Source organism: Helicobacter cappadocius, from assembly GCF_030688855.1.
Classification (GTDB): domain Bacteria; phylum Campylobacterota; class Campylobacteria; order Campylobacterales; family Helicobacteraceae; genus Helicobacter_J; species Helicobacter_J cappadocius.
In genome coordinates, this window is record NZ_JAUYZK010000001.1 from 173,015 (window position 1) to 230,685 (window position 57,671).

Here is a 57,671-nt window from a genome sequence, read left to right on the forward strand (position 1 = left end):
CAAATCCAGTCCCTGCTTGAATAACCCATAGACTCGTATCACTATGCTTCATCAGATGTTTATGAGTTCTCAAAATCATAAATTGTCTATAGTTGATAGGAAACTTTCTCATCGCTAAAAATGCATGAACAACTAAAACAATAATAATAAAAACAGCGACTCCGCTTACAATAGCTGGATTTCCTGCTTTGGAAATAAAGCTTCCCTCAAAAAATTTAGCGACTTTATACATCGCCTCATCGCTAATAAGGATGCTTGATACCAAAAACATATGCCCTATCATAAATAATGCCAAAAATAATCCAGTCGCACTCTGCCAAAAATCAAGTCTAGCTGGGGTCTTACTTTTTTTGCGTTCAGTAGTGATACCCAAATAACCCTCAATGATTTTATCTTGTTGCATCTATCTCTCCTTTTTGTTGTGTGAATTAAATCTTCAAATAAATAATCCTTATTTGATTAGATTTATCGGTTTGAATTGCTTAACATCCATCCACTACGCTCTATTTCTATCTATAACAAAATCTAAGATTTTTTAGCATAACAGAGGGAATATTTTGCAAGAGTTCTAAAAGCAATGACGCTATGATTATTGTTTTTGAGATTGATTTTGATGACAAATGCTTCCTTATTGTTAATATCAGCAAGAGAACTCGCCACATCTGTCAGATGACCACTTTGAGTCTTTATAGATGAAATATTCACTCGCATTCAATCTCCTAAACTCTAATTGCGTTAGATATAATTATAAGACAATTTTTGTTAAAAAATGTCTTAAAATTTTAAACCTATTAAGAAATACTCATTCTTACAAAAAGGATGATACTTTTTGTAAGAATTTTTGTACCTGATTTGGAAAAATCAAACTCTAAAGAAAATTTCAAAAACTTTCAGATTTTCAAACCAAAATAATTTCACTCAAATAAGATTTTCTGATTTGAGTTCAAAAACTCAAATATTCTAAAAATACTTGCTAAAATATCAAACATTCCAAAAATACTAAGAGGCATTATGACAAAAATTGTTGCAGCAAATTTCAAAACCAATCATACAAAAAAAACTACAAAAAGCTATCTAGAGTCTCTTGAAAAGAAACTTTTAGCATCTGATAAAATCTATATTTTTCCAACTCCCATAGCATTGTGTGAAAATAATTTTAAACATCTAAAAGTGGGGACTCAAAACGCCTATCCTATTTTAAATGGTGCCTTCACAGGTGAAGTAGGCCTAGAATCCCTCAAAGAACTAGATATTAAAACAATCCTTATTGGTCATAGCGAAAGAAGAAACATTTTAGGAGAATCTCAAAAATTCTGTGCTGAAAAGTTTGATTTCTTTGCCAAAGAAGATTTTGAAATCATTTATTGCGTCGGCGAAGACATATCCATTAGGGAAAAAGGGGTTGAAAATGTCAAAAAATTCATCAAAACCCAATTTGAAAATATTCCTGTCCAATATCCAAAACTCATTATCGCCTATGAGCCTATTTGGGCTATCGGAAGTGGAATGAGTGCATCAGCTGAACAGATACAACAAACGCACAGTTTTATAAAAGAAATCTCTCCTGCTCCAGTTTTATATGGTGGGAGTGTGAATATAAAAAATATCGCTGAAATTTTAAATATACAAGAAGTTGATGGGGTTCTTGTTGGGAGTGCCTCACTTAATATCGATAGTTTCTATAAAATAATCCAAGAAGCTAGAAATAAATAAAGGAGAAGAAATGAAGCTTAGTAAAATGTTAGAATCCATAGGAATAGACACTTCCCTCAATAAGGATTTTGAAGTAAAAGCACTTGCGCCTTTAGAGAGTGCATTAGAAAATGAAGTGAGCTATATTGATCAAAACAAATATCTATCAAGCCTAAAAGAATCCAAAGCTGGAGCAGTCCTTATAAAAGAAAAAGATGTTACCCATGTCCCCTCTCATATGCAATCAATCGTTGTCCCAAATCCACATCTAGCTTTTGCCAAACTTTCTGCTTTTTTTGCTAAAGATGAGTTTGCTTACCCAACAGCAGAAAAAAATCAAATACAAATCGGTGAAAATACGACAATAATGCCAAATGTATTTTTAGGCAATAATGTAAAAATAGGTAAAAATTGCACCCTGATGCCTGGAGTAGTTATCAGCGATAATGTAAATATCGGAGATGGGTGCAAAATATTTCCTAATGTCGTTATATACAGAGATACACACATTGGTAGTAATGTTTTTATACATGCAGGGACAATTATCGGCAGTGATGGATTTGGATATGCACATAATGAAAAAGGTGAGCATGTAAAAATCCAGCACAACGGCAAGGTCGTCATTGAAAATGATGTTGAAATAGGGGCCAATAACACTATTGATCGAGCGGTATTTGGAGAAACACGTATCAAAAAAGGTTCAAAAATTGACAATCTTGTTCAGATTGGTCATAATTGCACTATTGGCGAACACACCTTGCTTGTCTCACAAGTTGGACTTGCAGGATCTACCAGCACAGGAAGAAATGTAGTTATGGGTGGTCAAGCAGGAACAGGGGGACATATTCATATTGGAGATTTTACCCAAATAGCAGGGAGGGGCGCTGTAGGAAAAAATCTTCCACCAAACACAAAATGGGGCGGTCATCCACTTATGGAATTAGATGAATGGATGAAATTTTTCGTAACATTACGTAGAATGGTCAAAAAGAAAAGCGAGTAATCAATCCAAATATTTTTTCGCTTTTTGATAATAAACAACCCTTCCAATCATATTCTTATCAAAAAGCACACTATTGGGTATTAAATCAGCGTGTCCCACATACATTCGACCATTATCTTTTAAGACTTTATAAAACCTTTCTATTGTTTTAAGGCGATAGGCTTCGTCAAAATAGATCATCATATTGCGTGAAAAAATAATGTCAAACTCTCCTAAATTTAAAAAATCTTCATCAAAAATATTGACCAGTTTATATTCACATTTTGGCAATAATCTTTTTTTGATTTTAAAATCCTTCCCCAAAGGATCAAAAAAACTATTTCTTAATTCATTACTTAAACGATGCAAAGATCTAGCAGAATAAATACCCTCCTCGCCCTGTTTAATAGCATCAGAATTGATATCAATCCCACATATGGACACTCTATCTATATTGATCCCTGCTTGAGAAATAAGCATTCCTATTGAATAAACTTCATCTCCACTAGAGCATGGGGCTGAAAGAATTCTAATATTCCCTTGTAGAGATTTGGCAAAATCAACAGCTATCTCTAGTTGTAATAACTCTCTATAAAAGTAGGTCTCATTCACTGTAACCAGATTAAGTGCTTCTTGTCTAAAAAGCGAATCTCCCAAAATTTTGTTACTCAAATCCCTAAAGGTCGCAATACTGTGAGCTTGTGCAAAATAACTTAACCTATGCTTGATAACATCTTGCTTTGGAGTGAGATCTACTCCAGATATCTTTTTGATAGTTTGAATAAACTCCACCAAACCATCATCATCACTAGGAAGAGGAACAAGTTTTGGTTTTTCTTCAACAATAGGTTCTTTTTCTTTTTTTCTAAAAAACATATAAGAAACTCTCCAACTTTATTCTGATGTCATCTAAATGCATCACATTCACATCAGGATTTATCTCTTTTGCTTTTTTTGGCATTCCATAAACAATCGCACTCTCTTCACTCTCTGCAATACAAGTAGCACCAGCACGATAAAGATCAAAAAGTCCTTTTGCTCCATCATCTCCAATACCCGTGAGAAGAATTGCCAACACATCAATGAAACCACAAATATTCACAGCTGATTGAAACAAAACATTGATATTGGGATTATAAATGCTTTCTACATCTTTGGGAATAAGGCTAAGAGGTGTATCTTCAGAAAGAACCGATGTTTTACTGCATACAAAAACCTTAGGGGAAAGGAGTTCTTTTTTTGAGACTTCTATAGCCTGCATATTCATTTCACGTCCAAATTGCGAAACAAAATAAGGGACAAAAACGCTGTTCATATGCTGTGCAATAACGATAGGGGTATTAGAATTATTGATGCCTTTTAAGAGCCTATTAAGATGACCGGGGCCACCTGTGGATGCCCCGATAAGCACGAGTTTTGATTTTTTCAAGTTTTAAACTCGGCGAGTTTGTTATTCAAGATTTCTGTCATTTTATTAAGGTGTTCAGCCACACTAGCAATCTCCTCTACACTTCTTGCATTTTCAGTAGAAATATCGTTGATTCCTGAAACGCCTTGTATGATTCCTTCGATACTTTTTCCGGTCTCAATATAATTATCTACAGTTTTATCAGCAGTGGTGATAGCATCATTCATAATCTTGTTCATACTTGTTATTTTATCTTGAACTTCGCTAGAAATATGTGTCAATTCCTCAATTTTTTGAGAATTTTTGTTCATTTGCTCACTTGCATCTGAAATTTCTTGGACTATTACAGAAATTGTAGAATTAATTTCAGTGAGACTTTTTTGCGTTCTCTCTGCTAGATTTCTAACTTCATCAGCAACCACTGCAAAACCTCTGCCGTGTTCTCCTGCTCTAGCAGCCTCAATAGCCGCATTAAGTGCAAGAAGATTTGTTTGATCGGCAATTTCATCAATGATATAGAGGATTGATTTTACATCATCAGCATTTTTGCTTAACTGCTCGATTTTTACAGCAAGTTCAGCTTCTGTTTTTGCAGATATGACAATCTGATTAGAGAGATTTCCAATAGCTTCATTGGCAGTATGCACATATTCCCTAGCTTCTTGAAGATCTTTTTTACTGCCTTGTGCTACATCAATAGATGTGTGCATTTCTTTTTTGATCTCTTTGCTTTTGGTCGTTACATCAGAAACAATATTTGTAGATTCTTCTACACGATTCCCTGTTTGCAATGATGTAGAGCTAAGCTCATGAGCGATAGAAGAGTTCTCTGTAGATAGTTGTTTTGCCTCCACAATAAGAATTCTAACTTTTTCTATAAAATTATTGATAGCTTCACTTGCTTGTGCGACCTCATCTTTGCCTCTGATTTCGAGCTTTCTAGTAAGATCCCCATCTCCACTAGATAAATTTCTAGCACGGTGAATCAAGGTTTTCAAAGGAGTTATGATGGTTTGACGCACATAAAAGAAAGAAGCTGTGGCAATCAAAATAACTACTACCAATCCAATAATCACAAACTTAATAAGACCATCTTCTATGGAACTAGAAACCTCGTTTTTGATTTTTTGATTTGCTTTTAAAATATCTCCAATATATGCAGTTACTATTACAATATAACCAGCATCTCTATCGACTTGCGCATAAGCAATCTTATCTTCTGGTACGCCACCTTCTGTTTTGGGCATTTTATACTGTACATAGCCTCCACCTCTTTTAGAAACCTCAATGAAATTCTTGATATAAGGAACGCCATCAGCAGAAACTACCCTGATTCCATTTTTTCCTTCATTTTGAGGATTTACAGGATCAAAGAGTATTGTTCCATCGGTTTTAATAATAAGAGGATAGATAGCATTATCTCCAGCATTGATATTTTTAAGTATCTGTATAATATCTCCCTCTAAATAGGTCATTCTTCCATCTCTAGCATAAGATTTCCACATTACATGTGTGGCTTGATCGATGAGATCATAAGCATCTTTAAGTTGTTGTTTTCTCTCGTCAACTGCACTTTGATCAAGTTTTCCAATGAGAAATTGCTCAATATTGGCATTGAGCTTAAAGGAACTGAAAATAATAATCCCCGTAAGCAGAATCATAGAACCAACCAATATTGCGATAATACGAGAAGATATCGTCATAAAAACTCCTTAGCCTTAATATTAAAATATTTTAAGAATAGGTCTGCCTCTAGCATTTATAAAACAGACTTAAATTCTATCGCCGAAATTATATCTAAAATAATATTTTTACAATATTATTTTATTAGAAATAAAAAATACCATCAAAAATTTATATAGTTCAAAACTAATTTGATTATTATCTACTCGCATTCACAAGGATTGCCAAATGGGATTGTTAAAAAATTAGGTCTAAAAGCGATAGGCTACATTTATCCCATAACTCGTATGTCCTCTTATATCTGAATCTATATCAGGGGTGATGCTAAGATTTTTTGGCACATATTTGCTAGTGACTATCCAAGCAACCCCCCAGCCAATAAGGCTTCCTGTGGCAACCTGCCAAATACTATGCTTACCAGCATAAACTCTGGAGGCATCTGTTAATAGTGCAAGTGTAATCACTGGAAGTGCGGGTTTATATCCATATCGATAAAATACAAATCCTGCCGCACTAAAAGCACCTCCTGCATGACCGCTTGGCATACCTTTATAATCATCACAACAAGGTCGTTTTGCAAAAGCCACATTATAGCCTTTTTTGTGAGCAGCATCAAAACTCCGCTTCACACCTTCTATAATTCCTTGAGTTACCAAACTACCCACAGCAAGTTCTGCAAACCCTCGATAATCTTTCATCCCCAGCGAAACCACCGCCACAAAAACAGGCAAAAGTCTAAAAACATCTCCAAATCTTTCAAAATCACCTTTAGCAGATGCACTATTCACACAAGAGCTCCACAAAACTATCGCAACAAAAATTATTTTTTTCATCAAAACCCCTTGTATCTGTAAATACAATTATATAAAAAATCATATTTAAACCTCGTAAGGGATTTAAAATATTTGAAATATATTTAATATTATAATTATCATTATTATTATAAATAAAGGTAATTATGAGAAAAATATTTTTTTGTTGTTTGGTATCCATCATACAAGTTCAAGGAGAGTCATTGAAAGATTATCATATTTCAAAAATAAATGTTGAGGGAAATAAGGTTGTTTCTTATGAGGCTGGGGGCATTTTTAAGATTACCCAAGAATTTATAGACGACTTTCCTTCTGGAAATGGGGATATTACAAGTTTGCTAAAAATCAATCCCAATGTACAATTTAGCAATTCTTATCAAAGCTCCAAAACACCCGGCGAAATAGACCCTGCAAACATCTCTATCAATGGAGCAGCTTTTTATCAAAATCTTTTTAATCTTGATGGAATAAGCATGAACAATGATCTCGACCCAGCTAGTAATAATCCTAATTCCATTACAGATATACCCGGAAGATCTCAAGGCATCAGCATTGATTCATCTTTGATAGAAAAAATAGAAGTTTATGATAGCAATGTTTCGGCTAGTTATGGAGGTTTTGAAGGAGGCGTGATAAATGTTACAACCAAAAATCCTAGCAAAAACTTCAGTGCAAAGCTCTCTTATCAAACCACTAGTTCTGCACAAACCAAATACCATCTGTATGAATCTGACAATGAAGTTCTTTTAAATTCTAGCGATAGTAGCAATGAACCTTATTTTTTCAAACAATTCATTCGTGCAAATCTTTCGGGATATTTGGGAAAACATTTCGGAATCATTGGAAGTTTTTCAAGCGTAAATTCCACCATTCCCTTAAAAGAATATATTCCATCATATAAAAAACAAATACAAAAAAATCAGTATCGAAATATTTATAATTATTTTCTAAAAACGACCTATGATGGTATTGAAAATCTAAATCTATCATTTAGCCTCACTTATGCTCCACAAAACAACCAATACTTCATTAAAAATGCTAAAAATTCTGAATTTTCTATTCTTTCTGGAGGACTGCAAGGGTCTTTAAAAGCTACTTATAATTTCAAATCTCTAACTTTTGTCAATAACCTATCTTATAGCGAATTGAAAAATTCTAAAAAAAGCCAAGAAAATTATTTTAAGGGCTGGAAATATTCAGAGGAAAAAGACTGGGGGACTCCTGGAAAAGGAAGTAATGAAGGTGCTTGGGGGAATATTAAAACCATCCAAAGAACCATAGAGTACAAAAGCGATTTAAAATTTGAAGAATTTGAAATCTTCAAAACCTATCATTTAATTTCTACTGGATTGGTGCTAGATTTTGGCAGTAGCTACTACCAAAGGCTTGAAGATACTTTTTCAGGCTCTAGTCTCAGTGCTATCAAAGAAGGGGGTATATGTGCTGAAAAACAATACTGCTCCAACTCCCCTGTTCAAGGAGAAAAATCCTCCATATGGAAAAACAATGCCGGACAATATTTCAAATGGCTAAATGTCTATAAAGCTGGAAAAATCAATCTGGATAATTTCGGCTATGGATTTTATCTTCAAGATGATCTGAGAATTTGGAGGCTTTCTTTTCGTCCAGGACTTAGAATAAGCGGAGATACCTATATGAAAAAAATCACCTTAGCCCCAAGAGTAGCTCTTGCTTTTGATGTTTTTGGTAATAAAAACACCAATATCATAGTAGGTATCAATCGATACTATGGCAGAAATCTCCTAGCTTATCGCCTCTATGATGGAAGAACTGCCCTGCAAAGTACCTATAAGAGAACAAATGAAAAAACAACTTGGGATAAAGCAATAATATCTCAGCAAAAAAATAACACTCAATTCAATCGCCTAAAAATACCTTATAACGACGAATTTGTGGTGGGCATTACGCAGAGATTTTGGCAGTTTGAAGGGAACTTGAAATACATTCACCGCAATGGAAAAGACGAGATCACAAAAGTAAGCTCAAAAATCGCTTCTTTGCCTAAAGATCCTGATTATACGACGCTTTATTACACCTATACAAATGACGGAAAAAGTGTGAGCGATATTATAACTCTGAGCTTTTCCACTATCAAACCTATAGAATTTTTTAATATCAAACAGTCATTTTTATTTGGAGCAGACTATAGCAATATCAAAAAAAACTATAATGATTACGCAAGTTCTCTAAATAGCAATGCTTTCAATGATGTTGATGTTATATTTGATGGCAAGATCATTAAATACAACAGCCTCCCTCCAAATGATTTTAATAAACCCTATAGTCTTACTTTTACGACTATCTCACAAATCAAAATTTCAACTTTTGATCTGACTTGGACAAATTTCTTTGCTTACAAAAGTGGCTATAAATCTATCGCTATCAACGGAGTGCAAACAAGCTCCAAAGGAGAAGAACTAGACAATTATCAAACCTTTGATTTTCCAAATACATTCAACTGGGATGCCCGAATCGGTTTGAAAAAAAATCTTTGGGGGAAAAATATGGTTTTTATTTATTTAGATATTTTTAATGTATTTGACAATCTCAACATCATCAGTGCAAAAACAGAAACTATCAAAAAGAAAAACACTGCTCTTATTCCAACCTACCAAACTGGTAGATCATTTTATATACAGGTAGGTTATGAGTTTTAAAGAAAATTAAAAAAATATTCAAAATCTTCCTAAAAACAAAATTACTATATAATCCCATCAAAAGAACTCAAAGGTTGATTATGGATTTTTCAAGCAACGATGCCGTCTTGCAAACAGTGCTTGTGGCATTTGCTATCTCTACGATAATCTCTGCTATCGTAATTTTAGCTTCAAACAAATTTCATATTTTTATTGACAAAATAGACACCCTCAAGCCTCAAGGATTTCATAGTATCCCCACTCCAAGATCTGGGGGAATAGGAATATTTTTGAGTTTTTTTGTGAGTTTTTTATTATTCAAAGAAGCGAATTTGTATTTTCTCATAGCAATAGCTATTATTTTTTGTAGTGGATTGCTTGAAGATTTTTCAGCTTCACTCTCTCCAAAAACTCGTTTATTGATCCAGCTATTAGGAAGTGCTGTAGCGGTCTTTGGGATGGATATTTCCATCACAAATCTATTACCGATCCTTGCATTGCCTTATTTTTTGGGGATTGCCTTAGGTTTGTTTGGAATCATTGGGGTTTGTAATGCTGTCAATATTATAGATGGCTTCAATGGACTTGCCGGGGGAATTTCCTTGATGGCATTTATTAGCATTGCAATAGTGGCATTTATCTTAAAAATAGATTTTGTTTTCCTAAGTTGCTTAATTGGAATTGGAGCATCTATTGGGTTTTTGGTTTTTAATTTTCCAAAAGGAAAGATATTTTTAGGAGATGGTGGTGCATATATGCTAGGATTTATTATCGCCACCCTTTTGGCTATCCTTACAAAAGAAAGTTCAGGGATTTCTGCGTGGTTTGGACTCTCTATTATGATTTATCCTGTGTGGGAAGTGGTATTTTCCATCATTCGCAAAAAACTCAAAAAACAATCCGCTATGTCACCTGATGGCAAACATTTTCATATGCTCATCCACAAAAAACTCAAAAGCAACCCCCTAACAGCAGTCGCTATATGGCTTTTAAATCTTCCCTTCATGGTGCTTTCTGTTGTTTTTATGCAAAATGCTTGGATGCTCATAGCAATTTGCGGGGCATTTGTGGTGATTTATTCAGTCATTTATACAAAACTCAACAAATCTAGCTCTTAATTTTGGTATTTAAGAAATCCATTTAATCGCTTCTTCATATGGTTTTCTATTTTTTGGTGGAATTGTATTTTTCTTAGAGTATCCAAAGCTAAGAAGACATGCAGGATTAATATCATCTGTGTTCATATATTGACCTAGTAGCCCTTTAAGCCCTGCAGCATAAAATCCTCCGATAATACATGAATCAATATCTAGCATTGCTGCAGTTTGCGTCATCTGACCTATGGCAATAAAGCACTGCTCTCTAGCATAGGATTCGATCATTTTTTCATCATTTCTCAAGCGATTTTCTCTCACAGACTTTAGCATTGAATTGATGCTCTGGAAGTATTTTTCATCTTTGTAAAGTTTTTTGAGATAATTAGAATCAGGTTTGATAACATCACCTATCACAGCACACACCACGACCAAATGAGAACAATCCTCTATTTTATCTTGATTGCCCGGTGCATCTGCTGCGATTTGATGTTTGAGCAAGTCATTAGTAATCACTACAAATTTCCAGCTCTCTAGCCCTAGCGAACTAGGCGCACATCTCCCTGAGTGCAAAATCACCTCAAAATCCTCATTTGGAATTTTTCTATTCCTATCAAAGTCCCTACAAGAATAGCGACGATTAAGTATTTCTAAAACCTCATCTTTTTGCATATTTATCCTTTAATATCAAATCTTTATATCTCAAATCATACCAAAGATTGCTATTTTAGGTCAATCAGAACTATAAAACTACTCACATATCTGAAGAAAACCATCCTAAAATAATACCTTCTCTCTACATAATTTAAAAATACTGTGATATTGAGAAAAAATTTTAACCATATTGTAAATGAAAATAATAAAAAATTGTTTTATAATTGCAAGTTTTACTTCTCAATAACAACTTATTCCAAAAAAGGATCCTTAATGAAAACTGAATTAAATTTTTTAAGCACTCAGTGGGGGGGGGGGCTATAGAAAACTAGCTACTCCCGAAGATTTATTTTTATCAGAATCTTCTCTTTGTTCTCCTTGTGATAACATATCTTATTCCAAATCCCCACCTCCTGGTAGAAAAAATCGCTCTTCTTGTTTGCTTTCTTTTCTAAATCTTTTTCAATCCAAACTCATAGCTTCACTCACAAGCAGACCTTTTTTCCTCTCTCTCACCTTAGCAGGTTCATTATTCCCATTTACAGCTTATGCTGACACCATAGACTCTGGTGCTTGTACGGCAGAAAATTCCAATTGTAATCGTTTTTACTTTCTCACCAATAGCGATGCCAATTTTCAAAATCATGCACAAGTCTATACTCTGACTACATATAATGGGACTACATATGGTGGTTATGTCAAACACGTCTCTACTTTGCAAAATTTTAACGGCACGATTTCAGATATGATCTTTCAAGGTATCAATCTCATTGCCCCCCGTCTGAATATATCTGCAAACACCAATAATATAAAAACAATCACAGACTCTCAAATTTCATCAGATTTGTTTGGATCTTTTTATAAGTTGGTTGTGAAGGACTCCGACATAAATGGCTTTATTACTGCTTATGGTGATGGAAAATGGAAAAATGACAATCTCACCTTCGATCATAGCAATATCACTGGAAGTATTATAAACGCTTCTAACAATCCCGGTAACCAAGTACATCTGACATTTTCTAATGGCTCTGTGCTAAAAGGTGATATTATTATCAATTCTACCGCCACTTATGACGCTACCAAATCTCCGAACTTTTCTGCGATAATGTGGACTGAGTTTGACAATAGCACCTGGTATGGGAACTTTAAAGACATCTCTGCAGATGCTCATTTTGAAAGTCACCTCACCCTAAGAAACACTCAAGTCAATCCTGATAGCGATACTAAAACCAACTTCAATTTTGTGAATGGAATGCATTACTTCAACGTTGAAGATTCTAATCTAAATGCCGACATCAGCATCCAAGCACATACATTTGTAAATTTAAAAAACTCATCTGTACATAATATCAATCAAATGGGCGGAGGTCACGATGGAATTTTAAACAAGGACAACACACTCACATTGGATCACTCCTCTGCTGATTATATTGGAATCAATGGTGGAATTACAAATATCACAATGACTAATAACTCCATCATAGGAAGCAAAGATCCTGTTGACCATAATGTGATTTTTGTTTCTGGAGGTTGGGGGAGTCTGACAATGACAGATAGCACCATTAATGGTGCTATCGACTTAGATGCCTATAACAGCCTCCCTATCAAAGCCACAAATAGCACCTTCAATGTCAAAAGTGGAAAAAAAGGGTGGGCTATCCTCAACTACTTCGGAACGATAAATGATAGCTATCTTGATCACTCTACTATGAATGGAGGTATCCTCTGGATAAACTCTACCTTTACAGGTGGTAACAATAATGAAGGATTTGAGTTTAGAAACGGTAGTGTTTTAAACGGCGATCTCCATTATGCAGATAGTCCATATGGAGTCTCTAGTACAGGGGCAAATTTTGCTTTCAAAGATTCTACAATGAACGGGAATATAACAAGCAGTACTAGTAACGTCACTCAAGGTAACCCCATCACCCGCGTGATGTTCAGGCAATCCACCCTCAATGGAGATATCTCCATATCCTCAAAAAATCTTAATTCTACTGATCCTAAAAATCCTTCTAAATATGCTGTTGTAGATATGTCTTTAGGATTTTGGCAATCGACCTTTAATTTCAACAATATCACCAGTCTCTCTGATGATACCACGTACAAACCTAAACTTGCTATCGCTTTGAATGAAACCAATATGATTGGAGAAGATATCAAAAATCAAGGCGATCTGACCATTGTAGCAGGAGACAACTCCCTTATTAGAGGCAATATCACCACAGGTATAGCTGATGATGGCACCCCTATGAAAAATGCGACTTTAGATCTCCATCTCACTTATTGGGATTACACTATTACTAATGGTATCGCGCAAAAAAACACTTCTGGTGTTTATAAAACAAGTGGCAATGATGATATGTCTCACATCTCTACCTATGAAGGTAGGCTCATCACAGGTGCTGCTGGAAACAATATCCATTTAGACAGTGGGACATTATCTCTTCTCCCCGGTTCTAATGTAACAGCTTTTGTCAAAGCAGACATTACAAGCAATCAAAAAAACACTATTAAGATGCAAGATAGCTTTTTTTATATGACAAACAAATCTATTTTCACAGGTGCACTCATCTCATCAGGATACAATCGCCTAACCTTAGATAGTGGCGTTAGTATCAATCTAAACTCTCCTTCTGCTTTTAGAGGGAGTTTGGTAACCCTTACAGGAGGAGGTGCGATCAATATCAACGCCACTTCTGCACTATTCCTCAAGCCTAATGAAAACTCTAATAATCTATATCACTTCTCTTCTCCTAGTGCTAATCTTGGGTTTGAAGGTACTTTTAGAGATAGCGCAACAGGGGGGAATTATCTCGAGCTTGATAGTAGCCAAAAAGTTCCTAATGGACTTGGCAATTATGATGATGCAGTGGTGTTGGTTCTCGATAAAGGAACTGCTGCTACTCCTAATACCTTCAAAGGCACCCTCTTTGCCAAAGGAAGCAAAAACTACCTCTATCTAGGTGATTATTCACAATTCACTTTAGATACAGGTTCGTTTTTTGATGGTGTATTGGTCACAAAACAAGACGATACTGCTAATCATTCAGTATTTAACAATGCCAATGGAAATGTTGTCTTAGAAGACGGGAGTTATTTTAGAGGTTCCCTCTCTGCAAACACCCTCACACTCAAGGGTGCTAATATCATCAATAATAATGATACAACCATCAAAGCCATCCAAGTTCTCTCTGGAAATAATAGCCTAAATCTAAGTGCAAGCACTACTGCTCCAATATTAAACACTGGAGGAGGGCTTGATGTAGATTTTAATCCTACAGATGGCAAACCCATCTCTTTTAAAGGAGGTATCTATACATACGGAGATGCAGGGACTCATGTAAGTTTTACCAAAACCCTCTATGCTGATCCAGATGGTAGCACCATCATAGCTACTGGTAGGGCGGTCAGTCTTGTCGAATATATTTCTGATATGGCTACCATACAAACTTTTGCTTCTACTCTTGAGCAGATCCCAGATAGACTCCCTGTGTATAATATCTACACCAAAGATAGTGCAGTTAATGGATTTTTTATCACTGGCCCTTTTTCTGCAAAAGCGAACATACACTATAGCGGTGGAAGGACACTTTTAATTCTAGCAGATTCCATGGATACAACTACAGATTCCGCACCTACAGATACAGATACACCTGCAGATGCCTCAGATATAGATCCAAGTCAAATACCCTATAAAGATGGTGTCTTGATTTATTTAGACGCTTCTAAGGCAAATACGCTTTTGAGTGATTATAGAAATCTCTATCCTGAGAATTTTGCAAGTTTGAGTGTAGATAAGCTCTCTTCTATTACCCAAGCTGCACAGATGGCTGCTTGTAAAGCTGATAGTAGCAAATGTCTCAAAGATGATGATCCTAGCAAAATCAATGGATTTGTAGGAAGTGATGGAACACTCATCTATAAGGCTTACTTAGATGGGATTTTGGTAGGAAATATCGCTTCACTTTCAACATCTACCTCCACAAGCAAAAAACAATACATCGCTACTTTGAATCCAAACTCGGCCTTTGTCGGAAGTATGGAAATCAAAGATACCCCTATTTCTGTCAATCTCTCCGAAGGAAGTAAGCTTGTCTTTACAAAAGACTCTACAATCCAAACCCTAACATCCAGCAGTGATGATTATATTGACAGATCCTCTCTTACTGCAGCAACTCTTGCACAAAACAACACCATCATAGATCTAGCAACCAATGCAGATCCACATAATCTAGTAAAAAAAGATAACTATTCTACTTTGAATATTGATAATCTTAATGGTGTGAGTGATGTTGTGTTCAAGTTCTCTTTTGGAAAAGATAGCTCTGGAAACAATGCTTCTGATAGGTTGGTAGTCACTAATACTACAAACTCTAAAAACAACATCATGCAAATCTATCAAAACCTCTCCCATCCAACAGAACTTCAAGATGGAGAAAAACTCCTGATTGCTTCAATAGCTAATGGTGGCTCTATTGATGGTGGAAAAATCTTTGAAACTGGACAGATATTCAATAATGAAGGATTTGATACGATCAAATCAAGTATTGTTGTGCTTGATCAAAATAGCAATGATCCTACTACTGCAACAAGTGGAGCTACCTATAGCAACTACTATCTAACTTCAATATCAAGCTCTATCAATACACAAGCTGCAAATATTTCTAAAGCGGCTCTGAATTCTAACCGATCCATTCTCCTAGGCAATATCAATGACTTGAACAAAAGACTTGGGGAACTCAGAAACAATCCTTATACACAAGGAGCTTGGGCGAGGATTTTCAACGGAATGACTAGCTCTGATTATGGTATAGCTGTAAGGAATATCTTCACCAATGTTCAAGCTGGGTATGATTATTCTGTGGGCGATCTTAGAGATGCAAACCAATATGTAGGAGTAGCAATATCTTATGGATACAGTAATTTAAATGCCTCTTCAGTCGATCTCAAAGGCAATGCAAATATGATAGAACTAGGTGCGTATTATTCTTATGTAGCAGATAGTGGGCTTTATACGGATTCTATTTTGAAATATGCTTTTATCAACAACAAACTCAGCATTGATACAACATCTGCTATCAATTACAATACCAATGCACTCACCTTTGGTCAAGAAGTTGGTTATCGCTTCTTTTTAGATAGAAATAAAAAATTTTATATCGATCCACTTGCTGAAATTACTTTGGGATATTTTGGAGGTGGAAATGTAGATCGGATAAAAGGAGATGCTTTCTTAAATACCAAGTTTGATCCAAGTTTCTTATACAGAGTAAAAATCGGAGGGAATATGGGCTATAGACTCATCACCTCCAGAAATGAGACGGATTTTAGAGCTGGGCTTTCTTATGTCCTAGATGGAAACATCGGAGATATTTCGATGAACTCTAATCTCTCTTCTGCTACACATAGCATTCCTGTTAGCAATACAGGACTTTTGCAATTAGGAGCGAATTCTATTATTTCTAGCAACTGGAGAGCATATGTGGATTTAGATGTTGGATTTGGTTCGAGCATCTTCAGACAAGATTACCTCATCTCACTAGGAGGAAGATATATCTTTGGTAAAAAAAGCAGAGTCATCACACCTGTAAATAATCCACTCCATAACAACAAGCCTTCTAACAAAAAATAAAATATATACAAACTCCTTCCTTCTAAGTAAGCTCACAAAAGAAGGAGGAGTTTGATTAGATATGTTAATTGGAATGTGAACATAAGCATATAAAACTCCGTTAATACCCATATTAGTTGTCATTTTTTTCTTAGGAGAAGGGGAGGAGTTATCACAAATATCGACAATATCAAACTCTATGATTTACACATCTAAATATTACTTTCCATAAATTTTTTTACAAGCATCATTATTTCCAAATAGACAATCTTTTTGGAGTTTTTCAAATTCTTTGATACGTTGCTGTTCTCTTTTGTGAGTTTGATATTTATCTACTCCATAGACTGCCAAACAAACAATAATGATGAAAAAAATGTCAAATCTTTTGATTTTGGGACAAAATTTACATGCCATATTTTAAAACCCTTGTAATTAGTTGTAATGAAGATTATTGTATCAAGATTGTGCTTTAACAAAAAATATGATGATTGTTATGATCAGAAAGGTTAGCTAGTATCACCAAGCTAATCAGCTCCTAAGAGTGACTTTTGCGTAAGCTGGAGCGTAATTTGTATTATTTGCGTTTATTATTGTTTGCAGTTTTACAGCGTGCAGCTGGTATGCAGCTCAAGCGATACAGCTCCTGTCGAAGCCAAATCAACCCCATAACCTAATAAAAAATACAAGATTGTATCTAAGATTTTCAAAAAGAATATCTATTGATAAAACAAATCTAAAGAGATTTTTTGATCTTTTGTATTGATTTTAGGAGTGATTTGAAAGGCTATAAGGAATTGATAGAGTGGGTATGTTCTTAAATTCTTCTATGCTACAATTCTTCAGAATTCTTTATTCTAGGGCGTTTCGTTTTAGGCAGTTCTTAAATTCTTCTATGCTACAATAGAACTCTTTGATTATCTTCATAGCTCATTGTTTTAGGCAGTTCTTAAATTCTTCTATGCTACAATAGACCCTATTTATTCTCCCTATATTGTGAGAATAAATAGGAATAAACCATAGAAAATATGCTAGAATAGCACTATAAGAATTTAAGAACTGCCTAGAATAAACGGTTATTGGGTTCCGTGCGGGGTTACAATCCCCCAAAAACCCTAAAATTCTCATATACAAATCTACTAAAACAACACTAGTTGTCTTGGTTTGTTGATTTCTTCAATTTTACTTCTCTTTCCTAGTAATAATCTCATATGATCAAATTGTTTTTCTGTTAATATCAATGCTCTGATATTCCCTTTTTCAGGAAGTATTAGATCAAGTCGATCCAAATGAGAGTTTGCACTTGCAACCCCCTTGCAAATACGAACATACACTGAAAATTGGAGCATTATAAAACCACCTTTTATAAGCTCTTTTCTGAATTTTGCAGAATTCTTCCTATCTTCTTTGGTATGCGTTGGCATATCAAACATCACTAAAACTCTCATAAATTTCTCTTCCATTTGAATTCTCTCTCTGAAATATTGGTAATAACAAAGAATCTTCTGTGCCTTTTAGAATATTTGCCAAAGACCAGACCGTGCGGGTTATAGCTCGATACATAGGATAGTATTTATCCTTACATAAAATCTTAGCCCCTAAGATACCTGCCAATTTTTGGCGATGATGAATTTGAAATCCATCTTTTAGAGAATCTCTCTGCACCATCAAAAGCACTAGAGAATCTACAAATATCCGATAAGGTTCCATCATATCATCAGCAAGATTAAAAGAATTGAATTGGTTTCTATGAAATAGACCGAGTGCGGGTAAAAATCCACTTCCTACGAGGCTTCTTGCCATAGAACCTCTCAAAATTGCATAACCATAATTGAGTGCAGAATTGATAGGATCAAGACTTTTCCTCACAAAATCCACTCCAAAAAGTACTTGAAAATAAAATATCGCTCCTTGTGCTTCAAAATTTTTAGAATCATTGAGCATTACATTTTTAGATAATTTTAGGATTTTATCAGCTGTTTGAGGAGAAAAATCTTTTGCTAGAGTGCTTTGATTGTAGAGTTTTTGCTTGATGATTTGTTGCCACAAAATAGCTTTCTTTTGCTTAGATAACTTCATCTGTGTTTGAAGTGTTTCAGAGATTTTATAATGCCCTAAATAGGGGGTAAAAACACCATTTGGCATATGAGAATCATCGCAGGTAAAAAAAGCTATTCTACAATCTGCTAATTTGCTCAATAAACTAGCAGTAATACTCACCTGATTGCTCTCACAGACAATCATCAGAATATCCCTGAGTGGCAAGGTTATTTCCTGACCTTCTTGAGTGATACAAAAATTCGTATTTTTAAGACTTAGCTTGGCTGGATTTGTGATGAAAATACTCTTATAAGCTTCATCAAAACCACCCATCTAAGATCTCTTTTTGGTTGTTTTGAGCCTGACATCTCTCCTGGGCTCAAGTGGTGCTTCACTTATCTCTCCTAATACAGAAACTATACATTTTTTGAATATTTTTAGATTCTGTATTCCGCAACTCTCAGCTAGAAATCCTGAAGATTTTTCTTTAAAAAATTCTTTTTCATCACTAGATACAAGGTTGCTATGATGCCTAAAGCTTAAAGTCCCCGTACTTGAGCTTGCTCCTACATAGTAGGCATAGATACTTTTATCCATTCCTTTTTGCTGAATCTGCACCAAATCATCTTTAAAAAGACTGAAACAAAATTCATAATTTTCATCCATCTCTAGCCAGTCTTTGATCACTCCTGACTTGTCTTTGCCTTGAACAATAGCTTTATTGGGTAACCTACCTATTGCAAAATCATAAGTATAGATAGGAATAACATAATATTTTCCCTTATCTTTAGATCTGAAGATATCTGTTCGGATCATTTCTCCATTATCTACTATGCCCCCGTTTATTTCGCGTATTTTCCCTAATTCAATTGCCTTTTTCACGCCTTCTTCTCTACCATAACTAGCATAATACTCCGTGCGTTTGCGTATAGTCTGCTCGTGTAATGCTCCAGTGACATTTCTTCTAGATGCTCTTGAAACAAAGATTGTTTTTGTTGCTGCTTCTAGTTTTGATCGAAAATCTTCAAGTGGTTCTATTGAGGGTTTTTTGAACTTTTGGGTATTTTCATAAATCTCTTTTGCCTTTTCTTTAGAGTCTCTATATCTCTCCTCTTTTGATTTCAAATAATTACTTAAGGACTTTATATTCGCATCTGTGGCAAGTGCGATGATTAGAGAATCTTGAAAATGGTGCAAATGAGTCTCTCTATTTTTAGAATCCAATCCCCAATAATGTCTAAGAATGCTTGTAAGTCCTCCACTCATAGTTAAAATATGCTTCTTTGAGCCTTTGCTTCCAGCTTGAATAGAAGTATCCTCTGAAATATCTAAGGGTAAGAATTCCAAATATTGAGATGTATATTGGCTTACAAGCCTGTTGATATAACCTGTATCCACTAGGTTTCTAGTGAGGAATTCACCCCTTGAGCCTATGTTTTTGTCTATAAAGGCAGTGTTCATAATTTTCTTTTTCACATTTCTAGGCAACTTTGAGATAGCATTAATTCTTTTGCGTAATTCTTCCCATTTTGCCTCATCTGATCCTATCCATTCATAAGGCGTCTTATTTCTTTTTAGTTGATTTTGAGCGGTGAAGACTAATACCTTATTGTTTTGAGAGTCATCTAGACTTCTTGAAAGTGGATAAATATGATCAACTTGGAGTTTATTTTCTTCTTTTAGATCTTCAATCTCTATCTTTTTGCCGCTATAGATACAAAATTCATCTTGTCGTTTCCATAATTTTACTTTTAGAATATTTCGACCATTAACCTCTAAACCAAATTCCTGGCATAGATTTTTTGCCTCATCATTGAGTTTTCTGTTTGCATCTTGCTCTTTCTTTATCTTTTGGCGATCATTGAAACTCTTGCCTACATCACGAGTGAATTCAATATGAATTTTGTGAAGTCTCCCATATTTTTTAATCACAGCATTGACAACTTTTCTGTATTGTGAAATCGCCCTATTGACAACAGGGTTCAATGTATCTGCAAAATCTGTCTGTGCTAGTGGGGGCAAAAGTCCTTTTTTCACATTTTTTGTACAAAGTTCCAAAAGTCCACTTAATTCTATAGCCTCATCATATCGTTTGCCTTCTTTCATCAAAGGAGAAATTTTATAAATTGCTTTTAGGCTTAGGGCGAGTGTTTTATCAAAACCAAGCTGATTAAGGCTTAATTTTTCCTGCATAGACTTGGAAATAGGAAGTTTAGAAATTTTTTCTTTTATGGTTTTTTCAGATCGATTGAAAGCTATGATGTTTGCAATCTCATCAAGTGTTTGAACCTCTAAGGCATTGAACTCTTCTTCAAAATCACTCAAATATTCTTTGAGTTTATGAAACTTTGGAAATGATATAAAAATCTTTTTTTCTGTGTCTTTTTGCGTATAATCTAGGGCATTGTCTTTAAATACTATTGAAGGATAGTTCTCAAGCTTTAAAATCTTCCGCAGCTCTCTATAACTTACTCCAGTTTTTAGGCTTTTTGCTTTATTGAGTATGAGTTCAATCATCTCTTGTGAAAAAACTTCTTTTGTGATTTCCCCAATATAAGCTAAGGTGTTGATAATCTTTGTGAGATTGATAAATTCCTCTGCGCTATAGCAGCACTTTGAAGCTCTTTTTTCTTCAGAATAAAACTGACATTTTCCAACCATCGATTCAAAACTCTTCAAATCCCGCTGATAAAAAGCTATTTTATTGAACAATTCTTCTAGCTCTTGAGTTGCTTTCTGATTTCCAAAACTTCTTTGAGAATCAAATAAGATTTTTACCTCCTCTTGTAAATCTCTTCTCCCTACAGAATGTTGATACCCATCTTTAGAATCCTTAGCTTTGTTCCTAACACCTTTAAACTCTCCCTTGCATCGTTCCTTTAAAAAATACTCTTTGCACATCATCTCACCAACACTTCTATAGCCTAATCTTTGCATTTCATCTCTGTTGGATTTGATAGATTTTAAAATAATTTTATTTTCTTTTTCATCTTTTTGACTTTGCATACAATCATTGTATCCGCGTCTCTTTGCAATATGCAAAAGCACTCTAAAAAACTCTTTATCATCAAGCTTTCTATCAAGTCCCTCTGATCTAAGCTCCCAAGGAGAGAGAAAGGCCTTAGTGGTTGTAAAAATATCTGGAAGAGATTCATTTTCTGGGATGATATCTTTAAGATCAATATTGAGATATTTTGAAAGCAAAATCTTGATTTGTTTAACTCTAGCCTTTTTTCTCTTATTAGCTCTTCTTGCACCTCTTAATTCTCTTCTAGGCAAAGCAAGAGACTTCCCATCTTCTGGATTTTCTGCTCTAGTGAAGAGTCTCACACCAGAAGCTATAATATTGCCTTTTCCTTGAATTTGTTCTTCAACCTCAACTAAACTCCAACCAATTGATGAAATACCAATATCTAATCCTAAAATCTTTATCATATTTGATCCAATGAATACCTCTGTAGTGCAACTACACCACTTCTAGCTATTTTTTTAATAGCGACCACATATTTTTGATTCACACTTCAATCCTTATTGGTTGAGAATAAAATACCATATAAACATACAAAATACAAGTCCACATACCGATACTAGAGTCTGCAAAATCGACCACATCCACAAAGTTTGCTTTAAAGATATCTGAAAAAAGGATTTGACCATCCAAAATCCTGCATCATTGATATGACAAAAAAATACTGATCCTGATCCTATTACTAATACAAGCAAAGCACCACTTAATCCACTCATTCCAGTTGCAAGAGAAGCAATTATTCCTGATGTCGTTGTGGTAGCTACTGTAGCAGAACCTGTTGCCTGACGAATAAGTACAGCAATACACCACGCAAGCAACAATAAAGAAATATGCGAATCACTCACCATCTTACTGATAGCTTCGCTAATGCCCCCTTGTAATAAAATTTGTTTTAATCCTCCACCAGCACCAATAGTAAGTATCAAAGCAGCAATGGGAGGAAGATTTTTTTGCAATATATTTCCAGTCTCACTCAAAGACCATTTTGAACTTTTGCCTAACACAAATGCAGCAAATATAACAGCAATCACCAAAGCCACTAGTGGCTGACCAACAAATGCTGTAAAAATAAGCAACCTAGAATCTGAACCCAACAAAATAGGCATATAGCTATGTAGCGTCATCAAAAAGATGGGTAATAATATCACTCCAAAACAAAGAGATAGAGGAGGCAGAGACTTAGAAGTATGTGCAACATTCAATGGTATTGAAATATTTTTGCCTATATCGCCCTGCTTAGGAGCAAACCAATAGCTATAAAGTGGTCCTGAAATAATAACAGTGGGTATAGCTATGATAATCCCAACTATCATTGTCAAACCCAAATCAGCGTGAAGTTCATTAATAGCAATGAGTGGTCCAGGATGAGGTGGAATAAGTGCATGTAAAGTTGTCATACCTGCAAGAGCTGGAATGGCAATCCTAACAAAAGGAAGATTTGAATGACGCCAGAGGGCAATTATCATTGGCAACATCATTACCAATGCAACTTCAAAGAACAATGGCAAACCAATCACCATTGCACAAACTGCAACCATCCAACTAATATAACGTTGGGGAGTATTTTTGAGCAATGCACAAGCAATACATTCAGCTGCTCCAGATTCTGCCAAAATACCACCTAGCATCGCACCAGCAGCAATTATTAAACCCGTTGCTCCCATTATTTCACCTGCACCCTTAATAAAAGTTGGAAGCAAACTATCAATCTGAAGACCCATCATCAATCCAGCAAATAATGCACCAATGAATATTCCAACAAAAGGAGGGATTTTTAGCATACCAATTAATAAAACAATAGCAAGTAGGCTGATACCAACCTCTATAATCATTTTATATTCATATGCCATATATTGCTCCAATCAATATCTCTCTAATGCAACTACACCGCTCCTAACTATTTCTTTAGGATTGAATCTTTTTATCGCTTTTATAAAGCTAGAGATGCGATAGGGTTTGTCAGTAACAGCAACAATAACATATTTTTCATTTGCATTCACAATATGTCCATTGTATGCCCTTGAGAGCACTTCTATATCTGCAATATTTTCTTCTATAGGTAGCTTCACAAGTGCCATTTCTTTTTCCAAAAAATCATCATTTTCCACCACACTTAAAACCGGGATCAGTTTGTGAAGCTGCTTGACTATCTGTTCTAATATCTTTTCATCTCCATCTGTTACGATTGTAACCCTAGAGAGATCTGTATCTGGTATAGGTGCGACAGTTAGAGATTCTATATTGTATCCCCTCCCGGCAAAAAGTCCTGATATTCTGGATAAAACGCCGTGTTCATTGATAACATTCACAGAGATAATTCTTCTTTTTTCCATCGCCTAATCCTTACTCTAGTATCATTTTATTCAAAGCTGCACCGCCTGGAACCATTGGCAGAACATGCTCCATCCTATCAACCACTACATCAAGCATACACACCATATTTGAGTCTATTGCCTCTATAAATGCTTTTTCAAACTCATCTTTAGTTTTCACGCGATATCCCTTACCTCCAAAAGCTTCTATAAGCTTAATAAAATCAGGTTGCAAAGATAAGTCTGTGTGTGAAAACCTACTCTCATAAAAAAAACTTTGCCATTGTCTAACCATTCCTAAATAGTTGTTATTGAGAATAACATTTATAACAGGTATTTTTTCTTCCACACAAGTCATCAATTCTTGTATATTCATAAGTATCGAGCCATCTCCAGTTATATTGACCACCACCTTATTTTCTGCAGCTAGTTTTGCTCCCATACTCGCAGGAAGTCCAAAACCCATCGTTCCCAATCCTCCGCTAGTAATAAACTGCCTAGAGAATTCAAATGGATAATACTGTGCTGCCCACATTTGATGTTGTCCTACATCAGTAACAATAAGTGCCTTATCTCCTAAAATACTCCCTATTTTTTCAATCACCCATTGAGGCTTAAGAACCTCATCGCTATCTTGATATCCAAGCGGATGAAGCTTTTTATATTTATCCAAATGTTCTGACCACTCTTTTATACCATCACTGTCATAGCCCTCTATCTGAAGTAATTCCAAAATATCTTCACACACGCTCTTAACATCTCCTACAACAGGGAAATTTACATCGATTATTTTGCCAATAGAACTTGGATCTATGTCAATATGCACGATTTTAGCGTGTTTGGCAAATTCGCTTACCTTTCCAGTAACCCTATCATCAAATCTCGCTCCAACGCAAATAAGAAAATCACACTCGCACATCGCCATATTCGCAGCATAACTCCCGTGCATTCCTACCATTCCAAGAAAAAGAGGATGGCTATCAGGCACAATGCCTCTTGCCATCAAAGTTTCCAAAAAAGGAATTTGGGTTTTTTCTATGAGCTTTTTGATCACATCTGCAGCAGAAGAGATTACAGCTCCTCCGCCAATATAAAACAATGGTTTTTTTGCATTCTTAAGCCCTTCTATGACTTTTCTAATTTGTCTTGAATTCCCCTTTGTAGTGGGCTTGTATGTCCTAAGAGAAACTTCGCAAGGATAATCAAAATCTCCATAAGTAGCACTAATGTCTTTGGGCAAATCCACCAAAACAGGTCCAGGTCTTCCACTTTTGGCAATATAAAAAGCTTCTTTTAAAATTCTAGGCAATTCATTGATGCTTTTGACCAAAAAATTATGCTTAGTACAAGGACGAGAAATCCCTACTGCATCAATTTCTTGAAAGGCATCTGTGCCGATTTGAGAAATAGGTACCTGACCACTAATAACCACCAAAGGAATAGAATCTGTGTAAGCTGTGGCAATACCTGTTACCGCATTTGTAAAACCTGGTCCTGATGTAATAATCGCCACTCCCACTTCCGCAGATGCTCTAGCATAACCATCAGCAGCATGGATTGCTCCTTGTTCATGACGAGTGAGAATATGCTTGAAATGATTTTGTTTGTATATTTCATCATAAACATTTAAAACAGCACCACCAGGATAACCAAAAATCACTTTTACACCCTCTAATCTCAAAGCCTCTATAAGCATTTCAGAACCATTCAATCGTTTTACTGGCATAAAATCTCCTAAAAATCGTTATTCTTTATTATAATATGTTTAAACAAAATTTCAAATTTGTTTTCTCAAATGGAGGCATTAATGAAGCTAGGATTAAATATCGACCATATTGCTACACTCAGAGAAGCTAGGAAAATTAATGATCCAGACCCCTTGGAAGCGATTTTTGTTGCCAAAAATGCGGGGGCTAGTCAAATAACAATTCATTTAAGAGAAGATCGTCGTCATATAAACGATGATGATGTAAGAAAAATCGTTCAATCAAGTTTTTTGCCTGTAAATATAGAATGTGCTTGTGATGAAAAAATAGTCGAATTTTTATGCAACCAAAAACCTTACAAAATCACACTAGTGCCTGAGAAAAGAGAGGAAATTACGACCGAAGGCGGTCTAGATATCAAAAAATCAGGTTTGAAAGATATTATCAAAGAATTTCAAAAAAATGATATTGAAGTTGCTGTATTTATTGATCCTAATAAAGAAACCACTCTTATCTCCAAAGATCTGGGTGTTGATGGGGTTGAATTCCATACAGGGAAGTATGCAAACCTTCATTTGATGCTTTATTCTAACCTTCATAGGACTAAAAACTGCATAGAAGAATATAATTTTGATAGAAAAACATTAAAATTCAAACTTCAAGAATCTGTCGAAGAGCTTCATCTGTGTACAAATCTAGCAAAAGAGCTTTCACTAGGGGTTTTTGCCGGACATGGACTCAACTACAACAATGTAGAAGAGATTGTAAAAATCAAAGCTATTAGCGAACTTAATATCGGGCAAAGCATCATCGCAAGATCTGTTTTTGTTGGATTAAAAACAGCTATTAGCGATATGGTTGAGCTTATCAAATGAAAAAGGTCGCTATTTCTGTCGGGGATATCAACGGCGTGGGTATTCACATCGCCCTAAAAGAACATTCAGAAATCAAAAAAATTTGCCATCCTATCTACTGTGCACATCAAGAAGTCTTTGAAAAAGCTTGTGATATCCTCAAACTAAAAATGCCTAGAGATATGGATTTCTTTCCTCTGGATCAAAATATACCTGATATTTTTCCATCTTCTATCACTTCTCAAAGCGGTAGATATAGCTATGAAAGTTTTATCAAAGCCTGTGAACTCGCCGATGAAAAAAAGGTTCATAGCATTTGCACCCTACCTATCAACAAAAAATCATGGAGCTTAGCTAATATATCTGAAATAGGACATACAGAAGTCCTCGCTAAACGCTATCATAGAGATACAATTATGATGCTAGGATGTGAAAAAATGTTTGTAGCTCTTTTTACTGATCATATTCCATTAAAATCAGTCAGCTCTCATATCACCGCAGAAAAATTGAGTGCTTTTTTGCTGAATTTATATAAAAATCTAAAATTAAAAAATGTTCTTGTTTTGGGTGTGAATCCTCATTGTGGAGATGGAGGAATCATAGGAGATGAAGACAAACAAATTAATCTAGCTATCAAAAATGTAAATGAAGCCATAAAAAAAGAAATATTTATCGGACCCATCCCTCCTGATACGGCTTTTAGTCCAATAAATAGGGAAAAATATCGTTTTTTTGTGAGTATGTATCATGACGTAGGATTGGCACCTCTAAAAGCGTTATATTTTTATGATAGTATAAATATAACTTTAAATATTCCGATATTTAGAGTATCTGTAGATCATGGAGTGGCTTATGATATAGCCTATAAATCTCAGCCAAACACACAAAGCTACCTCAATGCAATCAATTTGGCAACAAAAAATGGAATCTTTTATGAATAAAAATCAACTTGAAATACTAGAAAAAAAATTTGATAAACAAAAGTCCTATATACAGCAACTTGAAAGTCAAATAAATCTGAAAACTTCCGAGATTGTGGATATTAAAAGTCTGTTAGAAAAAGCTCATTTGGAAATGAAAAAATTTGATAATGATCTTGATCATATCTTGAACTTTATTTTGATCCTAGAAGATAAAATAAAACATCAAAAAAATGGCATATCAGGTCTCCAAGACTACATACAAAACGTTATTTTAACAGAAGATAAAAATATGCTCTTTGGGGTTGGCGTAGATAGGAAATTCATCAAGAATAAAAGCATTTCTACAATAAAGTATTATCTTTATACCTTTGATTGCTTTATAAAAGAAAGCTACAAACTTGAAAATCTTAAAGTTTCACAAAAAAAAGATGCGAGTATCATCATAAAAACCCTTATTGATTACATCAAGATATCTTTCAAAAATAAAAATATACAAATCAAAGGGATCATAGAACTATCCGCTCAGGATATTGAAGAAGTTTTAAGCATAAGATTTTATGGAAACTATAGTATCGAAGAAGAAATTAGGAATTTTATCGCTTTATATAGTCAGTGATGATTTGATATCATCACTTGTTGAGTCTAGCTTTTCTTCTTTCAATAGCTTTTTCATATCGTCTTTTTTCTGCTGGTGTTGTTGGCTCAAGTGGCGGAATAGGAACTGTTTTTCCATCAACGACAGCTACCATTGTGAAATAACAGCTATTGCAATGAGTAACGAATTTATTTTTTATATCCTCGCTAATAACTTTGATTCCTACTTCACAACTTGTTCTACCTGTATAATTCACACTCGCCAAAAATGTGATAAGCGAACCAATGGGTATGGGATGTTTAAAAATAACACTATCTACGCTCAAAGTAACCACGCCTACTCCACAATATCTTGTAGCACAAGCATAAGCAACTTGATCAAGCATTTTCAATAATTCGCCTCCATGCATTACTCCACTAAAATTTGACATACTAGGGGTTACAAGGACAGACATTGTCAAACTCTTGGTATCAAATACATCTTCCATAATTATTTCCTTATTGAATTTTTCAAAAAATTATAACCAAGTATTGCTAAGAGGAATCAAAAAATATATTTTCTTTTTACAATCCATCTTTTGTAAGAATGAAATAATTCGATATAATCAATCTAGTAAAAATCAGGAGTATAAATGCATCTTTTATTCACAGGAGGGAGTGGTTATATAGGTTCAAACACGGCATTAGAATTTTTGAAAAATACATCTTGTCAAATCAGTATTTTAGATAATTTAAGCACGGGTTTTATTGAAAACTTTGAATACCTCCAAAATCAATTCAACAATAGGGTTCATCTGATAAAAGCTGATTTATCAGATATCAAAACCCTGGAAGATTTATTTATTAATCATCATTTTGATTGTGTTTTACATTTTGGGGCGTCATTAATTGTATCTGAATCTGTTAGCAACCCACTTCTATACTATAGCAATAACACAGTCAATACGACACAACTAATCACTATGTGCCTCAAATATAAAATCAAAAAATTTATATTCTCTTCTACTGCCGCAGTTTATGGAGAGCCTGATGCTAGATTGATTCCTGTAAATGAATCCGCACCTTTAGCTCCCATAAATCCTTATGGTGCTTCCAAAATGATGAGCGAAAGGATATTGGAAGATACAAGCAAAGCTTATGACTTTAACTATGTCGCATTGAGATATTTTAATGTTGCAGGTTCAAATATTCAAGATAAATCTTCCTTAGGAGTACTTGGACAAAGGAGTAAAAATGCTACTCATTTGATTAAAGTTGCTTGTGAATATGCTCTAGGAAAAAGAAAAAATATCTCTATTTTTGGAGATGATTACCCTACCAAAGATGGGACTTGTATTCGCGACTATATCCACATTACAGATTTGGCAAATGCTCATTTACAAGCTTATACATATCTACAAAAATATAAAAAATCCGAGGTTTTTAATGTCGGATATTCTCAAGGTTATAGCGTAAAAGAAGTTATAGAAATGGTCAAAAAAATTTCTGGTATAGATTTTAGGGTCGAAATTTCTGCTAGAAGAGCTGGTGATCCTGCTGTACTTATATCTGATAACAAAAAAATAATGTCTCTAACAGATTGGATACCTAGATACAATGACTTAGCTACTATTATCAAAAGTGCCTATGAGTGGGAAAAGAAATTATAATTTCTTTGTATTTTTAATTCTTTGAGAATGAGTGATCGCAATGGCGATAGCATCTGTTATATCTAAAGGTTTTATTTCTCCTTTGATGCCTAAAATTTTTTTTACCATAAATGCAACTTGGGTTTTGTCTGCTTTTCCATTCCCAGTAAGAGCTTTTTTCACCTGCAATGGAGTATATTCAGAAAAATTTCCTAATTCTTGGAGTATTTTTAAACTCAAAGCTCCGCGAAATTGTGCTAATTTAATAACAGATTTTGGATTATAAGCATAAAACATATCTTCAATAGCAACCTCATTAATCTCGCGAGATTTCAAAACCAAATCAATCCCTTCTACAAATTCAAGTATCTGATGTTGAAGTATCCGTTCTTTAATTTTAATAATCCCTGCTTCAAGTAAAGAGATTTTATTATTTTGTAAATTCACGATAGCATACCCACAATTCCTACTGCCTGGATCAATCCCTAAAATATTCATTAATTTCTCTTTTTTAATCTATTTTATACCTTAATTTCACTATTATTCACTAAACTTTTCACATTGTGAAATGATAATGACTGGAAAAGAAAATGATAGAAAATAGTATATTAAACGAGCTTAAAAAAGAGATTTCAGAGGCTGAATATTCTGCTTATATTTCAAAAATGAAATATGATGAAAATGCCTCTAAATCAGACTTGGTAGTGTTTGTAGTCCCTAATATCTATATCGCGAATTGGATCAAAACAAAATATAGTGATCAGATCGCTCATCTTTTTGAAACTTATCGAAAAATTAAGCCAGAAATAAGAATAATTGTGGAATCACAAAAAAAAGATGTGAAAAGTTTAAAAACACCCGGAGGCAAACCTCAAATTCGAAATATTTTGAATCCTTCTTATACCTTTGATTCATTTGTTATAGGAGAATCAAACAGATTTGCATACGAAATAGCAAAAAAAATATCTCAAAAACAAGCTGAAGCTTACAATCCTGTATGGATATATGGAGGAACAGGTTTAGGCAAAACCCATATTTTAAATGCTATAGGAAACAATGTATCTGAAAAAAATAAAAATGTTATTTATGTCACAGCAGAGCAATTTTTAAATGACTTTTTAACACGTATCCAAAACCATACAATGGATAGATTCCGCGATAAATATCGTAACTGTGATTATCTTCTCATTGATGATGTACAGTTTTTTGGAGGAAAAGAAAGTGTGCAAGAAGAATTTTTTCATACTTTCAACGAATTGCACGGCAAAAAAAAACAAATTGTTATGACAAGCGATAAAACTCCAAAACAAATACTTGGATTAGAAGAACGTTTAAAATCAAGATTTGAATGGGGAATGATTGCAGATATACAACCTCCAGGTCTTGAAACAAAAATTGCTATTATCATTCAAAAATGCCATCTCAACCAAATAGAAATTGACAAGGAAATTATCAATTATCTAGCATCAAATATCAACGATAATATTCGTCAAATTGAAGGTATTATTCTCAAACTTAACGCCCAAGCTTCTATCATAGGACAAAATATTAGTCTTACAATGGCAAAAAATGCTATAAAGGACACTCAAAAAGAAAATTTAGAAAACATCACTTTAGAAAACATCATCAAAACCGTTTCAAAAGAACTTAACATCAAACCCTCTGAAATCAAATCCAAATCTAGAAATAAAACTACCGCAAATGCCAGAAGAATCGTTATCTATCTAGCAAGAACACTAACTCCAAATTCTATGCCTCATCTAGCACAATTTTTAAATATGAAAGATCATAGTTCTGTCAGTAAAGCAATGAAGATTATCACTACTGAAATTGCTGAAAATATTAATATAAAAATGATGGTGGATGAAATGAAAAAGAAAATCCAAAGTGAGCAAGGCGATAAAACAATGTAAAAACCAAAATTTTAGATACAATAACAATATAGAAGATGTGAAAAGATGTGAAAACAATGATAACTTTTTTCACATTCCAAATAGGCTTAAAATAGTTATTTTAAAGTAGTTTTCACTGATTCACTCAGACCTACTACTACTATTTTAATTTTATAAATATTAAGGAGCTCCAATGAAACTAATTGTAAATAAAAGTGTTCTAGAAATAACTTTAATGAATTTTCAAGCATTTCTAGATAAAAAAGATTCTTCTCAAATCACTTCTCATATTTACTTCGAATCACTTGATTCAAAGCTCCTATTAAGAGCGACAGATTATGAAATCGGCATAGAAGCAAAAATAGATATTATAAAAAAAGAGTCCGAAGGAAATGCAACTGTAAATGGTAGAATAATCTTAGATATCGTAAAAAAACTTGAAGATGGAGAAATAATCTTAGAAACAGATAATGATTTCTTCTATATCAAACAAGGAAGAACAAAATATAAAGAATCAATGTTCAATGCGGCTGAATTTCCGATTTTTCCAAAAATGACTGATTATACAAAACTCAATATTGATACTTCGAAATTTATCACTTCTATCAAAAAAATCAATCCTGCAATAGAAACAACTAATCAAAAAATGGAACTCAACGGAGCTTTTTTAGATATTAAAGATTATTCTTACAATTTTGTCGCTACAGATACTAGAAGACTTGCTGTTGTAAAATATGAAACTCAATCAGTAGATAATTTATCTATTATCATTCCAAAAAAAGCAACCATAGAAATTTTAAAACTTTTTTATGATGAGTTTGAAATCTATTATAATCAATCCCAAATTATCATTAAAACTGAACAATATATGTTTTTTACTAAGCTTATCAATGGAAAATATCCAGATTATGAAAAAATCATCCCTAAAACTTTCAAAAATGAAATCAAACTTCCTAAAGATATTATTGAAAAATCAATCAAAAAAGTTAATTTATGCAGTAATATTAAAATCACTATCAAACCTAAAGAAATATTTTTTGAAGCTATTAGTGATGAAAGCTCTCGAACTGCAAATACGCAAATAGAACTCGATACACAAATACAATCAGATATTACTATAGGAGCAAATTCAAAATACATACTCGATTTTTTCTCTCAAATAGAAGATTCTGAATTTCTTTTATGTTTAAATGACTCTAATAATCCGTTTGTTTTAAAAGACAAAAATTTCTCAACAATTGTTATGCCAATTATATTTTAATATTACGGAGCAAAAATGGAAGAAAATAAAAAAGAATATGGTGCTAGTAATATAAAAGTCCTAAAAGGACTAGAAGCAGTTAGAAAAAGACCAGGTATGTATATCGGGGATACAAATATCAATGGTCTGCATCATATGATATATGAAGTTGTTGATAATTCTATAGATGAAGCAATGGCTGGATATTGTGATAGTATTAAGATTACTCTCACTGAAGAGGGAAGTGCTATTATTGAAGATAACGGAAGGGGTATTCCAGTTGATATACACCCCACCGAAAATCTTCCCGCTGCTACGGTTGTGCTTACGGTTTTACACGCTGGTGGAAAGTTTGATAAAGATACTTATAAAGTTTCAGGTGGATTACATGGTGTAGGTGTGAGTGTTGTTAATGCTCTTTCAAAACATCTGATAATGACTATCAAGAAAAATGGGAATATTTATCGACAAGAATTTGCCAAAGGTATTCCTCAAACTCCTTTGGAAATCATTGGCACAACCATAGAACATGGCACAACCATAGAATTTTTTCCTGATGGAGAAATCATGGAAATTCTAGATTTTGATCAAGAAATTTTGATCAAAAGATTCAAAGAAATGGCATATTTAAACCAAAATGTAACCATTTATTTCAAAGACGAAAAAACTCAAAAAGAAGAAAAATTTCATTTTGAAAATGGTCTTTCTCAATTTGTTGAAGATATTAATAAAAAACCTTTTGTTTCTCAAATCATTACTTTTGAAGCTAATGAACAAGAAACAGAGATTGAAATTGCTTTGGCTTACAATGAAAGTTATGATGAAAAAGTTTTAAGTTTTGTGAATAATATCAGAACTCCTGATGGAGGGACTCATGAAGCGGGTTTTCGTGCAGGACTGAGTCGAGCAATTATTAATTATATTGATGCTAATGCTAATGCAAGAGAAAAAGATAGCAAAATCACAGGTGATGATATCAGAGAAGGATTGGTTGCTATTATATCTACAAAGGTAATGGAACCTCAGTTTGAAGGACAAACAAAGGGTAAATTAGGAAGTTCTTTTGTAAAACCTATTGTTCAAAAACTCACTTATGAAAAATTATCTAAATTTTTTGAAGAAAATCCAAATGATGCAAAAGCAATTATGCAAAAAGCTCTTCTTGCAGCTAGAGGAAGAGAAGCAGCAAAAAAAGCAAGAGAACTCACTAGAAAAAAAGAAAGTCTTTCTGTAGGAACATTACCTGGAAAATTAGCAGATTGTCAGAGCAAAGATCCTACAGAATCAGAAATCTATCTTGTAGAAGGGGATAGTGCTGGAGGATCTGCAAAACAAGGTAGAGATAGAGTTTATCAAGCTATTTTGCCATTAAGAGGTAAGATTTTAAATGTCGAAAAATCCAGACTTGATAAAATCTTAAAATCTGAAGAAATTAAAAATATGATTACAGCATTTGGATGTGGTATTGGAGAGGAATTTAATCTTGAAAGACTTCGATATCATAAAATAATTATAATGACTGATGCTGATGTCGATGGAAGCCATATTCAAACGCTTTTGATGACATTTTTTTATCGTTATCTTAAACCATTGGTTGAAAATGGGCATATATATATTGCACAGCCTCCATTGTATCGATTTAAAAAAGGTAAAAAAGAGATTTATCTTAAAGATGAAAAATCGCTCTCTGAATATTTGATCGAAAATGGAATTGAGAATTTCAAATTTGAAGGGGTGGGCACTAAGGAACTTTTAGAAATTTTGAAATATATTTCACATTATCGTTTTACTTTAAAAGAACTAGAAAAACGTTATGCAATGATAGATGTTATCAGATTTTTGATTGAACATAGAGATTATATTTCCCTTGGTTTTGAACAAATGTATCAAAAGATTGAAGAATTTTTGAAAACCAAAGAATGTAATATTTTAAATAAAACCATTCGAAATGATAGAATTATGCTTTATATCCAGACAAAATCAGGACTGGTTGAACTTAATATTGATGAGAATCTTTTTGTAGATAATTTTTTCGAAGAAGCTTATTTTATCTATAATAAAATTTGTGAGAGGAAGCTTGATTTTTTAAAAGATAAAGATCCTATCTTGATTCTCCAAGAAATAGAAGAATCAGCAAAAAAAGGTGCTTATATCCAAAGATATAAAGGTCTTGGAGAAATGAATCCCGAACAACTTTGGGAAACTACGATGACTCCTCAAAATAGAACACTTTTAAAAGTCACTCTTCCTGATGAACAAAAAGCAGATGAGATTTTTACTCTTTTTATGGGCGATGAAGTTGAACCTAGAAGAGAATATATACAGCTTCATGCAAAAGATGTCAGACATTTAGATGTATAAAAATTGAAGAAGGGATAAAACTTGCAAACACAAAATATTTTTTTGGAATTGATTACAAATATAAATGTGATTTTTTATATTTTGGCGTATTTAGTTGGTGGAATACCTTCAGGATTATTTTTGGCAAAAATATTTGGAAATGTAGATGTTAGGAAAGTAGGCTCTGGAAGCATTGGAGCCACAAATGTTTATAGAGCATTAAAAGATGTTATTGATCCAAGAAAAGCCAAAATTATCTCTATTTTTACGCTTATTTCAGATGCGTTGAAAGGTTTGGTTGTTGTTCTTTTGGCAAAGATATTTGGACTAGGTTATGAAACCCAATGGATGATAGCGATTTTATGTGTTTTAGCTCACTGTTACAGTCCTTATTTAAATTTTACAGGTGGGAAAGGCGTTTCTACAGCTATAGGGTCAGTTATATTGTTAATGCCTATTGAGGGTATTTTAGGACTTATAGTTTGGGCTGTAGTTGGAAAGGTATTCAAAGTCTCTTCGCTTTCTTCTCTTTTGGGTGTATTGAGCGGTATTGGATTTACTTTTATTATTCCTTATGTGTTACCTCTACCACATTCTATTTCTATTATTGATGAGATTGGGACACACACTCCTGTAGTAGTTATAGCAATTATTATTTTATATACTCATATTCCAAATATTATCCGTTTATTAAAAGGACAAGAGAAAAAGGTTCTTTAAATTGATTTTTGATCTAATTATAGAGGATTTTAAGTTCAAGACCATTATTGGTATTTTGGATTTTGAGAAAGAAGTACCTCAAGATATTGTTGTTGATGCAACTATTTCTTATCAATACGATGATAAAAACTTTATTGATTATATGGAAATCAAATGCAGTATCCAAAAACTATTACAAAATAATAAATACGGACTTTTAGAAGAAGCATTGTTAGATATTGTTCATCATTTAAAAAATAATTTTGATGTTATAAAAAATATTGAATTAAGAATAAAAAAACTCAATATTACTCATGATTGCATAGTAGGGGTTAAAATAAATAAATCTTTTTAAGCTTGTTTTTATATATTTTTTATAATAATAAAAATTATTATTAATATATAGGGGGCGTTTATAATGCTTAAAAGTAGATTTTATATTTTAACAGTATCACTGTTTTTGTCTCAAAATTTGTTTGCTGATGAACCTACTGATTACACATTAGAAAAAATAACAGCAGAGGAGCAGAAAGAATTTCAATTCAATAATAAAGACTATATCAGCGGAAAAGATTTATCACAAAGACAATCTAATAGTATGTCTGATGTTTTTGCTACTGAACCAGATGTGAATGTTGGAGGCGGTGGAATGATGGCACAAAAAATCTATGTGCGTGGAATTGAAGATAGACTGCTTCGTGTGACTATTGATGGAGCAGCACAAAACGGAAATGCTTTTCATCATCAAGGAAATACGATCATTGATCCAGGTATGTTAAAAGAAGTTGAGATTACAAAAGGATCGGCCAATGCCTCTGCAGGACCAGGAGCTTTAGCAGGGGCAATAAGTATGACCACAAAAGATGCTTCAGATTTGTTGGAAAAAGGTAAAAATTTTGGAGCATATTTAGGAAGTTCATTTTATACCAATTATGGTATCAGAGAAAATATCTCTTTTTATGGTCGAGGAAAACATTTTGATGCACTTGCGTACTACACCTATCAGAATATATTTTATTACAGAGATGGTGAACATACTTTTAAAAACTTATTCCATCCTACAGAAGATGATAAAGTGTTAGGATCACCTTCCCAGCAAAATAATGTCTTACTGAAGGGAAATGCTTATATTGGTGAAAAAGATAAAATTACATTTACATATAATCTTACGCGAGATAATGCAACTAGACCCTTTCGTGCCAATGTCACTAATCCACCTGCTGATGCACAAGAAGAAAAGGTTGATTTTGCACAAGAACTTTTTCATCATATTGATAGCAACAACAATATTGTCTTAGAATACAATCATCAAGGGGATAAAAATTTTGGAGCTCCTAAAATAAAACTAGATGCTTATGGGAGTATTAGGAATATTCATTTAACCCCATTATTTGATCCTACAACAGCCACAACAAAGGATGGTACGTCCTTACACGAAGCAGACGCTGAAGGAAGTACTCCTAGAAATATATTTTTGAACAATATCGGATTAGATTTGAAAGTATCCCACCCTATTACAGAAGATTATAAAAATACTTTTGATTATGGATTTGACTATCAGAATATGACTGTTATGGATAAACAAAATGAAGTTGTTTATAGCCAAAGAGGAAGAGGACAGGAAAATAGTAATATTATTGGAGCTTATATTCAGGCTAATTACGCATTTTTAAAATCTCTTACTATTGGAGCGGGAACTCGATATGATGTCTATACTTATTTTGATAAAAATTCTCAAAATCATATTACGCAAGGATTTTCTCCTTCTGTAGCTATCCTTTATAATCCTATTGATACTTTGGATATGAAACTTTCTTATGCTTATGTTACTAGAGGTGCTTTGCCAGGGGATGCACTGCTTATCAATTCAGAAACCATTATTGATCCTAATTTAAAGTCTGAAAAAGGTCAAAATGTAGAATTTGATATTGATTATACTCAAGAATATTTCAGTTTAAGAGGAGCAGTTTTTTATCAAGTTATAGGAGATTTTATCAATAGTTATGGGAGTCTTGATGATAATCCCAATTTAGATGCAAGTATTGGTGAGAGAGCAGATGGGCTTAGAACAAATCTTACTGATAAAATCAATATTTTTGGTTATGAACTAGGAGCGAGTTTTAATTATGAAAATTTCTTGGCTACATTTGGATTTTCTAGAAGCTATCCAACTGTTAGAGGAAAATTGATTCAAGATACCTATGAATTAGGAGCGACAACTGGAAACAACTATGTTTTAAAATTACAATATAATTTTGATAACATCGGATTAGACATAGCTTGGATGAGCCGTTTTGTGCAGACTATTGATTATGATGGCTATGATATTTATAACAAAGAAACTCTCCCCGTGCATAAACCCGGTTATGATATTCATAATATTTATGTGAATTACACTCCACCTAAGATCAAGGGATTGAGATTTTCAATTGTCTTGAATAATATTTTTAATAAATTCTATGTTGATCAAACTTCACCATTGAAGGTAGAGGCTGATGGATCAGCTCTTGAGAGTATCAATCAAGTCAGAAAGGCTCTTGCAGAACCTGGTTTTGATGGGAGATTTGAAATTTCATATAGATTCTAATTTTATTACAGCTTTATTATAATACAATCTTATTATTAGATAAAAATAAGAAATTATCTAGAGGAGATTGTATTGAAAAAGCTTTTTTTATGTCTTTTATTATTTGATTTTGTTTATTCGCTAGAGACAGAAACATTGTCAAAGGTCACGACTACTGCACAAAAAGAACCTCAAAAAGAGGTTGAATTTGCCAATAAAACTTCCATATCCGCTGATGATATAGAAAAACATCAGGCCACCAATCTTCGGGATATATTTTCACAAGACCCTAGCATTAATGTTGGCGGAGGAAATCCTACAGCTCAAAAAATTTATGTTCGGGGCTTAGAAGACAGACTTTTTAATGTTAGTGTTGATGGGGCAACTCAAGGTGGAAATGTTTTTCATCATCAAGGAAATGTTAATATTGATCCCATGATGATTAAATCCGTAGATGTACAGAAAGGATCAGCCAATGCCTCTGCAGGACCAGGAGCTTTAGCAGGGGCAATTACTGTTAGCACAAAAGATGCGAGTGATTTGTTAAAACCAGGTCAAAAAGTAGGAGCACAGATCGGATTAGGTGGTTTTAGTAATGCTGGATATAGGCTTAAAGGCAGTGTTTATGGATCAATAAATGATTATATAGACGTTCTAGCCTATGTAAATCAGACAAATATCAGTTATTATCGTGATGGACATGATGAAAAGGTAATTGGATCGGGGTCAGATCAAAACAATCTTTTACTCAAAGTAAATGGAAATCTAAGTGAGAATCAAAAATATTTTATTTCTTTTAATCGGATTTATGACAAAACAACTGCTCCTTTTGCCACTAACCTCTCTTCAAGAGAACTCTCTCTTTTTGATCATTATAATGATACGAAAAATCTCAGTATTGGATATGAACTCGCTCATCAAAAAGGGTTTCATCCCAATATAAAAACAAATTTTTATTATTCTACAAGGGGTTTGATGTTGAAATCTTTGAGTGCTTTAGATTCTGCTTTAGATTCAGAAGTTGCAGATAGAAATATTGATCTAGAAAATTTCGGCGGAAATCTATTGTTGTCTCATAGTTTTGGTAAAAATATGGATAATACCTTTGAGTATGGACTCAATTATCAAGGAATGTATGTAAGCGATAAAGATATTTCAAAACAAGCTATAGCTATGGGAGATAGAGGCGAGGAATCTAGCAATATTTTTGGCGGATTTTTACAGGCAAAATTTTATCTTCTGCCTTCTTTGATTTGGGGGGTGGGAAGTAGATATGATATGTATTACTATCAGGATAAAAACTCTCAAAGCCATCTTACGCAAGGTTTTTCTCCTAGTACAACCCTAAGTTATAACCCGATAGATACATTGAATTTAAGACTTTCTTATGCCTATACTACAAGGGGGGCTGAACCAGGAGATGCTACATTGCTTCAAGAAGGCAATGTTCGGATTGCTAAAAATCTCAAAGCTGAAAATTCTCAAAATGTAGAATTTGATTTGGATTATATGGGGGATTATTTCAGTTTCAGGGGAGCTGTGTATTATAAAAATATCGGTAATTTCATCAATAGCTATGCTCCAGATCCTGTGATTCCTGATGGAGGACTGCGATCAAATATGTCTGATAAGATTGATGTGTATGGTTATGAGGGGGGAATTGGATTTGATTATAAAGGATTTACTTCATATTTTTCACTTGCCCAGTCTTTTCCGATGGTAAAAAATCATCTTTTGCAAGATACTTATGAATTAGGGGCAGTTTATGGTCGTGTTTATAATATCAGGCTTGGCTATAATTTTGATTCTATTCATTTGAGCTTAGGGTGGCTCACAAGTATTACAGAAGGCATAAAATACAATGGATGGGATATTTACAACAATGAATTAGGAGAAGTGAATAAAAAAGGATATGTGATAGATAATCTTTATATCAATTGGGACCCTTTAGGTAAAGATAGACTTCATTTGGGATTGAGTATTTTGAACCTCACTAATAAATTCTATATCGATCAAACCAGTCCTTTTAAAAACGAAGCAGACGATAAATTGAGCAGTTCCAATATCGGAGCAGCAATGCCAAATCCTGGAATTGATGTGAGATTTGAAGTTGGGTATCAATTTTGAAATTAGTTATATAATCAAGAAGAACTTAAAATAAAGGAAAAACAATGAATAGTAAGTTTTTATTTTTAGCTTTAGTATTTGGAGCATCATTTGCACAGGCATTGCCTAAAGAACCTATTTTAACTACAGAAGTTGCGCTGAAAATGGCACAAAGCACTTTTGATAAATGCAAAACTCAAGGCTATAGTGTATCTGTGAATGTCTTAGATAGAGGGGGAAATCAGATTGCATTTTTAAAAGATGAAAATGCCGGAGTTCATACTATAGAAGGGAGTTACAAAAAAGCTTTTACAGCCCTATCTACAAAGACTCCTTCCTCAAAACTTGCTGAAAAGATGATGAAAAAACAGATTCCAGAAGGAATGGTGAATTTAAGTAAGAACTTTGTTTTTCTAGCAGGGGGAATACCCATAAAAGTCGATAATGTTGTTATAGGAAGCGTTGGTGTGAGCGGTGCACCTGTTGGAGAGATTGATGAAAAATGTGCTCAAGCAGGAATTGAAAGTATCCAAAAAGAATTGAAATGATTTTGCACCGATAAAAATCTAGTGTTTTTATCGGTGGAGATATTGGCATTAGTGCAAACTCAGGTGCAGGTAGTATTACTATTGGCTCTACAGAAATATCGCTTAGTCCATCTTATGGTGTTAAGGCGGGTTATCAGCAATACTTTGGTGGCTATAACAGCTTACGAATTTATGGGAATTTTAATTATTTATATCTCAATAATGATTATATGATGAAAATATGGTATAAATGTCGATTATCTGCTAATATCTTTAAATTAGTCTATTTACCTCATCTTTCTTAGATACTCAAAAAGGTAAGGGAAGTAGAGTGCGTTTTATATCTGAATGAAAGCATAAAATCAAGTAAAAATAGCAATATTTAGATCAAGCATAAAATCTTTCTTTGATGGTTTTAAATATCTCTTCAAAATTTGCAGGTTTTGGCTCAAAAAGCTTTCGAGCATTAGCTTTTTTAGCTATTGAAGGTTTTTTTGTAGCAAGGATGCTTTTTACTTCTTCATAAACTTCTTGCGAATTTTTACAATGCCTCATCAGGTGGTTATTCAAAAGGTATTTGTCGTGAAACAAAAACAAAGATCTCGTAGAAATCGTAGGAATACCTAAATAACAAGCTTCTAAATTCATCGTACCTCCTCCACCTACGAGAATATCAATAAAAGGATAAAAATCAGCAGGAGGAAGTTTTTCCTCTATGATAAAAATATTTTCAAACCCTTTGAAATATAAACCCTCTTTGCCGTATCTTGGCATAATCACGACATTCACATCTAGACAAGAGGCAATTTTTTCGATACTTTCATAGATAATGGGTAGTTTTTCCTTCACATAGTGGGCTTTGTACTCTTCTTCTCGAAAAAGAATGCTCGGCCGATTTTGTGGGATATTGAATGTTTTCCTAAAATCAATACCAGGTTGCATATCTTTGAGCCATAATGCAATATCAATAAAGTCATAACTAATGATATTCTTAGCAGGGACACCCATAGAGGCATAACAGATTTCTGGCACAACAAACGGATGAAATATAAGCGAACTTAGTGGAAGTGTGAGTTTGGAGAGAATGGTCATAGAGTCAATATCAAAATGATCATTTTTTAAGGGGGTATCAGAAAAATTTACAATGGGTATGCCTAGTGCATATGCCGTCTGAACTCCATCAACACTAGCACCGGTTATGAATAGTTTGGGTATTCCTGTTTTTTCAAAAAGCTCTAAAAAAGCTTTTTGGCGATCTAGCCTCGCGTTAAATTTTCCTAGAGGACTTTCTCCACCATATCCCCCAACACATATGTTTGAAATATTAAATAATTCCAAAAGTTCCCAACATTCGCTATATTCTTTGCTTTTGCGTGTGGTGATGATAACCTCATCAAGTTCCTTGAGTTTGGGAATAAGGGGATTGAAAAATAATACATATTTAGGATCAATGATATCAAGCCAAATCAAAATTCAAATTCTCCACCTTGCCCCTTATTCATACTCTCATATACGGATTTGACATAATTTTTTCTAATGCTACATTCGAGTATTTCAGAGCATTTTAGACAGCTTGAGGTATTTTTTTCTACCTGACATTTTTTTAGGGTTGCTAGATTTTGTTCGAGTCTGTTTTCCCAAATGTCTTTTGGTGGATGGGTTTCACTCATAGATTCTCCTTACCTCATTGATTTCTTCAATAGATCCAAAAAAACATGGTGATGTATCATGAATGCCATTTATTGGGAGTTCCAGCAATCTGTTTTTTCCATCGATAGCCCCTCCTCCTGCTTTTTCATAAATAAAGGCAAATGGAAAAACTTCAAAGAGTTTTCTGAGCTTTCCATTTGGTGCATCAGAGGTTGCAGGGTAACTAAACAATCCTCCTTTTTTTATAAGGATTTGGTGTAAGTCAGGGACCATCCCCCCAGAATATCTGAGACGGTATCCTTTTTGAAAAAAAGAATCAATAAGAGTTTTGTGTTTTGATGACCAATTTTTTTGAGTGCCACCTGGTGCGTTGATTTTACCACTTTCATTGAGTTTAAGCGGAGGTTGTTTTTTCCAAGATTTGCCATCGTAGATAAAGTAAGAGAGCACATCGTTCGCAAACACAAGCTCTAGTCTAGGACCATAGACAACATATGCTGCAGCTATGATATTTTTTGATTCAAAGCCCTCTTTGTAGATTCCAAATATTGAACCCACACTTAGATTTGATGATATGATCGAAGAGCCATCAAGGGGATCATAAGCAATGAAATAAGATCCATAATCTTTATAGATGACCTCATTTTTTTCTTCACTGCATAATCCTCGCACAGAATTTAGAGATAGGAGTTCTTCTTCAATGATTTTATCAGCCTTTACATCAATTCCTAGTTGATTATCTCCACTTGAGTTTGTTGTGGATAGATAATCAGTATGGCTTACTTTTAATAGATTTTGTATCTTTTGAGCAGAGCTTTGGAATGCCAAAATAAAATCTTCCATCATTTTTTGCTCCAAATTTTTTTGATTAAATTATATCTTATTGGGTTTTATGATATGCTTTAAAAGTTAAAATTCACAAATAAGAGGTTTTGTTGCATGTTGATCGCTCCTAGTATATTGTCGGCGAATTTTTTGGATCTTGGATCTGAAGTTCGTTCTATTTGTGATGGAGGATGTGATTATGTGCATATTGATATTATGGATGGGCATTTTGTTCCTAATCTCACGATAGGTCCTTTGGTTGTAAAAGAAGTTGCTAAGATATCTTCTAAACCTTTAGATATTCATTTGATGGTTGAGAATGTTTCATTTTTTGTGGATATGTTTGCTCCTATAAAACCTGAATTTATGAGTGTCCACATCGAAGAAGTAAAACATCTCAATCGTTTGATTTCTCATATTAGAAATAGCGGTATAAGACCGGGTGTGGTTTTAAATCCACATACAAGCGAAGAGGCTCTAAAATATATCATAGAAGATGTGGATATGGTGCTATTAATGAGTGTAAATCCAGGCTTTGGGGGACAGAAATTCATTCCAAATATTTACAAAAAGATTCAAAACTTGAAAGATATGATTTTTGCTAAAAACCCAAATTGCTTGATTGAGGTTGATGGAGGGGTGAATGATAAAAATATTGATTTGCTCAAGCAATCAGGAGCGGATATAGTAGTAGCAGGAAACTATATATTCAGCAGTGATGATTATCAAAAGGCTATTTTGTCTCTACGATGAATTATGATCAGTTCTATAATAAACTTAGAAGCTCTCCAATGTCTAAAATGGATTTTTTAGAGGGTATTTCGAGCATATGGGGGATATCTGGAGATGTGGATGAGGAAATACAAACCCTTAAATCTCGTGGATTTCCAATAAGTGAGCAAGATGAAAGTATATTTTTAGATACTATCAAAACAAAATTACAAAATCAGGTTTTTTGTTTTGTGGATATTGAAACTACTGGTTCTAAACCCGAAGAATACTCTATTATCGAAATAGGAGCGTTGAAGTATCAAAATGGAAATATTATAGATAAATTTGAAAGCTTTGTGCATGTTGAAGATATTCCAGAAAAGATCACTGAACTCACAGGAATCAGCACTCAAACCGTGCAAAACTCTCCTTGCTTGAGTAGTGTTTTGAGAGATTTTAGAATATTTTTAAACGATTGTGTTTTTGTTGCACACAATGTTAATTTTGACTATGGGTTTATTAGCTACCAAATGGAAAAAATCGGTTTGGGTGCAATGCTTAATGTTAAGTTATGCACCATAGATTTGGCACATAAAACTATTCTTTCTCCACGTTATTCTTTGCCATTTTTAAATGAGTTTTTAGGTATCAATACTCCTATTTCTCATCGAGCATATGCTGATGCTTTGACTTCATTGAGAGTTTTTGAGACATCTTTATTGTGTATTCCTAAATGGATAAATAATACGCAAGATTTGTTGGACTTTTCAAAGGGTAAAAAGTAGCTCTACTTTAACATCGAATAGATCATTTCATTCAAAAGCTTTTCGTTGCTATCTAAGTTTAGTTTTTTTGCAGCTTCTGATGAGTTTTTTTTGTATGCTTGAATTGTTTTTATATCTAATTTATTGATTGCTTGTGCCATTTTTTTTGCAGAGAAGTTTTTAATAATGATACCATTGCGATATTTTTGAATAAAGGGGGTCATTTCTTGATTTGGAGTGATTACTAAAGCAAGTCTAGCTTGGATGTATTCAAAAAATTTGTTAGGAAGGGCGTGTTTGAGATTGAAGTTTGTGGGAAAAATATTGTAAATACCTATATCATAATGGGAACTGAAGGGAATAATTTGTTCAAAAGTTACAGGAGGTATGATTCTGATTTTTTTGCCTTCTAATTGTTTTTTATGAATCATTTTTGTTAGATATTGCATATATTTGTCATCTGTATTTACGAGCATTAGATCAAGACAAAATCTGGATTCTAGGTAATCAATGATTTTGATTGTATTTTGGATTTTTCTATTGGGGTTTGCTGCACCATGATAGATAAGCTTGATATGTTTGTCTTCTGCTATGCTCGGAGTTATGTTATGATAGTTTGGAAGCGAAAAGAACAATTTACAATCTACCCCATAATCCTCTTTGTATCGTTTTTTTAGACCTTCTGATACGGTGATAATGACATCAGCTTCAGGGAGATATTTTTTGCAAAGAAAGTCGTTGAATTTTGCAAAAAGGATTCTCCATCTTAGGTTGGTGATATTTTGAACAGGATAGAATTCTCTTGCATCAAATAGAATTTTTGCCTTTTTTTTGTGGGCTAACACGATAGGCAAAAGCACTAAATCATGACAAATAATCACATCAAAAGAACAATTTTTTAAAACCTCAATGATCTTGAGCCTATTATAAGTATAGATGAGTTTTTCCCATTTTCTAAAAGCAACATCCACCCAGAGCTTCAACTCTTGGAGGATGTTTCGTTTTTTGTATGCAGGATAGCTAAAAATTTTTACATCCTTTATGGGAGTGGTGTTAATACCCATCGCAGAAACTTGATGTTTACTTTTGAGTAATTCGATCATATGGTTAGGTCTTGGATTTACAGCAGGATTAGCAGCACATAAGACAAGTATTTTTGCCATTATTTTTTAATTGCTTTAAAATAAAATATTTTTGACTCTTCATTGAGTTTAAGTTCAAAAAAATCCAAGATTTTTATCATTGGCTCATATCTTTTTTTGATTTCTGTGATGTCTTCAAAAATCCTAATATGACCTTCTGAGTGGAAGTTTGGAATAGATCCAATAATAGTGGTTTTGGGTTTTATCTTTGATAGAAGTCTTATATCATCGTTGATATGTTCTAACACTTCAAATATAATAATATGGGTGAAGTTTTTTTCAAATATTTTACTTTCAAAAATATCTTCTTTTATAAAATACTCCGACCATGAAGGAATCTGTTCCCGAGCTATTTTTAATCCTTCATCACTGAAATCAATGCCTTCATAAGAGAGTATGTTGTTTTCATATAGCATTTTTGCAAAGGCCCCATTTCCACAACCTATATCTAATACTTTTGCCTTTTGCATACCAAAATCTTGTAGAATCTTTAGGGCATATTTCCATCCTGGATAATAGGGCGTTTTGTCATAGTTTGTGAGGTACATTTCACTTTTGAGATAAATGTCATCATAAAAACTATTTTCTTTTTGTGGCTTGGGAATATTTTCAAAGGCAGTTTTTAGGGTTTTTTTAAGTTCTGTTAAAAAAAGAGTGTCTTTAGATAAACACTCAATGAGGGAATGATTAAAATATTCCTTGATAGAGGATGTTAGCCAATATGAAGGATAAAAGCATCCTGTATAAAAATGTATTTTCTCTTGATGTATGCCCAGTGTGATTGTTTTAATATAAAAATCATCACGCAAATGTTTTTTTGCACTGCAAATTACTATAACTTCGCAATTTTTCAGCTCATTTTCATCTGTTCCAATAAAGGAATTATTTATATTGCTAGAGTAAAAATCATCATAAATATACACACAAGTATCCATATCTGCACATAGGGCATAAAAATTCTGTCCTACTTTTCCATATCCTAAAATTCCTATTTTATCCATTTTTTGCAGATGACCTCTAGGAAGGAGTTGATACCTTGATTTTTTCGGATGCCTTCATAAATATTTCTAATAAATTCTTTGTTTTGTTTTAGATTTTGCTTAGTTTCTTTATTGCTACTGAGCAAAATACGAGCTTTTTTAAGGTAGTCATCCTCGTTAAAAGCTACATAAGAAACCTCTTGTAATAATATCTTTTTAAAAAAATCTAATGAGATACCTTGATTTTTACATTCTATCTCTATGGTTTTTAGATTATTATTTACCCAGTCTTCAAGCCTTTTTGTTCTGTCTTGAAGACTTTCTTTGGAAAGCGTTAGAATCATTCCGCCTTTTGCATTGAATTCGATTTTGCTTTCTCCTTGTTGCATTGGAAAGCTATCAGGCCAAAAATCGATAATATGTCCGTAGATTGAACTATTGACATAGCCAGGAAAATAAAACCTCTCAAGCATACTGGGATTGATAGAAGCAATTTTTTCTTTTATTTGATGGACATTTCCGTTTCCACAGGCTAAAAAGATGGTATCGCAATATTCTTCCATAAGGGTTATGAGCATTTGAAGATAGGCAATAGAATCAATTTTTGTCAAACGACCTATGAGACCTAATATGATTTTATTTGAAGGGTATTTTTTACGTTCATTTTGAATGATCTCAATGGGAATGAATGGGTTATAAAATTTCTTATCCATTTTTACATTCACACCTATGAATTCATAACCTTCGTGTTTGACTAAAGTAGAGTTCCCGCAAATGTGAGTGATTTTTACATCAATTTGAGGAATATCATAGACAAAATTTCCATGACTCCAAAAGATTTGAGTCATAGCTACCCTAGAAGCTAGAATAAAGTCACTGATGCCATATCCATTGTTGGGACTGATGAGTATATCCACGCCATCTGTAACCATTTTTTCTAAAATACATAGAGCCTTTGCCAAATGTGAGTTGTAATAGCCATCGCGATTGAAGTTAGAAGCTATATCAATCACTTCAATCCCTAAATCTTCATAGCTTTTTTTTATCACAGCATCATCATCGCTTTTTTCTATGATTGACATATTATAGATTTTGATTTCATAGGATTCTTTAAAAGAGCTATTTTCTAGCAAATCTTTCAAGAAGCTATATTCAACTTTGTATGGGGAGTTTTCTACAAGTCTATCACGTAAGAATGCAATGATTTTTTTGGGTTTTTTGATAAGTTTTGGTTTTGGAAGATTAAAAATCTGTGAAAATTTCTCATAAACTAAAGTTGCTTTTTGAGAAATATTTTTGTTGAAGTCTTTCCATTGTTCTTGTGAAGTGAAGCTATTGCCACACATATGGTAGATAAAAAAATGTACATACAATGCTTCGTCAATTTTCTTAGAATCTGAAGCGTCAAGTAATGTATAGAATATTTTCTCCCAAAGAGGATAGAGTCTGAGCCAGTCGCGATGGTTGAAAAAATGTTTCACATTCCAAAATACCTGCAATTGCCAGTTAAATAGCGATCGTCTGCGTTTTGCTTCTAAGGATAAAAAACAAGATATTTCTAAAGGTTCGCTGATGGCTTGAATAAAGATTTCAAAAGGAATTTCTAATTTTTGAAAAAAATTTAAAATAAAACTCGCTGACTTGTTGGCAGAATGGATTTGCATATCTATAAGAGAGATATTTTTGATATAGTGCTTGATTCCCTCATCTTTTTTTCCAGCAAGTATTCTAGCGATACTTCCTAGTTCTATGAGCATAATATTTTCTTCTTCATTTACTCCATTTTTTCCAAAGAGATTACTATCTGCAATTTGAATAAGATTTTCAAATCTTTTGTCTTCTTTTTCGTCAATAAACAAATACAGGATCATATACAAAGGGGAAACAATATCTCCTTTTGAGAATATTAAATCATATATCTTGTTTTTGAACAAGCCACAGAAGTCATCTATTTCATTGTTTTCTACTCCTTGTTTTGAATCAAAAATATCTTTTATATCTTTCAAGGGAGTATTTTCAATCAAATTCAAAAGTTCGTTGATAGCTGAATCTATCTGCTGTTTGTTGTTAGCATTGTTTAGGATATTGGATATATTTGTAATGCAATTTTGTATCAGGGGATTTGGAATCATCTATTTATTCTCTGAATTATTGAAGCCAAAGTTGCTTTGTAGAATTTTTGTGTCAATGAGCCACATATAGCTTAGATCTTTTTTTTGTGCATAAGGAGAGAGTTCGGCAGTATTATAGCCATAATTTTGTATTACTGAAGTAATTTTACCTACTTTGATATTAGGTGTAAAAACACCATCAAGACCACTTGTAACGACTTCATCTCCTACATTCACCTTTAGCCATGCGGGAATAAAGTCTGCTAGAATTTTTTGAGGATCGGAGCTATCATATCTGATAATTGCAGGGATTTTTTGTTTTCCAACATACACAGCATAACTACAATTTTCGTTTCCATTGAGTAAGCCCATCAGGCGATTATTTTTGATGATAGCAATTCCGAGTGCGTTTCCATTTTGAACAATCCCGAAAATCTTATTTTTAGGGTATGAGGAAGTATCTAAATCCATCCAAATACGGTCATAATCTCCCATTCCAACATAAGAAAAAGCTTTTGTGGCTATGAAGTCCGGACTTTGATAGGTTATCTCTTTATTCAAAAATTCAGAGAGTTGGGTTAATTGTGTCTGTGCTGCCTGTAACTGAAGCTCTAATTGACCATAGTTTTTTAGTTTTTCTTCATATTTTTCAATATTTTGTGCTTGATGGATATATTTGGTGTAAGAAAGTTTAATATCTTCTTTTGTATCAAAAAACCAAAACTTGATTTTGTCAGTCAGATGTAATGTTTGATAACGCAAAAACTGACTTGAATCAAAGACAATAAATAACAAGGCCACCACAATAACAATAAAAGATAGTGGCTTGTATCTCATTGTTTATCCGATCAATCAAGAGAGTTGATATGATGCAATAAATCGAGCTCTTCCATCGCTTTGCCCGTTCCCTTTGCCACTGCCAATAAAGGTTCATTTCCGATATATACAGGAAGCTTAACAATATCAGAGAGATACTTATCTAATCCTCGAATCAATGCTCCCCCGCCAGTGAGAACAACCCCATTTTCTACAATATCTCCTGCCAAATCTGGTGGAACAGATTCTAGGACACTTTTTAGTGCGTTGCTTATTTCTCTAAGTTGATCTTTGATGGCATCGCGTATATCTTCACTAGTAAGCTCTACGGTATTAAGAAGCCCACTAACCTGATCTCGCCCTTTTACCTGCATAAGCAAAGGAACTTCTAGTGGAGAAGCTGATCCAATTTGAATCTTGATTTCTTCGCCTGTTCTCTCACCAATTAAAAGATTGTATTTTTTTCGTATATAATCAACGATAGCAATATCTAGCTTATCTCCGGCAACTCTTATAGATTTGCTAATAACCAAGCCACCTAGAGAAATAACACCAATTTCTGTTGTTCCCCCTCCAATATCTACAATAAGACTTCCTTGAGGTTCTCTGATGGGTAGACCTGCACCAATGGCCGCTGCCATAGGCTCTTCTATCAAGAACACTTCTCTAGCACCTGCACTCATTGCAGATTCTTTGACCGCCTTTCTTTCTACTCCAGTAAGCCCATAAGGGACACATACCATTACTCTTGGACGAATCAAAGTTTTTCTTTTGTGTGCTTTTTCTATGAAATAACGAATCATTTTTTCAGTTACATCAAAATCAGCAATAACGCCATCTTTCATAGGTCGAATGGCTTGAATCCCACCAGGGGTTTTTCCTATCATTTCTTTTGCTTCATGTCCTACAGCAAGTATAGTGCCATCTCTATCATATTTATCTGTTTTGACTGCTACTATTGATGGCTCATTAATAATAATCCCTTGCCCTTTTAGCAAAACAATTGTATTGGCAGTACCTAAGTCAATGGCTATATCATGAGAAAATAGCCCTATTATTTTATCTAGTATCATTATGCTCCTTTGTCTTTTTGAGAGGTTTTTTTCTTTTTAATTAAAAGAGGTTCGCCTGTTTTTGTAATACAATCCTTTGTTATTATAACTTCATATCCCTTTAAATCAGGAAGATTAAACATAATATCTGTTGTGAACTCTTCTACGATGGCTCTAAGTCCCCTTGCACCAGTTTTTCTAGCGATTGCAAGTTCTGTTATTTTTTCAATAGCATCTTTTTGAAACACTAAGTCTACACCATCCATTTTGAATAGTTTTTGATATTGCTTAATAAGAGAATTTTTTGGTTTAGTGAGAATATCAATCATTGCCTCTTTTGTGATTTCTTGGAGTGTAGTGATAACGTGCAATCTTCCGATAAGCTCAGGAATAAGTCCATAGCTTACCAAATCTTCAGGTTCTACAAGACTGAGTACATCATCTTGTTCTAATTTGGTTTTCTTTTGACTGCCAAATCCCAAAATATTATTACTAGAACGTTTTTTAATAATATCAGTTAAACCTTCAAATGCACCTCCACAAATAAATAAAATATTACTAGTATCGATTTGTATGAATTCTTGATTGGGATGTTTCCTGCCACCTTTTGGTGGAATATTTACAACACTTCCTTCAATAATTTTTAGGAGAGCTTGTTGTACTCCTTCACCTGATACATCTCTTGTTATAGATCGATTTTCTGATAATCTTGATATTTTGTCGATCTCGTCAATAAACACAATTCCTCTTTGGGTTTTTTCTACATCTTCATCGGCAGCTTGAAATAGTCTTGTAAGAATATTTTCTACATCTTCGCCGACATAACCAGCTTCTGTGAGACTTGTTGCATCACAAATTGCAATAGGTATGTCTAAAAATTTTGCTAGTGTTTGTGCCATTAGAGTTTTGCCACTGCCTGTTGGACCGATGAGTAAAATATTTGATTTTGATATTTCCACATCATTATCCACATCTTCTATAATACTATCTCTGCTCAATATTCTTTTGTAGTGGTTATACACAGCTACAGAAAATACTTTTTTGGCATTTTCTTGCCCGATAACATATTCATCTAGTGTTTTTTTAAGCTCTTTTGGAGAAAGAGGTTTTTCCAAGAGAGTTTTTTTACTCTGAAGCAACTGGTTAAAATCTTCATTGCCAAAAATATGATCGTATAAAGATTTAATGCAATAATGGCAAATAAATGCCTCTTTGCCACCTTTTGTGCCATTTAGAATAAACCGATCCTCTGATTCTTTATTACCACAAAAATCACAAATTCTTTTTCTATTCATCTAATACACCTTTTTTAATGGGAATACCTCGTTGTGATTGTAGTATAAAATTACATATTTTTGACACATATTGATTTTGAGGATTTTCATCAAGTTCTTTTTGAACCAACTCTCTCATGGGTGCTGAACCAGAAAAGATTCTTTTGTAGAGTTTGCTAATAAAATCAATATCCTCACGAGAAAAAAGCTTTCTCATTCTGTGTTTATTAAGTCCTCTGATAACAGCTCTGTTGCCTTCTGCCATGCAAAATGGTGGAATATCTTGTGTTAGAGCACTTCCTCCTGCAATCATTGCTCCATCTCCTATGTGTACAAACTGATGCACAGGAGTCATTCCGCCAATATTTACATAATCCCCCATTTCAACATGTCCGCCTAATGTTGCATTGTTAGCAAGAATACAATGATTTTTGATAATACAGTCGTGTGCAACATGAACAAATGCCATCAAGAGATTTTCATTTCCTATGATAGTTTTGCTAAGACCACCTTTTGTGCCGGGATTTATCATACAATGTTCTCGAATCAGATTTTTATCACCGATGATGAGTTCGACTTCTTCTCCGTCATATTTTAAATCTTGGGGAATAGTTCCTAATACTGCATACGGAAATATAGTGTTGTTTTGTCCAAGTTTTGTATTTCCTATGATTGTTACATTGTTATAAAGTTTGCTTCCATCCCCTATTTCAACATTTTCACCGATGACACAAAAATCCCCTATTTCAACATTTTCACCGATTTTAGCACCTTCTTTAATAATAGCGGTAGCGGCTATCATCTTCTTATCTGGATTTGCCATAGTTATTCCTTTTTTGCATCTGCAACCATCGCTTTGATTTCAGCTTCAGCAACCACTTTATCTTCTACAAGTGTTTTGCATTCAAGCTGCCACACAGTTCCTTTGTGCTTTATAACATTTATTTCATATTCTAGCTTATCTCCTGGTGTTACAGGTATGCGAAATTTTACCCTATCAATTGTCATAAAATAAACCACCTTGTTTTCAGCCATACTCAGATCATCTCCCCACGTACTAACAAATGCCAACAATCCACCAGCTTGAGCCATTCCTTCAACAATCATCACTCCTGGATAGATGGGTTGATTTGGAAAATGTCCCAAAAATACTTCTTCATTTGCGGTGATATTTTTGTATGCTTTGATACTTTTTCCTGTTATGATATCAGTTACTCTATCAACCAAAAGCATAGGGTATCTGTGTGGAAGTATTTTTTTGATTTTGTTTATATCCATCATTTTTTAAACCTCAATTTTTGATAATCTTTGATGTGATTTTAGCAAAATATCTTTTAATTACAAATTTTCGATTACTCTAAAAATAATCTCTTCTTGAAAGATGCTTTTAATATTTATTCGGAGGCTTTCTGTATAGATTTCATCTATTATAATAATGGGATTGATACTATCATCTCCACATAAAAAATTCCTAAAAAATATTTCATCATCATATTTTGGAGGATTGTATAAAAGCTCTTTGATGTTTTTATACGAGGTGTTTAAGATCATATTGAATATATCTAAATGAACAAAAACACTATCATCTTTTTTGCTATAGCCAATTAGATATTTGTGAATAGGAGCATTTTTGTATTCAAAGGCTTGTTTTTCGAGGTTATAAAATTTTGAAGTATTCTCAAAAATATTTGGTTTTATCCAAAAGATAGGACCTGTTCTTGCATCTTTTTTGTTTTGGGATTTTGCAATAATATAACTAGGCATATGATTTCCTCCTCTTTCAACTTTTGCACTTAATAATCTCCAAACCATATATTTTCTTTGAGTAAGAATATATTCTTTGTTGTATTTTTCAAGTTCATTTCGAAGAGAGAAAATATCTCTTCTCTCTTCGATACTTCCAGGAAGAATTTGTGATCCAATATGACTCATCATTTCCAAAGAAAATCTTTTTTGACTATTTCTTTGTTGCTCAAGTGCAAAATTGCATCCGCAATAGTTTTGTCTATAAAGATTATCTGCTTTTGCTAACTCATTTTGTTTTTGAGTGCCTCCATTGGATCGGACATCTATTTTTATGAATTCTAATCCTTCTTTCTGTGCTATAGAGTCGCCCTGAACGTAGAGTATTTTTTGTTCTTTCATAGGGCTTGAAAGCAACGTGGTAGTAAATTTTTTTTCTCCTAATCTCTTTGCGATAGAAGCACTTTTAATCAGTCGAATATCAAAACATTGTGTGCAACGATTACCCTTTTCAGGTTCTTTTTCCAATCCTCTGACCCCATCAAACCAATTTTCTGTGTCATATTCTCCTTCAATGAGCTGGATTCCTAGCATATCACAACTTCTTTTTACATCTGAAAGTCTTAAATCATGTTCGCTTTTTGGATGAATATTTGGATTATAAAAAAATCCTACGAAACTTTCATGGGGATAAATTTTTGTTAATTCGCTTAGAAAATAATGACTATCAACAGAACAACAAATATGAACAAGCATTTTTAATCCTTATTTTTTTAATACAAAATATATATAAGCACCTATTCCAACTATAAATACCAAAACCAAAAATACCAATAACAAGATGTCTAAAAAATCCATCACAATTCCTTATTTTTAAATGTTCCACGTGGAACATTTGGGGATTGAGTCTCTAAAATATTTTTTTCTCTGAGCTGCCCACAAGCTGCACTAATATCAATACCTTTAGATTCTCTAATGGTACAGAGAAGACCTTTATTTGTAAGAAAATCTGCAAATTTTCGTACCTGCATTATTTCAGGTCTTTGAAATTCTGATCCTTCGTGAGGATTAAATAGAATAAGATTTACCTTTGCTTTGATTCCATCTAGAAGCTTCAGTAATTTTTTTGCACTCGCAAGATCATCATTTATATTTTTGATAACTAGATATTCAAACATTACTCTTTTTCTAGCATCAACAGGAAAAGTTTTTACCGCACTGATAACACTTTGTATATTATAGGCTTTGTTCATTGGAATAAGCTGACTACGAAGTGTATCATCAACTGCATGTAGCGATATAGCCAATTGAACTCCTAACTCCATTTTACCTAATTGGGTGATTTTTGGAGCAATACCGCTTGTAGATATGGTTTGCCTTCTTGCAGATATGGATAGTCCATCTAGTTCGCTCAATATTTTTATAGCTTGACTGACATTTTGTAGATTATCCAGAGGTTCTCCCATACCCATATAAACAATATTCACTCTTTTTTCTGGCGGAATATCATTGTCTTTTTTGAGTTGAACAACTTGTTCTACAATTTCTCCACTACTTAGGTTTCGAACAAATCCCCCCTTTGCTGTATAGCAAAAAGCACAACCAACCTTACATCCAACTTGACTTGATAGGCAAAAAGTCCATTTTTCACTTTCAATGATTTTGCCATTTTCATCTTGTTTTTTATCTCTCATTTTTATAAAAACGCTTTCAAAACTCAATCCATCGTTAGTTCTAAAAAGATATTTCTTAGTGCCATCTTTGCTTGTTTGAATTTGGATGATTTCAAGATTTTTTATTTGATATTCATTTTCTAATTTTTCCCTCATTTCTTTTGGAAGATTTTGCATTTTAGAAAAATCGTTTTCATATTTTATATAAAGCCAATTATAAATTTGTTTGGCACGAAAAATTGGCTGAAGGAGTTGTTCTAATTCTTCTAGCCTATAATCATAGATATTTTTTTTGATTTCTATCATAATGTGTAATTATTCCTTATAAATTCTTCTATAGTTTCTTTTGCTTTTTGATGATTTTGAACAAAATCCTTATGAGCATTATCATTGCAATAGTTTGTAACACAAAATATTCCATAAGATTTGATTCCAAAGTTTTGTGCCACCTTTAGTACAGAAAAAAATTCCATATTCTCAAGCATAATACCAGCATAGACCATTTTTTTTGATAGCTCTAGATTTGTATTGATATAGTTACTCGAATTCACAATCATATTTTTTGTTCCACGTGGAACATTTTCAAATTCCATTTCTATTTGATTGTCGATGGGGGTATATGTATCTGTATTGATATAGCTCATTTCAATCTGAGTTGCTTTTGTGCTAAGACAAATTTCAAATGGTTGGATATCATAGCTATATGATCCAGCAGATCCTATAAAGATAATCTCACCCACAATTTCGCGAGAACAAATCCTGGTTAGATTAATAGCACTTTCGATCATGCCAATACCAATTGATTTGGCAAAACTAAAACTTTCTACTTTTCCTGCACAAACAAACATATTAGAGCCTTATAGGAATATTATGATGATGAAGATAAGATTTTAGATCTTTTATAGTGATTTCATCAAGATGGAAAATACTAGCAGCTAGAGCCGCATCTGCAATTCCAAGATTAAAGATTTCTAATATATGTTCTTTTGTTCCTGCTCCACCACTTGCTATGATTGGAATATTTACGGCTTTATCCAGCATTTTGAGGGCTTTAATGTCATATCCACATTTTGTACCATCAGTATCCATGCTTGTAAGAAGAATTTCTCCAGCACCTCTTTGGGAAACTTCTTTTGCCCATTCAATCATGTCTTTGCCTGTATTTTCTCTTCCACCTTGTATATAAACTTCCCATTTTTCTAATTGAGTGGGATGTTTTTTTATATCAATAGCTGCCACGATACACTGAGAACCAAATCTTTTTGCTCCTTCTGTAATAAGATCAGGGTTTTTAATCGCAGCACTATTGAGACTGATTTTGTCAGCTCCGACATCAAGAAGGCTATAAATATTATCTAATGTTTTTATTCCTCCTCCAATAGTGAGTGGTATAAAGGTTACCTTTGCTACTTGGGAAACAATATCAACCATTGTATTGCGTCTTTCATATGAGGCACTGATATCTAAAAATACAAGTTCATCAGCCCCTGCGTCATTGTATTTTTTTGCCATTAAAATGGGATCGCCCATATCTTTGAGTCCAACAAAATTAACTCCCTTGACAACTTTACCTTCATTAATATCCAGGCAAGGAATGATTCGCTTTGCAAAATGATTCATTATTTCTCCATGATTTAGAAGAAATTATAATATTTCATACCTTTAATTTTACTATTTACAAATTACGAAAAAATAGATAAAATGGAGGGAAATTTTAGGAGTTCGTAATTCAGCACAGAGCGAAAAAGAAATTCGGACAGAATTTTTTAAAAGATCTTGGCTATGTTAATAAGATTGTCCAATCGATTCCCAATATATTTAAAGGCGAAAGAGTCGTAGAAATTGGGGTTGGCTTGGGTGATTTAACAGATAAGTTGCTTGA

At 33.6% G+C, this 57,671-nt stretch carries 51 protein-coding genes (2 of these 51 running past the window's edge); 20 read left to right on the forward strand and 31 right to left on the reverse strand.

The window, feature by feature from the left end; all coding sequences use genetic code 11:
* Positions 1-403, reverse strand: the 5' portion of a protein-coding gene (locus Q5I06_RS00820; RefSeq protein ID WP_305516303.1) for a fumarate reductase cytochrome b subunit. It extends 359 nt beyond the left edge of the window; the window shows 403 of its 762 coding nt (coding positions 1-403); it begins with the start codon at positions 401-403; the stop codon falls past the left edge of the window.
* Positions 404-525: 122 nt separating this feature from the next.
* Entirely contained in the window at positions 526-711 is a 186-nt protein-coding gene (locus tag Q5I06_RS00825) for a hypothetical protein (RefSeq protein WP_305516304.1), read from the reverse strand.
* A 300-nt stretch (positions 712-1,011) separates the two neighbouring features.
* On the opposite strand from Q5I06_RS00825, the gene Q5I06_RS00830 reads away from it, so the two are divergent.
* Both Q5I06_RS00830 and lpxD read left to right on the forward strand, forming a co-directional pair.
* Positions 1,012-1,713 (forward strand): triose-phosphate isomerase, encoded by a 702-nt coding sequence (locus Q5I06_RS00830; protein ID WP_305516305.1) that lies wholly within the window; start codon positions 1,012-1,014, stop codon positions 1,711-1,713.
* A 10-nt stretch (positions 1,714-1,723) separates the two neighbouring features.
* Entirely contained in the window at positions 1,724-2,695 is a 972-nt protein-coding gene (gene lpxD / locus Q5I06_RS00835; protein ID WP_305516306.1) for a UDP-3-O-(3-hydroxymyristoyl)glucosamine N-acyltransferase, read from the forward strand.
* On the opposite strand, the gene Q5I06_RS00840 is transcribed toward lpxD, so the two are convergent.
* From Q5I06_RS00840 to Q5I06_RS00855, 4 genes are all read right to left on the reverse strand, one after another.
* Positions 2,696-3,550: a CheR family methyltransferase gene (locus tag Q5I06_RS00840; RefSeq protein WP_305516307.1), complete on the reverse strand. Its 855-nt coding sequence runs from the start codon at positions 3,548-3,550 to the stop codon at positions 2,696-2,698.
* Positions 3,540-4,103 carry a CheB methylesterase domain-containing protein gene (locus tag Q5I06_RS00845; protein WP_305516308.1) on the reverse strand — a complete coding sequence of 188 codons (564 nt, stop codon included), beginning with the start codon at positions 4,101-4,103 and terminating at the stop codon, positions 3,540-3,542. The genes Q5I06_RS00840 and Q5I06_RS00845 overlap by 11 nt, the downstream gene beginning before the upstream one ends.
* Entirely contained in the window at positions 4,100-5,785 is a 1,686-nt protein-coding gene (locus Q5I06_RS00850) for a methyl-accepting chemotaxis protein (protein ID WP_305516309.1), read from the reverse strand. Before Q5I06_RS00850 ends, Q5I06_RS00845 begins: the two co-directional genes overlap by 4 nt.
* Before the next feature lie 231 nt (positions 5,786-6,016).
* Positions 6,017-6,598 (reverse strand): phosphatase PAP2 family protein, encoded by a 582-nt coding sequence (locus Q5I06_RS00855; protein ID WP_305516310.1) that lies wholly within the window; start codon positions 6,596-6,598, stop codon positions 6,017-6,019.
* Positions 6,599-6,723: 125 nt separating this feature from the next.
* Between Q5I06_RS00855 and Q5I06_RS00860 the strand changes: the two genes are divergently transcribed.
* Together Q5I06_RS00860 and Q5I06_RS00865 are read left to right on the forward strand one after the other, a co-directional pair.
* Positions 6,724-9,255 carry a TonB-dependent receptor plug domain-containing protein gene (locus tag Q5I06_RS00860; protein ID WP_305520901.1) on the forward strand — a complete coding sequence of 844 codons (2,532 nt, stop codon included), beginning with the start codon at positions 6,724-6,726 and terminating at the stop codon, positions 9,253-9,255.
* A gap of 80 nt (positions 9,256-9,335) precedes the next feature.
* Positions 9,336-10,352: a glycosyltransferase family 4 protein gene (locus tag Q5I06_RS00865; RefSeq protein ID WP_305516312.1), complete on the forward strand. Its 1,017-nt coding sequence runs from the start codon at positions 9,336-9,338 to the stop codon at positions 10,350-10,352.
* Positions 10,353-10,361: 9 nt separating this feature from the next.
* Here the strand turns inward: Q5I06_RS00865 and Q5I06_RS00870 are convergent, their stop codons facing one another.
* Positions 10,362-11,000 carry an NAD(P)H-dependent oxidoreductase gene (locus Q5I06_RS00870; protein WP_305516314.1) on the reverse strand — a complete coding sequence of 213 codons (639 nt, stop codon included), beginning with the start codon at positions 10,998-11,000 and terminating at the stop codon, positions 10,362-10,364.
* A 421-nt stretch (positions 11,001-11,421) separates the two neighbouring features.
* On the opposite strand from Q5I06_RS00870, the gene Q5I06_RS00875 reads away from it, so the two are divergent.
* Positions 11,422-16,617: an autotransporter outer membrane beta-barrel domain-containing protein gene (locus Q5I06_RS00875; protein WP_305516315.1), complete on the forward strand. Its 5,196-nt coding sequence runs from the start codon at positions 11,422-11,424 to the stop codon at positions 16,615-16,617.
* 198 nt (positions 16,618-16,815) lie between these two features.
* Here the strand turns inward: Q5I06_RS00875 and Q5I06_RS00880 are convergent, their stop codons facing one another.
* The 7 genes from Q5I06_RS00880 to Q5I06_RS00910 form a co-directional block, all read right to left on the reverse strand.
* Positions 16,816-17,010 (reverse strand): hypothetical protein, encoded by a 195-nt coding sequence (locus Q5I06_RS00880; protein ID WP_305516316.1) that lies wholly within the window; start codon positions 17,008-17,010, stop codon positions 16,816-16,818.
* Positions 17,011-17,732: 722 nt separating this feature from the next.
* The gene (gene cas2, locus Q5I06_RS00885) at positions 17,733-18,041 is read right to left on the reverse strand and encodes a CRISPR-associated endonuclease Cas2 (RefSeq protein ID WP_305516317.1); all 309 of its coding nucleotides are present in this window, start codon (positions 18,039-18,041) and stop codon (positions 17,733-17,735) included.
* Positions 18,019-18,966, reverse strand: coding sequence for a type II CRISPR-associated endonuclease Cas1 (gene cas1 / locus Q5I06_RS00890; protein WP_305516318.1), 948 nt, complete (start codon positions 18,964-18,966; stop codon positions 18,019-18,021). The genes cas2 and cas1 overlap by 23 nt, the downstream gene beginning before the upstream one ends.
* A complete protein-coding gene (cas9, locus tag Q5I06_RS00895) occupies positions 18,967-22,068 on the reverse strand; it encodes a type II CRISPR RNA-guided endonuclease Cas9 (RefSeq protein ID WP_305516319.1) in 3,102 nt (1,033 codons plus the stop codon).
* Between the two features lie 93 nt (positions 22,069-22,161).
* On the reverse strand, positions 22,162-23,511 hold the full coding sequence (locus Q5I06_RS00900) for a GntP family permease (protein WP_305516320.1): 1,350 nt from the start codon (positions 23,509-23,511) through the stop codon (positions 22,162-22,164).
* Positions 23,512-23,523: 12 nt separating this feature from the next.
* Positions 23,524-23,994, reverse strand: a complete 471-nt coding sequence (gene ilvN / locus Q5I06_RS00905; protein ID WP_305516321.1) for an acetolactate synthase small subunit — start codon at positions 23,992-23,994, stop codon at positions 23,524-23,526.
* A 10-nt stretch (positions 23,995-24,004) separates the two neighbouring features.
* Positions 24,005-25,699, reverse strand: a complete 1,695-nt coding sequence (locus tag Q5I06_RS00910) for an acetolactate synthase large subunit (RefSeq protein WP_305516322.1) — start codon at positions 25,697-25,699, stop codon at positions 24,005-24,007.
* Positions 25,700-25,780: 81 nt separating this feature from the next.
* On the opposite strand from Q5I06_RS00910, the gene Q5I06_RS00915 reads away from it, so the two are divergent.
* The 3 genes from Q5I06_RS00915 to Q5I06_RS00925 are packed head-to-tail and all read left to right on the forward strand — an operon-like array spanning position 25,781 to position 28,072.
* The gene (locus Q5I06_RS00915) at positions 25,781-26,554 is read left to right on the forward strand and encodes a pyridoxine 5'-phosphate synthase (RefSeq protein WP_305516323.1); all 774 of its coding nucleotides are present in this window, start codon (positions 25,781-25,783) and stop codon (positions 26,552-26,554) included.
* Complete coding sequence (pdxA, locus tag Q5I06_RS00920; RefSeq protein ID WP_305516324.1) at positions 26,551-27,474, forward strand: 4-hydroxythreonine-4-phosphate dehydrogenase; 924 nt, start codon at positions 26,551-26,553, stop codon at positions 27,472-27,474. Before Q5I06_RS00915 ends, pdxA begins: the two co-directional genes overlap by 4 nt.
* Positions 27,467-28,072, forward strand: coding sequence for a hypothetical protein (locus Q5I06_RS00925; protein ID WP_305516325.1), 606 nt, complete (start codon positions 27,467-27,469; stop codon positions 28,070-28,072). The genes pdxA and Q5I06_RS00925 overlap by 8 nt, the downstream gene beginning before the upstream one ends.
* A 13-nt stretch (positions 28,073-28,085) precedes the next feature.
* Here the strand turns inward: Q5I06_RS00925 and Q5I06_RS00930 are convergent, their stop codons facing one another.
* Positions 28,086-28,538, reverse strand: a complete 453-nt coding sequence (locus tag Q5I06_RS00930) for an acyl-CoA thioesterase (RefSeq protein ID WP_305516326.1) — start codon at positions 28,536-28,538, stop codon at positions 28,086-28,088.
* A 144-nt stretch (positions 28,539-28,682) separates the two neighbouring features.
* On the opposite strand from Q5I06_RS00930, the gene galE reads away from it, so the two are divergent.
* On the forward strand, positions 28,683-29,699 hold the full coding sequence (galE, locus tag Q5I06_RS00935; protein WP_305516327.1) for a UDP-glucose 4-epimerase GalE: 1,017 nt from the start codon (positions 28,683-28,685) through the stop codon (positions 29,697-29,699).
* Here the strand turns inward: galE and ruvC are convergent.
* Positions 29,694-30,176 (reverse strand): crossover junction endodeoxyribonuclease RuvC, encoded by a 483-nt coding sequence (gene ruvC / locus Q5I06_RS00940; RefSeq protein ID WP_305516328.1) that lies wholly within the window; start codon positions 30,174-30,176, stop codon positions 29,694-29,696. The two genes, galE and ruvC, sit on opposite strands and share 6 nt — an antisense overlap.
* Positions 30,177-30,268: 92 nt before the next feature.
* Between ruvC and dnaA the strand changes: the two genes are divergently transcribed.
* The 8 genes from dnaA (at position 30,269) to Q5I06_RS00980 (ending at position 41,069) form a co-directional block, all read left to right on the forward strand.
* The gene (gene dnaA, locus Q5I06_RS00945; protein WP_305516329.1) at positions 30,269-31,591 is read left to right on the forward strand and encodes a chromosomal replication initiator protein DnaA; all 1,323 of its coding nucleotides are present in this window, start codon (positions 30,269-30,271) and stop codon (positions 31,589-31,591) included.
* A 172-nt stretch (positions 31,592-31,763) separates the two neighbouring features.
* Complete coding sequence (gene dnaN, locus Q5I06_RS00950) at positions 31,764-32,831, forward strand: DNA polymerase III subunit beta (RefSeq protein ID WP_305516330.1); 1,068 nt, start codon at positions 31,764-31,766, stop codon at positions 32,829-32,831.
* A 15-nt stretch (positions 32,832-32,846) separates the two neighbouring features.
* Positions 32,847-35,171 (forward strand): DNA topoisomerase (ATP-hydrolyzing) subunit B, encoded by a 2,325-nt coding sequence (gyrB, locus tag Q5I06_RS00955; RefSeq protein WP_305516331.1) that lies wholly within the window; start codon positions 32,847-32,849, stop codon positions 35,169-35,171.
* Positions 35,172-35,192: 21 nt separating this feature from the next.
* Positions 35,193-35,870 (forward strand): glycerol-3-phosphate 1-O-acyltransferase PlsY, encoded by a 678-nt coding sequence (plsY, locus tag Q5I06_RS00960; RefSeq protein WP_305516332.1) that lies wholly within the window; start codon positions 35,193-35,195, stop codon positions 35,868-35,870.
* A gap of 1 nt (position 35,871) precedes the next feature.
* Positions 35,872-36,204: a dihydroneopterin aldolase gene (locus Q5I06_RS00965; protein ID WP_305516333.1), complete on the forward strand. Its 333-nt coding sequence runs from the start codon at positions 35,872-35,874 to the stop codon at positions 36,202-36,204.
* 63 nt (positions 36,205-36,267) lie between these two features.
* Positions 36,268-38,436, forward strand: coding sequence for a TonB-dependent receptor domain-containing protein (locus tag Q5I06_RS00970; protein WP_305516334.1), 2,169 nt, complete (start codon positions 36,268-36,270; stop codon positions 38,434-38,436).
* A gap of 72 nt (positions 38,437-38,508) precedes the next feature.
* The gene (locus tag Q5I06_RS00975; protein ID WP_305516335.1) at positions 38,509-40,542 is read left to right on the forward strand and encodes a TonB-dependent receptor plug domain-containing protein; all 2,034 of its coding nucleotides are present in this window, start codon (positions 38,509-38,511) and stop codon (positions 40,540-40,542) included.
* A gap of 44 nt (positions 40,543-40,586) precedes the next feature.
* Positions 40,587-41,069, forward strand: a complete 483-nt coding sequence (locus tag Q5I06_RS00980) for a GlcG/HbpS family heme-binding protein (RefSeq protein ID WP_305516336.1) — start codon at positions 40,587-40,589, stop codon at positions 41,067-41,069.
* Positions 41,070-41,435: 366 nt separating this feature from the next.
* Here the strand turns inward: Q5I06_RS00980 and Q5I06_RS00985 are convergent, their stop codons facing one another.
* From Q5I06_RS00985 to Q5I06_RS00995, 3 genes are read right to left on the reverse strand one after another with little or no spacing between them, the layout of a single operon-like run.
* On the reverse strand, positions 41,436-42,518 hold the full coding sequence (locus Q5I06_RS00985; protein WP_305516337.1) for a DUF354 domain-containing protein: 1,083 nt from the start codon (positions 42,516-42,518) through the stop codon (positions 41,436-41,438).
* On the reverse strand, positions 42,515-42,718 hold the full coding sequence (locus Q5I06_RS00990; protein WP_305516338.1) for a hypothetical protein: 204 nt from the start codon (positions 42,716-42,718) through the stop codon (positions 42,515-42,517). The genes Q5I06_RS00985 and Q5I06_RS00990 overlap by 4 nt, the downstream gene beginning before the upstream one ends.
* The gene (locus tag Q5I06_RS00995; RefSeq protein ID WP_370690898.1) at positions 42,711-43,544 is read right to left on the reverse strand and encodes a class 1 fructose-bisphosphatase; all 834 of its coding nucleotides are present in this window, start codon (positions 43,542-43,544) and stop codon (positions 42,711-42,713) included. Before Q5I06_RS00995 ends, Q5I06_RS00990 begins: the two co-directional genes overlap by 8 nt.
* 93 nt (positions 43,545-43,637) lie before the next feature.
* Here Q5I06_RS00995 and rpe point away from each other — a divergent pair, with 93 nt between their 5' ends.
* Together rpe and Q5I06_RS01005 are read left to right on the forward strand one after the other, a co-directional pair.
* Entirely contained in the window at positions 43,638-44,276 is a 639-nt protein-coding gene (gene rpe, locus Q5I06_RS01000) for a ribulose-phosphate 3-epimerase (RefSeq protein WP_305516339.1), read from the forward strand.
* Positions 44,277-44,314: 38 nt separating this feature from the next.
* Positions 44,315-45,019 carry a 3'-5' exonuclease gene (locus tag Q5I06_RS01005; RefSeq protein ID WP_305516340.1) on the forward strand — a complete coding sequence of 235 codons (705 nt, stop codon included), beginning with the start codon at positions 44,315-44,317 and terminating at the stop codon, positions 45,017-45,019.
* 2 nt (positions 45,020-45,021) lie between these two features.
* On the opposite strand, the gene Q5I06_RS01010 is transcribed toward Q5I06_RS01005, so the two are convergent.
* From Q5I06_RS01010 to hisF, 12 genes are all read right to left on the reverse strand, one after another.
* Positions 45,022-46,161, reverse strand: a complete 1,140-nt coding sequence (locus Q5I06_RS01010) for a glycosyltransferase (RefSeq protein ID WP_305516341.1) — start codon at positions 46,159-46,161, stop codon at positions 45,022-45,024.
* The gene (locus Q5I06_RS01015) at positions 46,161-47,141 is read right to left on the reverse strand and encodes a class I SAM-dependent methyltransferase (RefSeq protein ID WP_305516342.1); all 981 of its coding nucleotides are present in this window, start codon (positions 47,139-47,141) and stop codon (positions 46,161-46,163) included. Before Q5I06_RS01015 ends, Q5I06_RS01010 begins: the two co-directional genes overlap by 1 nt.
* Positions 47,129-49,252 carry a hypothetical protein gene (locus Q5I06_RS01020; protein WP_305516343.1) on the reverse strand — a complete coding sequence of 708 codons (2,124 nt, stop codon included), beginning with the start codon at positions 49,250-49,252 and terminating at the stop codon, positions 47,129-47,131. Before Q5I06_RS01020 ends, Q5I06_RS01015 begins: the two co-directional genes overlap by 13 nt.
* Positions 49,253-50,068 (reverse strand): rod shape-determining protein MreC, encoded by an 816-nt coding sequence (mreC, locus tag Q5I06_RS01025; protein WP_305516344.1) that lies wholly within the window; start codon positions 50,066-50,068, stop codon positions 49,253-49,255. It lies immediately after the preceding gene.
* 11 nt (positions 50,069-50,079) lie between these two features.
* Positions 50,080-51,120: a rod shape-determining protein gene (locus Q5I06_RS01030; RefSeq protein ID WP_305516345.1), complete on the reverse strand. Its 1,041-nt coding sequence runs from the start codon at positions 51,118-51,120 to the stop codon at positions 50,080-50,082.
* On the reverse strand, positions 51,120-52,394 hold the full coding sequence (gene clpX / locus Q5I06_RS01035; protein WP_305516346.1) for an ATP-dependent protease ATP-binding subunit ClpX: 1,275 nt from the start codon (positions 52,392-52,394) through the stop codon (positions 51,120-51,122). Before clpX ends, Q5I06_RS01030 begins: the two co-directional genes overlap by 1 nt.
* Entirely contained in the window at positions 52,387-53,196 is an 810-nt protein-coding gene (lpxA, locus tag Q5I06_RS01040) for an acyl-ACP--UDP-N-acetylglucosamine O-acyltransferase (RefSeq protein WP_305516347.1), read from the reverse strand. The genes clpX and lpxA overlap by 8 nt, the downstream gene beginning before the upstream one ends.
* 2 nt (positions 53,197-53,198) lie before the next feature.
* Entirely contained in the window at positions 53,199-53,654 is a 456-nt protein-coding gene (fabZ, locus tag Q5I06_RS01045; protein ID WP_305516348.1) for a 3-hydroxyacyl-ACP dehydratase FabZ, read from the reverse strand.
* A 57-nt stretch (positions 53,655-53,711) separates the two neighbouring features.
* Complete coding sequence (locus tag Q5I06_RS01050) at positions 53,712-54,872, reverse strand: epoxyqueuosine reductase QueH (RefSeq protein ID WP_305516349.1); 1,161 nt, start codon at positions 54,870-54,872, stop codon at positions 53,712-53,714.
* A gap of 101 nt (positions 54,873-54,973) precedes the next feature.
* On the reverse strand, positions 54,974-56,095 hold the full coding sequence (gene rlmN, locus Q5I06_RS01055; RefSeq protein WP_305516350.1) for a dual-specificity RNA methyltransferase RlmN: 1,122 nt from the start codon (positions 56,093-56,095) through the stop codon (positions 54,974-54,976).
* On the reverse strand, positions 56,092-56,637 hold the full coding sequence (locus tag Q5I06_RS01060) for a nucleoside phosphorylase-I family protein (protein WP_305516351.1): 546 nt from the start codon (positions 56,635-56,637) through the stop codon (positions 56,092-56,094). Before Q5I06_RS01060 ends, rlmN begins: the two co-directional genes overlap by 4 nt.
* Before the next feature lies 1 nt (position 56,638).
* Entirely contained in the window at positions 56,639-57,409 is a 771-nt protein-coding gene (hisF, locus tag Q5I06_RS01065) for an imidazole glycerol phosphate synthase subunit HisF (RefSeq protein ID WP_305516352.1), read from the reverse strand.
* Between the two features lie 107 nt (positions 57,410-57,516).
* On the opposite strand from hisF, the gene rsmA reads away from it, so the two are divergent.
* Positions 57,517-57,671, forward strand: partial view of a 16S rRNA (adenine(1518)-N(6)/adenine(1519)-N(6))-dimethyltransferase RsmA gene (gene rsmA / locus Q5I06_RS01070; RefSeq protein ID WP_305516407.1) — the beginning only. It continues 646 nt past the right edge of the window; only the first 155 of its 801 coding nucleotides appear in the window; the start codon lies at positions 57,517-57,519; its stop codon lies beyond the right edge, outside the window.

Excerpts from the sequence above, each read along its gene's own strand:
- Q5I06_RS00825 (WP_305516304.1), bottom strand. The coding sequence starts at position 711 with ATGCGAGTGAATATTTCATCTATAAAGACTCAAAGTGGTCATCTGACA.
- Q5I06_RS00830 (WP_305516305.1), top strand. The coding sequence starts at position 1,012 with ATGACAAAAATTGTTGCAGCAAATTTCAAAACCAATCATACAAAAAAA.
- lpxD (WP_305516306.1), top strand. The coding sequence starts at position 1,724 with ATGAAGCTTAGTAAAATGTTAGAATCCATAGGAATAGACACTTCCCTC.
- Q5I06_RS00840 (WP_305516307.1), bottom strand. The coding sequence starts at position 3,550 with ATGTTTTTTAGAAAAAAAGAAAAAGAACCTATTGTTGAAGAAAAACCA.
- Q5I06_RS00850 (WP_305516309.1), bottom strand. The coding sequence starts at position 5,785 with ATGACGATATCTTCTCGTATTATCGCAATATTGGTTGGTTCTATGATT.
- Q5I06_RS00855 (WP_305516310.1), bottom strand. The coding sequence starts at position 6,598 with ATGAAAAAAATAATTTTTGTTGCGATAGTTTTGTGGAGCTCTTGTGTG.
- Q5I06_RS00860 (WP_305520901.1), top strand. The coding sequence starts at position 6,724 with ATGAGAAAAATATTTTTTTGTTGTTTGGTATCCATCATACAAGTTCAA.
- Q5I06_RS00865 (WP_305516312.1), top strand. The coding sequence starts at position 9,336 with ATGGATTTTTCAAGCAACGATGCCGTCTTGCAAACAGTGCTTGTGGCA.
- Q5I06_RS00870 (WP_305516314.1), bottom strand. The coding sequence starts at position 11,000 with ATGCAAAAAGATGAGGTTTTAGAAATACTTAATCGTCGCTATTCTTGT.
- Q5I06_RS00880 (WP_305516316.1), bottom strand. The coding sequence starts at position 17,010 with ATGGCATGTAAATTTTGTCCCAAAATCAAAAGATTTGACATTTTTTTC.
- cas2 (WP_305516317.1), bottom strand. The coding sequence starts at position 18,041 with ATGAGAGTTTTAGTGATGTTTGATATGCCAACGCATACCAAAGAAGAT.
- cas1 (WP_305516318.1), bottom strand. The coding sequence starts at position 18,966 with ATGGGTGGTTTTGATGAAGCTTATAAGAGTATTTTCATCACAAATCCA.
- cas9 (WP_305516319.1), bottom strand. The coding sequence starts at position 22,068 with ATGATAAAGATTTTAGGATTAGATATTGGTATTTCATCAATTGGTTGG.
- Q5I06_RS00900 (WP_305516320.1), bottom strand. The coding sequence starts at position 23,511 with ATGGCATATGAATATAAAATGATTATAGAGGTTGGTATCAGCCTACTT.
- ilvN (WP_305516321.1), bottom strand. The coding sequence starts at position 23,994 with ATGGAAAAAAGAAGAATTATCTCTGTGAATGTTATCAATGAACACGGC.
- Q5I06_RS00910 (WP_305516322.1), bottom strand. The coding sequence starts at position 25,699 with ATGCCAGTAAAACGATTGAATGGTTCTGAAATGCTTATAGAGGCTTTG.
- Q5I06_RS00915 (WP_305516323.1), top strand. The coding sequence starts at position 25,781 with ATGAAGCTAGGATTAAATATCGACCATATTGCTACACTCAGAGAAGCT.
- pdxA (WP_305516324.1), top strand. The coding sequence starts at position 26,551 with ATGAAAAAGGTCGCTATTTCTGTCGGGGATATCAACGGCGTGGGTATT.
- Q5I06_RS00925 (WP_305516325.1), top strand. The coding sequence starts at position 27,467 with ATGAATAAAAATCAACTTGAAATACTAGAAAAAAAATTTGATAAACAA.
- Q5I06_RS00930 (WP_305516326.1), bottom strand. The coding sequence starts at position 28,538 with ATGGAAGATGTATTTGATACCAAGAGTTTGACAATGTCTGTCCTTGTA.
- galE (WP_305516327.1), top strand. The coding sequence starts at position 28,683 with ATGCATCTTTTATTCACAGGAGGGAGTGGTTATATAGGTTCAAACACG.
- ruvC (WP_305516328.1), bottom strand. The coding sequence starts at position 30,176 with ATGAATATTTTAGGGATTGATCCAGGCAGTAGGAATTGTGGGTATGCT.
- dnaA (WP_305516329.1), top strand. The coding sequence starts at position 30,269 with ATGATAGAAAATAGTATATTAAACGAGCTTAAAAAAGAGATTTCAGAG.
- dnaN (WP_305516330.1), top strand. The coding sequence starts at position 31,764 with ATGAAACTAATTGTAAATAAAAGTGTTCTAGAAATAACTTTAATGAAT.
- gyrB (WP_305516331.1), top strand. The coding sequence starts at position 32,847 with ATGGAAGAAAATAAAAAAGAATATGGTGCTAGTAATATAAAAGTCCTA.
- Q5I06_RS00970 (WP_305516334.1), top strand. The coding sequence starts at position 36,268 with ATGCTTAAAAGTAGATTTTATATTTTAACAGTATCACTGTTTTTGTCT.
- Q5I06_RS00980 (WP_305516336.1), top strand. The coding sequence starts at position 40,587 with ATGAATAGTAAGTTTTTATTTTTAGCTTTAGTATTTGGAGCATCATTT.
- Q5I06_RS00990 (WP_305516338.1), bottom strand. The coding sequence starts at position 42,718 with ATGAGTGAAACCCATCCACCAAAAGACATTTGGGAAAACAGACTCGAA.
- Q5I06_RS00995 (WP_370690898.1), bottom strand. The coding sequence starts at position 43,544 with ATGATGGAAGATTTTATTTTGGCATTCCAAAGCTCTGCTCAAAAGATA.
- rpe (WP_305516339.1), top strand. The coding sequence starts at position 43,638 with ATGTTGATCGCTCCTAGTATATTGTCGGCGAATTTTTTGGATCTTGGA.
- Q5I06_RS01005 (WP_305516340.1), top strand. The coding sequence starts at position 44,315 with ATGTCTAAAATGGATTTTTTAGAGGGTATTTCGAGCATATGGGGGATA.
- Q5I06_RS01010 (WP_305516341.1), bottom strand. The coding sequence starts at position 46,161 with ATGGCAAAAATACTTGTCTTATGTGCTGCTAATCCTGCTGTAAATCCA.
- Q5I06_RS01015 (WP_305516342.1), bottom strand. The coding sequence starts at position 47,141 with ATGGATAAAATAGGAATTTTAGGATATGGAAAAGTAGGACAGAATTTT.
- Q5I06_RS01020 (WP_305516343.1), bottom strand. The coding sequence starts at position 49,252 with ATGATTCCAAATCCCCTGATACAAAATTGCATTACAAATATATCCAAT.
- mreC (WP_305516344.1), bottom strand. The coding sequence starts at position 50,068 with ATGAGATACAAGCCACTATCTTTTATTGTTATTGTGGTGGCCTTGTTA.
- Q5I06_RS01030 (WP_305516345.1), bottom strand. The coding sequence starts at position 51,120 with ATGATACTAGATAAAATAATAGGGCTATTTTCTCATGATATAGCCATT.
- clpX (WP_305516346.1), bottom strand. The coding sequence starts at position 52,394 with ATGAATAGAAAAAGAATTTGTGATTTTTGTGGTAATAAAGAATCAGAG.
- lpxA (WP_305516347.1), bottom strand. The coding sequence starts at position 53,196 with ATGGCAAATCCAGATAAGAAGATGATAGCCGCTACCGCTATTATTAAA.
- fabZ (WP_305516348.1), bottom strand. The coding sequence starts at position 53,654 with ATGATGGATATAAACAAAATCAAAAAAATACTTCCACACAGATACCCT.
- Q5I06_RS01050 (WP_305516349.1), bottom strand. The coding sequence starts at position 54,872 with ATGCTTGTTCATATTTGTTGTTCTGTTGATAGTCATTATTTTCTAAGC.
- rlmN (WP_305516350.1), bottom strand. The coding sequence starts at position 56,095 with ATGATAGAAATCAAAAAAAATATCTATGATTATAGGCTAGAAGAATTA.
- Q5I06_RS01060 (WP_305516351.1), bottom strand. The coding sequence starts at position 56,637 with ATGTTTGTTTGTGCAGGAAAAGTAGAAAGTTTTAGTTTTGCCAAATCA.
- hisF (WP_305516352.1), bottom strand. The coding sequence starts at position 57,409 with ATGAATCATTTTGCAAAGCGAATCATTCCTTGCCTGGATATTAATGAA.